Origin of the sequence: Microbacterium esteraromaticum (assembly GCF_028747645.1) — a bacterium.
Taxonomy (GTDB): Bacteria; Actinomycetota; Actinomycetes; order Actinomycetales; family Microbacteriaceae; genus Microbacterium; species Microbacterium esteraromaticum_C.
The window spans coordinates 512499-570169 of record NZ_CP118100.1 but is presented as its reverse complement, the minus strand read 5'-3'; the positions used below and the strand labels follow the sequence as shown (position 1 = coordinate 570169).

50 protein-coding genes, 1 tRNA gene and 1 pseudogene (2 of these 52 cut by a window edge) are annotated in these 57671 nt (G+C 68.2%); 17 read left to right on the top strand and 35 right to left on the bottom strand.

Going from position 1 to position 57671, the window contains the following annotated elements:
- Window positions 1-369: the 3' portion of a tyrosine-protein phosphatase gene (locus PTQ19_RS02595; RefSeq protein WP_274368344.1), read on the top strand. 366 nt of this gene lie to the left of the window's left edge; 369 of the gene's 735 nt are visible here — the last part of the coding sequence; the start codon falls outside the window, past its left edge; its stop codon occupies window positions 367-369.
- Between the two features lie 179 nt (window positions 370-548).
- Here the strand turns inward: PTQ19_RS02595 and PTQ19_RS02590 are convergent, their stop codons facing one another.
- The 9 genes from PTQ19_RS02590 to thrC all read right to left on the bottom strand — a co-directional run bounded on the left by PTQ19_RS02590 (window position 549) and on the right by thrC (window position 10911).
- Window positions 549-962: a RidA family protein gene (locus tag PTQ19_RS02590; protein ID WP_206550507.1), complete on the bottom strand. Its 414-nt coding sequence runs from the start codon at window positions 960-962 to the stop codon at window positions 549-551.
- A gap of 33 nt (window positions 963-995) precedes the next feature.
- Window positions 996-1943, bottom strand: coding sequence for a carbohydrate ABC transporter permease (locus tag PTQ19_RS02585; protein ID WP_274368343.1), 948 nt, complete (start codon window positions 1941-1943; stop codon window positions 996-998).
- Between the two features lie 8 nt (window positions 1944-1951).
- Window positions 1952-2860 (bottom strand): carbohydrate ABC transporter permease, encoded by a 909-nt coding sequence (locus PTQ19_RS02580; RefSeq protein WP_179409107.1) that lies wholly within the window; start codon window positions 2858-2860, stop codon window positions 1952-1954.
- A 7-nt stretch (window positions 2861-2867) separates the two neighbouring features.
- Entirely contained in the window at window positions 2868-4262 is a 1395-nt protein-coding gene (ngcE, locus tag PTQ19_RS02575; protein ID WP_274368342.1) for an N-acetylglucosamine/diacetylchitobiose ABC transporter substrate-binding protein, read from the bottom strand.
- A gap of 115 nt (window positions 4263-4377) precedes the next feature.
- Entirely contained in the window at window positions 4378-5442 is a 1065-nt protein-coding gene (locus tag PTQ19_RS02570; RefSeq protein WP_274368341.1) for a substrate-binding domain-containing protein, read from the bottom strand.
- Between the two features lie 33 nt (window positions 5443-5475).
- Window positions 5476-6462: a hydroxyacid dehydrogenase gene (locus tag PTQ19_RS02565; RefSeq protein ID WP_274368340.1), complete on the bottom strand. Its 987-nt coding sequence runs from the start codon at window positions 6460-6462 to the stop codon at window positions 5476-5478.
- 168 nt (window positions 6463-6630) lie between these two features.
- Complete coding sequence (locus PTQ19_RS02560; protein ID WP_206821020.1) at window positions 6631-8085, bottom strand: MFS transporter; 1455 nt, start codon at window positions 8083-8085, stop codon at window positions 6631-6633.
- A gap of 37 nt (window positions 8086-8122) precedes the next feature.
- A complete protein-coding gene (locus tag PTQ19_RS02555; protein WP_274368339.1) occupies window positions 8123-9454 on the bottom strand; it encodes a M20/M25/M40 family metallo-hydrolase in 1332 nt (443 codons plus the stop codon).
- Between the two features lie 38 nt (window positions 9455-9492).
- On the bottom strand, window positions 9493-10911 hold the full coding sequence (thrC, locus tag PTQ19_RS02550) for a threonine synthase (RefSeq protein WP_274368338.1): 1419 nt from the start codon (window positions 10909-10911) through the stop codon (window positions 9493-9495).
- Window positions 10912-11196: 285 nt separating this feature from the next.
- Between thrC and PTQ19_RS02545 the strand changes: the two genes are divergently transcribed.
- Together PTQ19_RS02545 and PTQ19_RS02540 are read left to right on the top strand one after the other, a co-directional pair.
- Window positions 11197-11640 (top strand): carboxymuconolactone decarboxylase family protein, encoded by a 444-nt coding sequence (locus tag PTQ19_RS02545; protein WP_274368337.1) that lies wholly within the window; start codon window positions 11197-11199, stop codon window positions 11638-11640.
- A gap of 20 nt (window positions 11641-11660) precedes the next feature.
- Entirely contained in the window at window positions 11661-12566 is a 906-nt protein-coding gene (locus PTQ19_RS02540) for a sigma factor (protein ID WP_274368336.1), read from the top strand.
- On the opposite strand, the gene PTQ19_RS02535 is transcribed toward PTQ19_RS02540, so the two are convergent.
- The 5 genes from PTQ19_RS02535 to PTQ19_RS02515 all read right to left on the bottom strand — a co-directional run bounded on the left by PTQ19_RS02535 (window position 12554) and on the right by PTQ19_RS02515 (window position 19355).
- Window positions 12554-14890, bottom strand: a complete 2337-nt coding sequence (locus tag PTQ19_RS02535; protein ID WP_274368335.1) for an arylsulfatase — start codon at window positions 14888-14890, stop codon at window positions 12554-12556. The two genes, PTQ19_RS02540 and PTQ19_RS02535, sit on opposite strands and share 13 nt — an antisense overlap.
- A 532-nt stretch (window positions 14891-15422) precedes the next feature.
- A complete protein-coding gene (locus tag PTQ19_RS02530; protein WP_206550520.1) occupies window positions 15423-15818 on the bottom strand; it encodes an arsenate reductase ArsC in 396 nt (131 codons plus the stop codon).
- A complete protein-coding gene (locus PTQ19_RS02525) occupies window positions 15818-16822 on the bottom strand; it encodes a metalloregulator ArsR/SmtB family transcription factor (protein WP_274368334.1) in 1005 nt (334 codons plus the stop codon). Before PTQ19_RS02525 ends, PTQ19_RS02530 begins: the two co-directional genes overlap by 1 nt.
- Window positions 16819-17958: an ACR3 family arsenite efflux transporter gene (gene arsB, locus PTQ19_RS02520; protein WP_274368333.1), complete on the bottom strand. Its 1140-nt coding sequence runs from the start codon at window positions 17956-17958 to the stop codon at window positions 16819-16821. The genes PTQ19_RS02525 and arsB overlap by 4 nt, the downstream gene beginning before the upstream one ends.
- A gap of 62 nt (window positions 17959-18020) precedes the next feature.
- Window positions 18021-19355, bottom strand: coding sequence for an FAD-dependent oxidoreductase (locus tag PTQ19_RS02515; protein ID WP_274368332.1), 1335 nt, complete (start codon window positions 19353-19355; stop codon window positions 18021-18023).
- A gap of 82 nt (window positions 19356-19437) precedes the next feature.
- On the opposite strand from PTQ19_RS02515, the gene PTQ19_RS02510 reads away from it, so the two are divergent.
- Window positions 19438-19779, top strand: coding sequence for an ArsR/SmtB family transcription factor (locus tag PTQ19_RS02510; protein WP_274368331.1), 342 nt, complete (start codon window positions 19438-19440; stop codon window positions 19777-19779).
- 84 nt (window positions 19780-19863) lie between these two features.
- On the opposite strand, the gene nhaA is transcribed toward PTQ19_RS02510, so the two are convergent.
- Together nhaA and PTQ19_RS02500 are read right to left on the bottom strand one after the other, a co-directional pair.
- Window positions 19864-21132, bottom strand: coding sequence for a Na+/H+ antiporter NhaA (gene nhaA / locus PTQ19_RS02505; protein ID WP_274369016.1), 1269 nt, complete (start codon window positions 21130-21132; stop codon window positions 19864-19866).
- Window positions 21133-21298: 166 nt separating this feature from the next.
- A complete protein-coding gene (locus PTQ19_RS02500; protein ID WP_274368330.1) occupies window positions 21299-22798 on the bottom strand; it encodes an arylsulfatase in 1500 nt (499 codons plus the stop codon).
- Between the two features lie 130 nt (window positions 22799-22928).
- Between PTQ19_RS02500 and PTQ19_RS02495 the strand changes: the two genes are divergently transcribed.
- Window positions 22929-23699 carry an NUDIX domain-containing protein gene (locus tag PTQ19_RS02495; RefSeq protein WP_274368329.1) on the top strand — a complete coding sequence of 257 codons (771 nt, stop codon included), beginning with the start codon at window positions 22929-22931 and terminating at the stop codon, window positions 23697-23699.
- A 32-nt stretch (window positions 23700-23731) separates the two neighbouring features.
- On the opposite strand, the gene PTQ19_RS02490 is transcribed toward PTQ19_RS02495, so the two are convergent.
- From PTQ19_RS02490 to PTQ19_RS02470, 5 genes are all read right to left on the bottom strand, one after another.
- A complete protein-coding gene (locus tag PTQ19_RS02490; protein WP_274368328.1) occupies window positions 23732-23875 on the bottom strand; it encodes a hypothetical protein in 144 nt (47 codons plus the stop codon).
- A gap of 93 nt (window positions 23876-23968) precedes the next feature.
- Complete coding sequence (locus PTQ19_RS02485; RefSeq protein ID WP_318247840.1) at window positions 23969-25081, bottom strand: Zn-dependent alcohol dehydrogenase; 1113 nt, start codon at window positions 25079-25081, stop codon at window positions 23969-23971.
- A gap of 32 nt (window positions 25082-25113) precedes the next feature.
- Window positions 25114-25809: a hypothetical protein gene (locus PTQ19_RS02480; protein WP_274368326.1), complete on the bottom strand. Its 696-nt coding sequence runs from the start codon at window positions 25807-25809 to the stop codon at window positions 25114-25116.
- Window positions 25806-26750, bottom strand: a complete 945-nt coding sequence (locus PTQ19_RS02475) for an alpha/beta fold hydrolase (RefSeq protein WP_274368325.1) — start codon at window positions 26748-26750, stop codon at window positions 25806-25808. Before PTQ19_RS02475 ends, PTQ19_RS02480 begins: the two co-directional genes overlap by 4 nt.
- Entirely contained in the window at window positions 26743-28275 is a 1533-nt protein-coding gene (locus PTQ19_RS02470; protein ID WP_274368324.1) for a flavin-containing monooxygenase, read from the bottom strand. The genes PTQ19_RS02475 and PTQ19_RS02470 overlap by 8 nt, the downstream gene beginning before the upstream one ends.
- Before the next feature lie 174 nt (window positions 28276-28449).
- On the opposite strand from PTQ19_RS02470, the gene PTQ19_RS02465 reads away from it, so the two are divergent.
- Both PTQ19_RS02465 and PTQ19_RS02460 read left to right on the top strand, forming a co-directional pair.
- Window positions 28450-29691 carry a PucR family transcriptional regulator gene (locus tag PTQ19_RS02465; protein WP_274368323.1) on the top strand — a complete coding sequence of 414 codons (1242 nt, stop codon included), beginning with the start codon at window positions 28450-28452 and terminating at the stop codon, window positions 29689-29691.
- Between the two features lie 666 nt (window positions 29692-30357).
- Window positions 30358-32250 (top strand): DUF4209 domain-containing protein, encoded by a 1893-nt coding sequence (locus tag PTQ19_RS02460; RefSeq protein WP_274368322.1) that lies wholly within the window; start codon window positions 30358-30360, stop codon window positions 32248-32250.
- A gap of 502 nt (window positions 32251-32752) precedes the next feature.
- Here PTQ19_RS02460 and PTQ19_RS02455 read toward each other — a convergent pair.
- Window positions 32753-32917: pseudogene (locus PTQ19_RS02455) on the bottom strand (IS256 family transposase); the annotation flags it as partial.
- Window positions 32918-33283: 366 nt separating this feature from the next.
- Here PTQ19_RS02455 and PTQ19_RS02450 point away from each other — a divergent pair.
- The 3 genes from PTQ19_RS02450 (at window position 33284) to PTQ19_RS02440 (ending at window position 36955) form a co-directional block, all read left to right on the top strand.
- Window positions 33284-33718: a MarR family winged helix-turn-helix transcriptional regulator gene (locus PTQ19_RS02450; protein ID WP_274368321.1), complete on the top strand. Its 435-nt coding sequence runs from the start codon at window positions 33284-33286 to the stop codon at window positions 33716-33718.
- Between the two features lie 113 nt (window positions 33719-33831).
- Window positions 33832-35178 (top strand): HNH endonuclease signature motif containing protein, encoded by a 1347-nt coding sequence (locus PTQ19_RS02445; protein WP_274368320.1) that lies wholly within the window; start codon window positions 33832-33834, stop codon window positions 35176-35178.
- Between the two features lie 142 nt (window positions 35179-35320).
- Window positions 35321-36955: an SPFH domain-containing protein gene (locus PTQ19_RS02440; RefSeq protein WP_274368319.1), complete on the top strand. Its 1635-nt coding sequence runs from the start codon at window positions 35321-35323 to the stop codon at window positions 36953-36955.
- A 96-nt stretch (window positions 36956-37051) separates the two neighbouring features.
- On the opposite strand, the gene aztD is transcribed toward PTQ19_RS02440, so the two are convergent.
- Genes aztD through aztB form a run of 4 tightly spaced genes read right to left on the bottom strand, consistent with a single transcriptional unit; the run spans window position 37052 to window position 41337 of the window.
- Window positions 37052-38257, bottom strand: a complete 1206-nt coding sequence (gene aztD, locus PTQ19_RS02435) for a zinc metallochaperone AztD (RefSeq protein WP_274368318.1) — start codon at window positions 38255-38257, stop codon at window positions 37052-37054.
- A gap of 49 nt (window positions 38258-38306) precedes the next feature.
- Window positions 38307-39227, bottom strand: a complete 921-nt coding sequence (gene aztC / locus PTQ19_RS02430; RefSeq protein WP_274369015.1) for a zinc ABC transporter substrate-binding protein AztC — start codon at window positions 39225-39227, stop codon at window positions 38307-38309.
- A 5-nt stretch (window positions 39228-39232) separates the two neighbouring features.
- Window positions 39233-40450: an ABC transporter gene (locus PTQ19_RS02425; protein ID WP_274368317.1), complete on the bottom strand. Its 1218-nt coding sequence runs from the start codon at window positions 40448-40450 to the stop codon at window positions 39233-39235.
- Entirely contained in the window at window positions 40447-41337 is an 891-nt protein-coding gene (gene aztB, locus PTQ19_RS02420) for a zinc ABC transporter permease AztB (protein ID WP_274368316.1), read from the bottom strand. The genes PTQ19_RS02425 and aztB overlap by 4 nt, the downstream gene beginning before the upstream one ends.
- Before the next feature lie 54 nt (window positions 41338-41391).
- On the opposite strand from aztB, the gene PTQ19_RS02415 reads away from it, so the two are divergent.
- From PTQ19_RS02415 to PTQ19_RS02405, 3 genes are read left to right on the top strand one after another with little or no spacing between them, the layout of a single operon-like run.
- On the top strand, window positions 41392-42045 hold the full coding sequence (locus PTQ19_RS02415) for a metal ABC transporter ATP-binding protein (protein WP_274368315.1): 654 nt from the start codon (window positions 41392-41394) through the stop codon (window positions 42043-42045).
- Window positions 42039-44588 (top strand): ATP-dependent helicase HrpB, encoded by a 2550-nt coding sequence (hrpB, locus tag PTQ19_RS02410; protein WP_274368314.1) that lies wholly within the window; start codon window positions 42039-42041, stop codon window positions 44586-44588. The genes PTQ19_RS02415 and hrpB overlap by 7 nt, the downstream gene beginning before the upstream one ends.
- A gap of 31 nt (window positions 44589-44619) precedes the next feature.
- A complete protein-coding gene (locus tag PTQ19_RS02405) occupies window positions 44620-46275 on the top strand; it encodes an alpha/beta hydrolase (RefSeq protein ID WP_274368313.1) in 1656 nt (551 codons plus the stop codon).
- A gap of 6 nt (window positions 46276-46281) precedes the next feature.
- Here the strand turns inward: PTQ19_RS02405 and PTQ19_RS02400 are convergent, their stop codons facing one another.
- The 9 genes from PTQ19_RS02400 to trxA all read right to left on the bottom strand — a co-directional run bounded on the left by PTQ19_RS02400 (window position 46282) and on the right by trxA (window position 53234).
- Window positions 46282-47016: an ABC transporter permease gene (locus tag PTQ19_RS02400; protein ID WP_206821041.1), complete on the bottom strand. Its 735-nt coding sequence runs from the start codon at window positions 47014-47016 to the stop codon at window positions 46282-46284.
- Window positions 47013-47816, bottom strand: coding sequence for an ABC transporter ATP-binding protein (locus PTQ19_RS02395; RefSeq protein WP_425313171.1), 804 nt, complete (start codon window positions 47814-47816; stop codon window positions 47013-47015). Before PTQ19_RS02395 ends, PTQ19_RS02400 begins: the two co-directional genes overlap by 4 nt.
- 76 nt (window positions 47817-47892) lie before the next feature.
- The gene (locus tag PTQ19_RS02390; RefSeq protein ID WP_206550543.1) at window positions 47893-49389 is read right to left on the bottom strand and encodes an L-serine ammonia-lyase, iron-sulfur-dependent, subunit alpha; all 1497 of its coding nucleotides are present in this window, start codon (window positions 49387-49389) and stop codon (window positions 47893-47895) included.
- A 102-nt stretch (window positions 49390-49491) separates the two neighbouring features.
- Window positions 49492-49564 (bottom strand) — tRNA-Arg (locus PTQ19_RS02385).
- A 71-nt stretch (window positions 49565-49635) separates the two neighbouring features.
- Complete coding sequence (locus PTQ19_RS02380) at window positions 49636-50280, bottom strand: asparagine synthase (RefSeq protein WP_274368312.1); 645 nt, start codon at window positions 50278-50280, stop codon at window positions 49636-49638.
- Between the two features lie 30 nt (window positions 50281-50310).
- On the bottom strand, window positions 50311-50958 hold the full coding sequence (locus PTQ19_RS02375) for a GntR family transcriptional regulator (protein ID WP_274368311.1): 648 nt from the start codon (window positions 50956-50958) through the stop codon (window positions 50311-50313).
- A gap of 61 nt (window positions 50959-51019) precedes the next feature.
- Window positions 51020-51154 carry a methionine/alanine import family NSS transporter small subunit gene (locus PTQ19_RS02370; RefSeq protein WP_179409139.1) on the bottom strand — a complete coding sequence of 45 codons (135 nt, stop codon included), beginning with the start codon at window positions 51152-51154 and terminating at the stop codon, window positions 51020-51022.
- Window positions 51151-52773 carry a sodium-dependent transporter gene (locus tag PTQ19_RS02365; protein WP_206550545.1) on the bottom strand — a complete coding sequence of 541 codons (1623 nt, stop codon included), beginning with the start codon at window positions 52771-52773 and terminating at the stop codon, window positions 51151-51153. Before PTQ19_RS02365 ends, PTQ19_RS02370 begins: the two co-directional genes overlap by 4 nt.
- A gap of 77 nt (window positions 52774-52850) precedes the next feature.
- Window positions 52851-53234: a thioredoxin gene (gene trxA, locus PTQ19_RS02360; protein WP_274368310.1), complete on the bottom strand. Its 384-nt coding sequence runs from the start codon at window positions 53232-53234 to the stop codon at window positions 52851-52853.
- Window positions 53235-53564: 330 nt separating this feature from the next.
- On the opposite strand from trxA, the gene PTQ19_RS02355 reads away from it, so the two are divergent.
- The 4 genes in view from PTQ19_RS02355 to PTQ19_RS02340 are tightly spaced (each overlapping or abutting the next) and all read left to right on the top strand, a layout consistent with a single transcriptional unit that may run on beyond the window.
- Window positions 53565-54350 carry an ABC transporter ATP-binding protein gene (locus PTQ19_RS02355; protein ID WP_179409142.1) on the top strand — a complete coding sequence of 262 codons (786 nt, stop codon included), beginning with the start codon at window positions 53565-53567 and terminating at the stop codon, window positions 54348-54350.
- Complete coding sequence (locus tag PTQ19_RS02350; protein ID WP_274368309.1) at window positions 54347-55183, top strand: ABC transporter ATP-binding protein; 837 nt, start codon at window positions 54347-54349, stop codon at window positions 55181-55183. Before PTQ19_RS02355 ends, PTQ19_RS02350 begins: the two co-directional genes overlap by 4 nt.
- Window positions 55180-57093 (top strand): AMP-dependent synthetase/ligase, encoded by a 1914-nt coding sequence (locus PTQ19_RS02345; protein WP_274368308.1) that lies wholly within the window; start codon window positions 55180-55182, stop codon window positions 57091-57093. The genes PTQ19_RS02350 and PTQ19_RS02345 overlap by 4 nt, the downstream gene beginning before the upstream one ends.
- Window positions 57090-57671, top strand: partial view of a branched-chain amino acid ABC transporter permease gene (locus tag PTQ19_RS02340; RefSeq protein ID WP_274368307.1) — the 5' portion only. The gene runs 357 nt beyond the window's last position; only the first 582 of its 939 coding nucleotides appear in the window; it begins with the start codon at window positions 57090-57092; its stop codon lies off the right edge, out of view. Before PTQ19_RS02345 ends, PTQ19_RS02340 begins: the two co-directional genes overlap by 4 nt.

The window sequence follows — 57671 nt, the reverse complement described above, 5'->3', positions numbered from 1 at the left end:
GCGGCGGGTGCCGAGCGGGGCGTGCTGATCCACTGCACGGCCGGCAAGGATCGCACCGGCGTGCTCAGCGCGCTCGTGCTGGACGTGCTCGGGGTCGAGCGCACCCTGGTGCTCGACGACTTCGCGCAGTCCCAGCAGCGCCTCGGCGCCGAGTACCTCGCCGATCTCTTCGCCGATGTCGACGCCGAGAACCTGCCGGGCATGGCCGCACATCGGGCCACCGCCTCACCTCCCGAGCTGCTGCAGGGAGCTTTCGATCGCATCGAACGCACCTGGGGCGGCAGCGCCGAGTACATGGGAGCGCACGGAGTCGATGACGACGCGCTCACGCATCTGCGCAAGGCGATGCTCGTCCCCGCCAGTCGCTGACGGCGCCCCGCGTTCCGGTCGCAGTTTTTCCCGCATCCGCGGCGGCGCTCCGCGTTCCCGTCGCAGTTTCTCCCGCATCCGCGGGCGGCGCCCCGCGTTCCGGTCGCAGTTTCTCCCGCATCCGCGGGCGGGAAGCGGGAGAAACTGCGACGGGAGTACGAACGCGCTGGCGCGTTCGCTCAGCGGGCCTCGTCGACGACGGCGGCGATGGCCTCGATCTCGACGAGCTGGTCGTCGTACCCGAGCACGGTAACGCCCATCAGCGTGCTCGGGACGTCGTGGTCGCCGAACCCGTCGCGCACGACCTCCCACGCCGTGACGAGGTCGGCCTGCTGCGTGGAGGCCACGAGCACCCGGGTACTGATGATGTCGGTCAGCTCGGCACCGGCCGCGGCGAGCGCACCGTGCAGGGTCTCCAGGCATTTCGCTGCCTGGCCCGCATAATCGCCGACGGCGGCGGTCGTTCCGTCGGTGTTCAGCGGGCAGGCGCCCGCGAGGAAGATGAGCCGGGCATCGCTGGGGGCGGTGGCGGCATAGGCGTACTGGGCGGCATCAGAGAGGGCATCGGCACGGATCAGGGAAACAGCGGTCATCCTTCTAGTCTGCCGCGTCAGAGCACGGCATCCTCACTTGAGCGCGCCGAGCGAGATGCCGCCTTGCAACTGCCGGTGGAAGGCCAGGTAAGCGGCCAGCACCGGCAGCATCGCGATGACCAGACCGGCGAACAGTGCGCCGTAGTCGGCGGCGTAGCCCTGAGTGATGGCAAGGGATGCGAGTCCCTGCGAGAGCACGTACTTCTCGGGGTCCGGGTTGAGCACGAGCGGGATCAGGTAGTTGTTCCACAGGTTGAGGAAGTTGAAGATCCCGACGCTCACCAGCCCCGGCTTGGCCATCGGCAGCATGATCCGGAAGAAGGTCTCGGCATGCCCGCATCCGTCAAGCAGGGCCGCCTCGGCCACCGACTCGGGCAGCGTCGCGAAGAACCCGACCAGGAAGAACACGGTGAACGGCAGACCGTAGGCCGACAGCACCAGGATCAGTCCGAGATGCGTGCCCAGCAGGCCGAGGTCGTTGACGACGAAGAACAACGGCACGATCGCGAGGAAGATCGGGAACATCATGCCGACCATGAACAGGTAGAAGATCGGGCGGTTCAGGCGGAACTGGAAGCGTGCCAGCACGTACGCGACCATCGCGCCGAGCACCATGGTGACGATCAGCGACCCGCCGACCACGACGATCGTGTTCCAGAAGTATCGGCCGATGTCGGCCTCGTTCCAGGCGCGCACGTAGTTGTCCCACTGCAGCACCTCGGGCATCGCCCAGGGCGAGGCGAAGATCTCGTCATTCGCCTTGAGCGAGCTGAACACACCCCACAGGATCGGGAACAGCGCGATGACCGCCCATGCGATCAGGAACACGTGCGCGACGCCCTTGCCGAGCGACTCGGTAAGCCACGAATAGGGGTTGGTGCGGCGCTTGCGCGGAAGCGCCGCGACGGGAGCCGGAGCGGATGCCGGCGACGAGGCGCCCTGCGACGGAGCCTCGGGACGGGTCATGATCGGAGCGGTCACGTCGACTCCTAGTACTCGACGCGCTCGCGGCGCGTCACTCGGAAGGTGATGAAGGCGAACAGCAGCGTGAGCACCGTGAGCACGACGCCGATGGTCGCGCTGTAGCCGAAGCGACCGCCGCTGAACGCGAGCCGCTGCATGTATGTCGCGATGACGTCCGTCGAGCCGGAAGGCCCACCGTCGGGTGTGAGGATCGCGACGGTGACGAACATGTCGAGCGCGAACATCCCGATGTAGATCCACGCGACCTGAACGGTCTGCAGCATCATCGGCAGCGTGATCGTGAAGAACATGCGGAACCGGCCTACGCCGTCGAGCTGGGCGGCTTCGAAGTACTCGCGAGGGATGCCCTGGATCGATGCTGAGAACAGCACGTAGTAGAAGCCGATCTGCCCCCACACCAGCACACTCAGCACCGCCCACGGCGCGGTGTTCGGGTCGCCGAGCCAGGCGTGCGCCCAGGCCCCGAGTCCGACCGCTTCGAGAAAGCCGTTGAGCAGGCCGATGCGAGGGTTGAACACGAACTGCCAGAGCACCAGGCTCATCACGATGGGCAGGATGTTCGGGAAGAAATAGATCGCCCGGTACCAGCCGGAGCCGGCGATCGGGCCGACCCGTCCGCCCTTCCCGCCCGCCACGCTGGTGAGCGCGGCGAAGACCAGCGCGATACCGAGCGTGACGGGTGGGAGGACGAGCAGGAACATCGCGTTGTGCGACAGGGCCGCCCAGAATCGATCATCGCCGGCCAGCTCGATGTAGTTCGCGAAGCCGATGAACTCCCGGTCGCGCGAGTAGCCGCTCCAGTCCGTGAACGAGATGATCACGCCCTGGACGTACGGGTAGAGGACGAACACCCCGTACAGGACCAGCGGAGCTGCGAGAAAGAGGGTGATGAATCTGGTGCGGCCGTGCTTCATGGCGCGCTCAGTCCCTCGTGTACTTCGTGATGCTGTCGTCAGCGGCGATCTCGTCGGCCGCCTGCTGCATCGTCTGCGAGGCCTCTTCGGGGCTCACCCGGCCCGCGAGCACGTCACCGAGAGTCGTGAACCACTGGGTGCGCAGCGGCTCGTACCAGCCACGGAACGACACACGCAGCTCGGCGTTGCCGCCGACCTCGATCGCGTCGGTCACCGTCTGCAGTGCCGGCGTGACATCGACGCCCTCCAGCGAACCCTTGACGACAGTGGGTGCGCCCGTCAGGCGCGAGAACTCCGACGCGGCCTCCTTCGAGAGCATGGCCCGCAGGTACTCCATCGCGCCCTTGGGGTTCTTCGCCTCGGTGGGGATGATGAATGCCTCACCGGGCGCGACCTGCAGCTGCTCGAACCCGAGCGCGGCGGTGGCCTCATCGAGCAGCGGGATCGGCGTAATCGCCATATCGAAGCCCTCGGGCGTGACGCCCTTCATCTCGTTCTCGAGCCACGAGCCCGCCGGGTAGAACAGTGCTTCGCCACGGACGAACTCGGTCTGCGCCTCGGTGTGCGTCAGTGCCTCGGACCCCTTCAGGATCAGGTCCTTGTCGTGCAGCTCGGCGAGGGCACCGAACGCGTCGACGACGACATCCGACTCCCAGGCACCGCTCTCGAGGTTGTCGAGCGAGCGCAGCGCGTCGATGCCGGCCTGCTTGCCGATCAGCGTGATGAACACGTCGGCGGGGTAGCTGATGACCTGTCCGGGGTAGGCGAACAGGGCGATGCCCTCGTTCTTCGCCTGCTCACCGAGCTCGACGAAGGCGTCCCAGGTGGTGGGGATCTCCCAGCCGTGCTCTTCGAACAGCGACTGCGAGTACCACAGGCCCTTGGCGGTGTTCACGTAGCGCAGCTCGAGCAGCTTGCCGTCGTACGTGCCGGTCTCGACGACACCGGGGGTCAGGGTCTCGCCGACGGTCACGTCAGGGTCATCCCACGAGGGTGCTTCGAGCAGCTCACTCAGATCGAGAAGCTGGCCGCTGTCGGCGAGCGTCGTGGTCTCGATCGGCTTGCCCGAGTTGTCGATCAGATCCGGCGGGTTGCCGCCGACGAAGCGCGGCTGCAACTGCGTCGAGATCTCCTGCACTGACTTGAGGTCGACCTCGCTGTCAGGCAGCTGCTCGTTGTAGACCTTGATCACGGCGTCGGTGTACTCGGTGCCGTATCCGCCATCGAACGCGTAGACCTCGATCGGCTGCGCCGAGGGAGCGCCGAACGGGCCGACCGGCTCGCCGGCATCCGCGGGTGCCGCGTCGGTGGAGGCGCAGCTGGTGAGCAGCAGGGTTGCGCTCAGCACGAGCGCCCCTGCGGTGGCGGTGGCCCGCCGACGGGTGGTGGGGGTGATCTGCACAGGAACTCCTTCGGTCCGGGGCGAGCCGTGGGAAAGGGCTCTCCGTCGACGCGATGCTATGACCGATCGATTGGACGACTCAAACCATAACGATCAAACGATCAGAAGCTGGTCGTTACGCGTCCTGCGCACGCCGCAGCGCGAACGCGGGCGGCACCGTCACATGCCGCGGCACCACGTCTTCCGCGCTCTGCGCCGCCCGCTCCAGCGCGGTCATCAGCGCTAGCCGCCCGACCTCGTGCTTGCGCGGCGCGACAGCATCCATGGGCGGGTCGGCAAGCGCCGCGATCTCGTCGTCGTACGCGATGACCGAGACGTCCATGCCGCGCTCGCGGGCGCGCTGCGCGAGCGCGACGGCGGCGAGGTCGGAGTGCACCAGCGCACCGGTCGTGCCGAGCTGCGCGAAGCGGTCCAGCACAGTGTCGAGGCTCTCCTGCAGTTCCGGGGCGTACTCCGGAGCCGAGGGGATCGCCATCCGCTCGGTCGCACCATCGAACAGTCCGCGCTTCGCCTCGAATCCGGCGCGCAGCCAGCCGGCCGTGGGCGTGCGCTCGGCCGACACCAGCGCCACCGACCGGTGCCCGTCGTCTGCGAGCTGCTGAAACGCCAGCCTGGCTCCGAACTCGTGGTCGGAGCGCACCGAGTCGAGCATCGCGAAGTCATCGCCGCCGTCCCGCTCGAGCAGCACGACCGGACTACCGACCTCCCGCAGGGCCTCGTAGGTGCGCGGGTCGCGTTCGGGGATGACGGCGGGTGTGGCGATGAGAGACGTGACCCCGCGATCGACGAGCCGCTTGATCTGGGCCAGCTCCTGCTCCTGCGAGTACCCCGAGACGAGCAGCGCCACGCGCACGCGCGCCTCGACCGCCGCGGCTTTCACGCCTTCCAGAACCCCGGCGTAGTAATAGTGCGATGAGGGCACCACCAGGCCGATGATCCCGCCCTCGCTGCGGGCGGGCGGCGGGCGTCGCACGATCTGCGGGCCGCTTGCAGAGGGCATCCGCGCGGCGATCGCCCCGCCATGCACCCGGCGCGCGATCCCCTTCTCAACGAGGTCGTTGAGGTCGCGTCGGATGCTGATCGGCGAGACGCTGAGCTGTCTGGCCAGCACCGCGACGTCGACGCGTCCGGTCAGGTTCAGCTCACGTTCGATCGCCGAGCGTCGCTCTGCCGCTCGCATGACTTCTCCTTCTCAACCTGCGGTTCCGTCGCGTCAGGCCAGCAGCGCGAACTGCGACTCCGACACGTCATGGCGGAACGCCTCGCCCCGCGTGAACCTCTGCAGCTCGTCAAAGGCCGCGTCTCCGAGTCGCCGCAGCTCAGACCCCTGCGAGCCTGCGATGTGCGGCGTGAGGGTGAGGTTGGGCGCCGAGAACAGCGGATGCCCGGCGGGCAGCACATCGGGTTCGGTGACGTCGATCACGGCGTGGATCCGTCTGGCGTTCAGCTCGCGCACGAGAGCGTCCTGGTCGATCAGCGCGCCGCGTGCAGTGTTGATCAGCGTTGCGCCGTCCGGCAGCAGGGCCAGCTCGCGCTCTCCCAGCATTCCCCGGGTCTCGGGCAGCGAAGGTGCGTGCAGGCTCACCACGTCCGAGGTGGACAGCAGTTCGTCGAGCCCGACCCGGGTCGCGCCGTCGATGTCGTGCTGCAGGGTCGGGTCCCACACGAGCACCTCGACGTCGAACGGCGCGAGCAACTCGATCACCCGCCGACCGATGCGCGAGGCGCTGATGATGCCGACCCGCGTGCCGAAGTTGCCCCATCGCTCGTGCGCGGTGCTCGCCGGCCGGTACTGCTGCGTGCGCCGATACTCCTCATCGATGGCGAAAGCGCGCTTGCCGGCGAGCAGGATCGCGGCCAACGTGAACTCCGCCACCGGCACCGCGTTCGCGTCGGCTCCCGAGCTGATCCGCACTCCGCGTTCGTAGGCCTCGGACGTCATGATGCCGCGCACCGAACCCGCCGCGTAGACCATGCCGCGCAGCCGGGGCATGCGCGCCAGCAGGTCGGCATCCAGTTCGGGCGCACCCCAGCATCCGATCAGCACTTCGATCTGTTCCCACTGCTCCGGGGCGACGTCTTCGAGAGGCCCGAGCAGCTCCACCGCCGGCGCGAAGCGCTCGGCGTAGTCCGCACCGAACAGCGGTTCGGGCAGATCGGGGGTCATGGCCAGTGCCGCGCGCGGTCGGCGCAGGCTCATCGGTTCGCCCCACGCGACGTTGCGGCGGACGAGGTCAAAATCATCACAGTGCTCCTGCGGTCGGAAGAAGATCACTCCACTATCACGGAGAGTGACTGTTCGGTCAACCAGAATTCGATCAAACGATCACTTTGTGGTAGCTCCGCGGTCGCGACGTCCGTCGCGCCCTCAGTGCGTCGACGCCACCTCGGCAGCGCGGTCGGTGAACGCCTGCTTGGGCACGAAGGCGAGAAGCACCGCGGATGCCAGTGCCGTGGCGCCGCACACGATCCACACCGTCATGTAGCCCGCGAGAGATCCCGCGGTGCCCTCGGTCGCACCGGCGGCCCCGGCGACACCGCCGAGCAGTGCGATACCGAAGATGCACGACGCGATCGCGCCGCCGACGGTCTTCACCGAGTTCGTCAGGCCCGTGGCGACGCCGGTCTGGGTGGCCGGTGCCGCAGACGCCGCGGCGGCCGGCAGCGCCGCCACCAGCGCGCCCGAGCCGAGACCCGCGAACACCATGTTCGTGACGACCTGCAGGTACGTGTCGTGGAACGGCAGGAAGAGCAGAAAGCCGATCCCGACCAGTAGCGAGGCGCCGATCAGGGTGATCCGTGGAGTAGTGACCCGGGCGATCAACGGGAACAGCAGCGCACCGGTGATCATCGCGATCAGGTAGATGCCGATGATCAGTGACGTCGCGAAACCCGTCGTTCCCAGGCCGTAGCCGTACACCGACGGATCGGTGCGGGCGAAGGTCGACAACGGCGCCTGCGCCCCGAGCACACTCACGCCGAAGAGCCCGGCGGTGAGGAAGACCGGGCCGAGCGCGGGCGAGCGGAACATGCGCACGTCGATCAGCGGGTCGTCGTGCCGCAGTTCCCACAGCACGAACGGCACGATCAGCAACAGCCCCAGCAGCACCACCCCCCACGACCAGAAGCTCGTCAGCCCGCCGGGCAGGCGCAGCAGGCTGAGCCCGCCGGTGAAGGCGATCAGGGCGAACGAGATCAGCACCAGGCCGGTGGTGTCGAGGCGGCCGCCGGTCATCTCGGGCGACTCCTTCACCCCGAACAGGATCACGAAGAAGCACACCACGACCAGCAGCGCGGGGATCAGCAGCACGACGGTCAGCGGCAGCGCATCGATCAGCGCCCCGCCGGCCAGCGCACCGATGATCGCGCCGGCTTCGAGCGCGGCCACGAGCAGGCCCGCAGCCCGGGCGGTGATGATCGAGCGCGAGGCCATCGAGCGCGAGCGCGACCAGATCAGCGCGATCTCCAGCGGCAGCCACACCACGTAGAAGCCCATCAGGGCCCAGCCGATCAGGAACACCGTGAACGAGTCCGTGAACGGCAGCACGAGCGCGGCGGCCGCCGTGAGCGCGGTCGACACCAGCAGCATCCGCTTGTGCCCGATCATGTCGCCGAGCTTGGCGAAGGCCGGCACGACGAGCGCCGACAGCATCAGCTGAGCGCCCTCAAGCCAGTTGACATCGGCGTCATGGATGCCGAGATGCCGGGCGATGTCGGTGAGCATCGGCGTGTAGTAGCCCTGCAGCACACCGCTGGTGAACTCGACGAAGGCGAGGAATCCGACGACGCTGGCGAGCGCGCCGAGGGTGACGGAGCGCGTCATCGCGCCCCCTTTCTGAAGACAGAACAGTCGGGTGGGATCACTGTAGCCGTTGCAGCAGCTCGCGATGGAATCGCTCGCCGCGTTCGAGGGCGGCGATCTCGACGTTCTCGTCGACGCCGTGGATCGCCGCGCGCTGCGCGTTCGACATCTCCAGCGGCGCGAACCGATACACGGCGGGCGTGAAGCGGTGAAAATGCCGCGAGTCGGTGGCCGCCATCATGACGTACGGCACGGCGGGGGCGTCGGGATGCGAGACGTCGAGCGCCTCGGCGATCAGCGCGAACTGTGCATTGTCGGTGGCCGACTCGGGCGAGGGCTCGCTGCCCTCGAGTACCTCGATCGCCACGAGGGGGTCACCGATGCGGTCGCGTACGCGCAGCACCGTGGCATCCACCGTCTCACCGAGGGCGATCCGCAAGTTGATCGTGGCGGATGCCTGCGACGGAAGCACATTGGCGGCGGTGCCCCCCGACTGCATCGTGGGCGCGACGGTGGTGCGCACCAGCGCCGCCGGCTCTCCACCGAGCGCCGCGAACAGGCGCGCGGTCAGCGGCGGCACCGCACCGAGCAGACGCAGCAGGTGGCGGGCCGGGCCCGGCGTCTGTGCGGCCAGCTGCGACAGCATCCGAGAGATCGCGCGCGGTGCGCGCGCGGGGAAGGTTCCCGGACCGAGCCGGTCGACCGCGCGGGCGATCCGCCGCACGGCGGTGAGCGTCGGCGGCGCCGAGGCGTGCCCGCCGTCGCCGCGCGCCGTGAGGCGGATGCTGAGAACACCCTTCTCTCCCACGCCGACCATCGCCGAACGGCCGGGCACGAAGGGCAACGGCGCGTCGACCACGGCACCGCCCTCGTCGATGACGATCCACGGGGTGATGCCGCGCTGCTGGAATGCCGCGCTGATGGCCTGAGCGGCGACACCGAACGTCTCCTCGTTGCCGCCGAACGACAGGTAGACATCGCGGGCGGGCGCAAAACCGTCGGCCAGCAGATTCTCGACGGCTTCAAGAATGACGATCAGCGGGCCCTTGTCGTCGAGGGTTCCGCGCCCGTACACGCGCCCGTCGGCGATGCGGCCCTCGAACGGCGGGTACGTCCAGGCATCCGACTCGTCGACGGGCACCACGTCGTAGTGCGCCATCAGCACCGCAGGCGCGGCGTCGGGCTGCGCACCCTTCCAATGGAACAGCAGCCCGTACTCGGTGTGTTTCTCGAGCGCGAGGTGCTCGTGCACGAGCGGGTACTGCTCGGCGATGAGACGCTCGAACGCGGCGAACGGCTCATGCCCGCGCTGTGCGAGCTCGGCCGACACGGTCGGCAGCTGGATCATCTGCGACAAGCGCTCGGCGATGCCGGGGCGGACGGTGCTCATCCGCTCACCCTAGCCGCCCGCGGTGACGCGGTGCGGTCTCAGCGCAGCGCGTGCTCGGCCACGAAGGCGCGCAGCGCCTGCTCGTCGTCGGCCATCTCGGTGACATGCTGCGGGGCAGCCATCATCTGCTGCAGCTCGGGCGAGAGGTCGAGGGTCATGCCGATGGCCTCGGTGATCGTCTCGGCGAACTTCTCGGGCTTTGCCGTCTCGAGCACGAGCATCGGCACGTCCTGCTCAACATGCTCGCGGGCCACCTTGACGCCGTCGGCGGTGTGCGGGTCGATGACCTCGCCGCACTCGTCGTACACGGCCCGGATGGTCGCCAGCCGGTCGGCGTGCGTGGAGGTTCCGCTGACGATGCCGAACTCGCTCTCGAAGCGGGGCTGCTCTGCCGAGAAGTCGAAGAAGCCCTCGCGGTCGAGCGCCTGCCACGCCTCGACGACACCCGAGGCGTCACGCCCGACGAGGTCGAACATGAAGCGCTCGAGGTTGGAGGCCTTCGAGATGTCCATCGACGGGCTCGACGTGGCGTGCGTGTCGGCGGCCGAGCGGGGGCGGTACACACCCGTGCGGAAGAACTCGTCGAGCACGTTGTTCTCGTTCGCGGCCAGCACCAGACGGCGCACCGGCAGCCCCATGCTCTTGGCGAAGAAGCCCGAGAGGATGTTGCCGAAGTTGCCCGACGGCACGGTGAACGACACCTCGAACCCGTTGCGGAACTCGGGCTCAACGCCGTCGGTCACTCGCAGCCACGCCCAGAAGTAGTACACGACCTGGGCTGCGATGCGGCCGAGGTTGATCGAGTTGACCGCGCCGAGGTTCTGGGCCCTCTTGAAGTCGATGTCGCCGGCGAGCTGCTTGACCAGGTTCTGGCAGTCGTCGAACACGCCGGCCACGGCGATGTTGTGCACGTTGGTGTCGTCGAGCGAGTACATCTGCGCGCGCTGGAAGGGGCTCATGCGCCCCTGCGGCGACAGCATGAACACCGACACACGCTCTTTGCCGCGCAGCGCGTGCTCCGCTGCCGATCCCGTGTCGCCCGAGGTGGCGCCGACGATGTTCAGCACGCGGTCCTGCTTCTCGAGCACGTACTCGAGCACCTGTCCGAGAAACTGCATCGCCATGTCTTTGAAGGCCAGCGTCGGCCCCTCTGACAGTCCGACCAGCGTGATGCCGCCGCCGATCGACCGCAGCGGCACGACCTCGTCGGGGAAGTCCGCGTACGCCGCGGCCGTCATGCGCGCGAGGTCCTCGCGCGGAATGTCCGTGGCGAACAGGCCGAGCACCTCGGTGGCCAGCTCGGGGTACGTCAAACCCCGCCACGAGGCGAGCGTCTCGGCATCCACCTGCGGCATCCGCTCGGGAACCGCGAGACCGCCGTCGGGCGCGAGCCCCTCGAGAAGCGTCTCGCTGAACGGCTGCGGCTGCATGCCGCCGCGGGTGGAGATGTACAACACGTGGCGCTCCTCGGGTCGACTGCTCGGGCTTACATTCTCGCAGGACGACGCCCGTGCGCAGTCCGGATGACGCCGCCCGCGCCCCACCCACCCCGTGAGAAACCATCTGCCGTGTGAGAAACCACGCCACACGTGGTTTCTCACACGGGAAGTGGTTTCTCAGCGGGCGACGGGCGCGGAGCGCGCGGGGTGTCACACTTCGGGGCGGCGATCCGACATATAGATGACGGCGGCACACAGGCCGCCCCGACGACCTGAGAAAGGGCGATCATGACCAGGATCGACATGGCACGCACGAACAAGCTCGGCTACGCGGCCGTACTGGGAATGGAGGCGTACTCGAGCAAGGCGGTCGACAAGCGCCTGTACGAGCTGATCAAGCTGCGCGCGTCGATCCTGAACGGCTGCGGCTTCTGCGTCGACATGCACGCGACGGCCGGGGCGAAGCACGGCATCCCGCAGCGCACGTTGCACGCGGTCGGGGCCTGGCAGCACGCCCACAACCTGTTCGAGCCGCGCGAGCTGGCCGCCCTCGCCCTCACCGATGCGGTCACGCAGCTCGGCCCCGACACGGTCACCGACGAGATCTGGGATGCTGCGGCCGAGCACTTCAGCGAGAGCGAGCTCGGCGGCCTCGTGATGGCGATCTGCACGATCAACGTCTGGAACCGCATCGCCATCGCCACGCAGATGCTGCCGCCGGTCGATGCGAAGCATCCGATCGCGTGAACGGCGGTAGCGTGGCGTGCATGACCGCCGCCACCGCCGCCGCCCGTGCTTGGGACGCCGAGCGCGGTCGCCTGATCGGGATCGCCTATCGGATGCTGGGAGACCTCGGCCATGCCGAGGACGTCGTCTCGGAGGTCGCGGTCGATGCGCTGACGACCGAGCGGGCGGATGCCGGCGCCGTGCGCTCGTGGCCGGCATGGCTGACCACGACGTGCGTGCGCCGCTCGATCGACCGGGTGCGGATGCTGTCTGCCGTGCGTGAGGACTACGTGGGTCATTGGCTGCCCGAGCCGGTGACCACAGACCGGCTGCCCGAAGACGCCGTCGCCGACCGCGAGATGCTGTCGTTGGCGTTGCTGCACGTGGCCGAGCAGCTGACACCCGAGGCGCGGGCTGCCGTCGTGCTGCATCGGGCGTACGCGATGACCGCCGTCGAGATCGGGAGCATTCTGCAGAAGTCCCCGGCCGCGGTGCGCCAGTTGATCTCACGCGGTGAGCGGCGGCTCGGTCTCGATGCGGATGCTCCCGCGCCGAAGCCCGCCGATCCCGTCGCTCTGTCGGCACTGGTGGATGCTCTGCGCGGCGGCGACCTGTCGACGCTGTTCGATCTGCTCACCGACGACGCGATCCTGTGGTCGGACGGCGGTGGGGTCGTCGGTGCCGCACTCAACCCGATCTTCGGCGCCGAGAAGGTGCGCCGGTTCTACCTGGGCGTGCTGCAGAAGGCCGCGGCCTACGATGCGGCGACGCCGTTCGCCCTCGATGTGATCGAGGTCAACGGCGAGCCGGCGTTCGCTCTGGCGCACTCGGGTCGCGTCGATGTGCTGACGCTGGAGTTCGACGGCGATGGCCGCATCTGCGGCATCCGACAGGTCTGCAACCCGCACAAGCTGCAGCACGCCTTCGTGAGACCTCATGCCGCGTAGGCGATGTGCACCTGCTTGATCTGCCCGTCGAAGGCGAAGGGCATCCGCTCGGCATACGTGCGCGAGACCGCGCCACCGTAGGCTCGGCCGACGTCGAGACAGTCGTTCGCCGAGAACAGCAACGGGGCGCTGACCGGCACCTGCCCTGTTGCCACCTCGGCGCCGTCCACCCGCATCGTCACATGCAAGGGGCCGCCGGGCCGTGTCTCAACGTAGCTCGTCTCGATCTCGACCACATGCTCTCCCGCGCCCAGCGGAGCGGCTGCCGTGATGACCGTGCGCTGCACGAGGAACAGGTTGTACTCGTACGTCAGCACACCCGCATCCATGAAACAGGTCAGTCCCCCACCCGCCCCGCCCAGCTTGTACAGCACCCCGCTTGCGCCATCCGGCACCGTCATCTCGATTGTGACCTTGTTCGGTCGATTCCCCAACGCGGGCGCGCAGAATTCCGGAACCCGCACCGTGTCGCCGTCCATCAGCCACTCGGTGTAAGGCGGGCTGATGCGGTCCTCGGGGTGCATCACCGGCACCCACAGCCCTCCACCGATGGGCAGCGCACCGTTGCGCGCCGCCTCGATCGCGAACAGTTCTTTCAGTTCGGCGAGCTTCTGCGGGTGCTCTGCCGCCAGGTCATGCGCCTGACTCCAGTCACTGTTGAGGTCGTAGAGTTCCCACCTGTCGTGATCGGGAGTCCACGTCCTGATCCCCTCCGGGGTACCCGGCACCCAGGGCAGACGCGGGCCGGTCGCGGAGGCCATCCACCCATCGGCGTAGATCGCCCGGCTGCCCATGATCTCGAAGTACTGCGCACGACGCCGGCCTTCGGCATCCGCATCATCAATCGCATACGCCAGGCTGACACCGTCGATCGGATCCTGAGGGATGCCGTTGACGATGTCGGGGGGCGAGATGCCGATGATCTCGTAGAGCGTCGGCACGATGTCGATCACGTGATGAAACTGTGTGCGTGGCACTGGATCAGGATTGATGCGGGCCGGCCACTGCACCAACAGCGGGTTGCGCGTGCCACCCAGGTGCGACGCGAGCAGCTTCATGCCCTTGTACGGTGACGACCCGGCCCACGCCCAGGCTGCGTGGTACTGGTTGTCGGTCGCGGGCGTGCCGAGCGCCTCCAGCCCGCCGAGTTCGTCAAGAGCGGCGAGGTGCTGATCGACGGTCGTGGGGATGCCGTTCTGCGCGAGCAACTCGCTGATCGTGCCGTTCTGTCCCTCGCCGGAGGAGCCGTTGTCCCCCCAGATGTACATCACGATCGTGTTCTCGTCGTAGCCGAGACGCTCGAGTTCGTCAAGAATCCGTCCGGCCTGCACGTCCGCGTGCTCGCCGAAGCCCGCGGCGACCTCCATCAGCCGAGTTTGGAACGCGCGCTGGTTCTCCGGAATGTCATCCCACGACGACATTCGCTCATCGCGAGGCGTGAGCTCCGCGTCCTGCGGCACCCAGCCGCTCTTCTTCGCTCCCTCGAACGCTCGCTCCCGGTAGACGTCCCAGCCGTCGTCGAACTCTCCGGTGTATCGATCAGCCCACTCCTTCATGATGTGGTGCGGCCCGTGGATGGCACCCGTGGCCCAGTACATGAAGAACGGCTGGTCAGGGGCGAGCGTCTTGTGGTCACGTAGCCAGCCGATCGCGTCGTCGGCGATGTCCTCACTGAGGTGATACCCCTCCTCGGGCGTCTTCGGTGGGAACACGACCGTGGTGTTGCGCACCAGATTCGGTTCGTACTGCGAGGCCTCACCAGCCAGGAATCCGTAGAAGTACTCGAAGCCGTACCCGGTCGGCCAGCGGTCGAACGGTCCCGCCTTGGTGGTCTCCTCAGCCGGGGTGTTGTGCCACTTGCCCCAGGCCGCGGTCGCGTAACCGTACTGCCGGAGCACTTCCGCCACGGTCGCGCTACTCTTCGGAATGTGCCCCGAATAGCCGTCCCAGTCGTTGGCCAGTTCGGCGATCTGCCCGTTGCCGACCCGATGGTGGTTGCGCCCGGTCAGCAGCGCGGCACGCGTGGGTGAACACATTGCGGTGGTATGGAAGCGGTTGAAGCCGACGCCGTTGGCCCGCACGCGGTCGAGCGTCGCCGTTCGAATCGCCCCGCCGAACGTTGTGGGAAGTGCCGGGCCTGCGTCGTCGATCAGGATGACCAGAACGTTCGGCGCACTCTCATGTAGATGCGTGGTGGGCGGCTGCGGTGTGTACGTGGATTCCTGGATGGTGCGTCCCGCAATGCTGCCGGATGCCCTCGGCGGGAAGGGCAGAGTGCGTGCTGGCGTCAACGGCACGCCGGTAACCGAAAGGTTCTCATCCATGTCCAGCTCCTCACCTCGTGGCGCCCGGCCGGCGTCCGAACGGGTCGGCTCTGCCCCGCTGGTCGGCACGGGCTTGGTCAGAGCATAAGGTCGGGGACACCGCGCATCAACGCGCGCTCATCCGCGATGGGCGAGGTCAGTACAGCTAGTCGAGCGGCATCGCGGATGCCCCGCTCTCCGACCTCGAGGATTCTCGCGCCGGGCAATGACGCCAGTACGGGTGAGTGCGTGGCGCAGAGCACTTGGCCCCGTCCTCGGAGATCCGTTGCAGCACGGAGATCAGCGCGAGCGTGGAATTGAACGACAGCGCTGCCTCTGGTTCGTCGAGGCAGTAGCAGCCCGGTTCATCGAACCGCGAGGCGAGCAGTGCGAGGAAAGACTCTCCGTGGCTCATCTCGTGATACCCGCTGTCGACGACATTACGTCGGGCTGTCCGGTCGGAGCAGCCCGTGACCGAACAGATCTCCCTTCGCCACGAGCCCGGCACCGAGCGCGCCGGGCGCATCGGACCCGCGCTGGTCGCGACGTCGCCTCAGACCAGTTCGGCGATGAGCTGCTCGATGCGGTGACGGATGTCGTCACGGATGGGGCGCACCGCATCGAGGCCCTGCCCGGCGGGGTCGTCGAGCTTCCAGTCTTCGTAGCGCTTGCCGGGGAAGAACGGGCAGGCGTCGCCGCAGCCCATGGTGATGACGACGTCCGAGGCCTGCACGGCCTCGGTGGTGAGTACCTTGGGCTGTTCGGCGGTGATGTCGATGCCGAGTTCGGCCATCGCCTGCACGGCGACCGGGTTGATCTGCTCGGCGGGCATGGATCCGGCCGAACGCACCTCGATGCGGTCGCCGGCGAGGTGGCGCAGAAAGCCGGCGGCCATCTGCGAGCGTCCGGCGTTGTGGACGCAGACGAAGAGGACGGAGGGCGTGGTCATCAGGACTCCTGTGCGTGGGTGAGGGTATCGACGAGGGTGCGGACGCGGGCGGCGATGTCGTCGCGGATCGCCGCGACGCCGTCGTCGGATGCCAGGGCGGGATCACCCACCGCCCAGTCTTCGTAGCGGATGCCGGGGATCACCGGGCATACGTCGCCGCAGCCCATGGTGATGACGACGTCGGCGGCCCGCACGGCGTCGTCGGTGAGGGGTTTCGGGAAGCGCGTATCGGCTGCGTCTGGCTCGATCTCGGCGAGCAGCGAACGCACCTGGGGGTGGATGCTGTCGGCCGGGCGCGAGCCGGCGGAGCGTGCGATCACCTTTCCGTCGGCGATCTGGTTGACCAGTGCCGCGGCGAGCTGCGAGCGCCCGGCGTTGGCGACGCACACGAACAGCACCTGCGGCGGACCGACCGCGCGGTCGCGCATCAGGTCGGCGAGGCGCTGGCGGGCGAACCGCTCGGTGAGCGGGATCAGCGCCGAGGTCACGCGGGCGGTGCGGGCGAGGGCGGTGTACGACTCGCGCACGGTGCTGAAGACGACGTCCGCGGCGAGCGCGGGCGTCTCTGCGGCCAGTTGCTCGGCGAGGTGGGTGACGCGGGCATCGAAGTCGGGGCGCGGTGCGTCGTCGGCAGCAGGCGCATCGGATGCCGGAGCAACCGCGGCCGGTGCGAACGAGTCGAGCAGCGCGGTGACGGCGGCACGCCGACCGGGAGTGATGCGGTACCAGACCCAGGTGCCGCGGCGTTCCGAGCGGAGCACGTCGACGTCTTTGAGCACCTTGAGGTGGTGCGAGATCGTCGGCTGCGAGACATCGGCGAGCTCGGCCAGGTCGCAGACGCACGACTCCCCACGCGGGTCGGCGGCGATGGCCGAGAGCATCCGCAGGCGCAGCGGGTCGGCCAGAGCTTTCAGCGTGGCGGCGACGCCCGCGGCGGCGTCCTGCCCGATGGCGTGCGTCGCGACGGGAGTGCAGGCGTCGAGGTCCTTGGGGTAGATCTTCACGAGGGTGTCCTCTCGGTCTGCGTGCGCGTGCCCGTGGTGGCGGGTGCGGCGATGTCGGCGCGGGGGTCGGTGCCGAACCAGTGGCGCGCCGCCCACAGTGAGACGTAGACGAGGCCGACGAGTACGGGAACCTCGATCAGCGGGCCCACCACTCCGGCGAGCGCCTGACCCGAGGCGGCTCCGAACGTGCCGATCGCGACGGCGATGGCGAGCTCGAAGTTGTTGCCGGCAGCGGTGAATGCCAGGGTCGTCGAGCGGGCGTAGCCCAGGCCGATCACCTTGCCGGTGAGCAGTCCCACGAACCACATGATCGCGAAGTAGGCCAGCAGCGGAACGGCGATGCGGGCGACATCCCAGGGCTGCGAGGTGATGCGCTCGCCCTGCAGGGCGAACAGCAGCACGATGGTGAACAGCAGGCCGTACAGGGCCCATGGGCCGACGCGCGGCAAGAAGCGCTGCTCGTACCAGTCACGCCCGCGGCGGCGTTCGCCGATGTACCGCGAGGCGAAGCCGGCGACGAGGGGAACCCCCAAGAAGATCAGCACGTTGAGGGCGATCTGGCCGATCGAGACGTCGAGCCCCTGGGTGTCGAGGCCCAGCCAGCCGGGGAGCACGGAGAGGTAGAACCAGCCGAGCAGCGCGAAGGCCACAACCTGGAATGCCGAGTTGATGGCAACGAGCACGGCCGCCGCTTCGCGGTCGCCGCAGGCGAGGTCGTTCCAGATGATGACCATGGCGATGCAGCGCGCCAGGCCCACGATGATCAGGCCGGTGCGGTACTCGGGCAGATCGGGCAGGAACGTCCATGCCAGCACGAACATCAGGGCGGGGCCGATCAGCCAGTTCAGCACGAGCGAGGAAATCAGCAGACGCTTGTCACCCGTGACCGCGGCGACCCGGTCGTAGCGAACCTTGGCCAGCACGGGGTACATCATCACCAGCAGGCCGAGGGCGATCGGGATCGAGATGCCGCCGATCTCGAGGCGCGCGAGCAGGTCGGAGATGCCCGGCACGAGGCGACCCAGCAGCAGCCCACCGATCATGGCGAGCGCGATCCACAGGGGCAGCCAGCGATCGAGCGTCGAGAGGCGGGGCACCGCCCGGCCCGACGAGGTGACTACGGCTTGATTCGACATGTTTCTATATTGATGCACGTCGAATCAGGCCGCAAGCTCAGGCGAGGGTGTTCACTGAATGGTCATCTCAGCACCGGATCGACCGAAGGACGAGTACCGAGCTGCAGCACGGGCGCCGGGGCGCAGCATCCGCCGACGCCAGAGCCGACCGCCTCGGTTCCATTGGCGGCGTCGTAGTCGCCCGCACCGCCGCACGCACCGGTCACGGGCAGCACCAGGTCGTTGCGCGCCGCCGCCTCGTGGTCTCCGGCGAGGTGCGCGACAACGCTGCGCACCTGCTCGAAGCCCGTCAGGGCGAGGAACGTGGGGGCCCGTCCGTACGACTTGGCACCGACGATGAAGAAGTCCTGCTCGGGCTGCGCGAGTTGACGTGCTCCGGTCGCCGAGACGGATCCGCACGAGTGCAGGTTCGGATCGATCTCGTCGGCGATGCCGGCCACGGCGTCGAGCGCCGGGTCGAGAGCGATGCGCAGTTCGCGCAGCATGCCGAGATCGGGCCGAAATCCGGTCAGGGCGAAGATCTGGGCGACGCCGGGGATCTCGCGACCGTCCTCTGCCCGGATCGTCAGCGGCGCACCAGCGGCGATCTCGGCGACGCGGAATCCGGTGACCACGTCGACGACGCCAGAATCGATCATCTTGCGCGCCCGCGATCCGAGCGCAGCGCGCCGCGGGAGCCCATCGCCGGCACCGCCGCCGTAGACGCCTTCGACGCCACCCCGACGGATCAGCCAGGTCACCCGGGTGCCGGGTGCGCGGCGGGCGAGCTCGCTCAGGCGCAGCACGGCATGGGTGGCGGAATGCCCCGCACCGACGACGACCGCATGCGTCCCGGCGAGCGCTGACACGTCATCGGGAATACGGTACGAGATCCGCTCCCCCGCCGCGATCTCGCCGATGGCAGGCAGTCCGTCCGCACCGGCAGGCCCGGGTGTCGACCAGGTGCCGCTCGCGTCGATGACGGCGCGCGCAGGCATCCGTTCCTCGCGACCCTCCCGGTCACGCGTATGCACCACGAAGGGCTGCTGCGCACGACCGCCGTCAACGACTTTGTCGCGCCCGACGCGGGCGACGCCGGTCACTTCGGTGCCGTACCGCACACGATCGCCGAGCGCCTCGGCGAGCGGGGCAAGGTAGTCCTCGACCCACTGCGCACCGGTCGGATATCCACGCTGGGGAGCCTGCCAGCCGCGGGGTTCGAGCAGTCGCCGCGAGGCGTCGTCGATCAGCTCCGGCCAGGCTGAGAACAGACGTACGTGTCCCCACTCGGCGACCGCCGCGCCGGCCCTGTCACCGCGCTCGATCACGAAGGCGTCAATCCCCCGCTCGGCCAGGTGGGCCGCAGCCGCGAGACCCTGCGGGCCCGCTCCGATGACGACGACGGGTAGCTCAGGCATGACAACTCCTCAGATCGATGTTCTTCGATATGAAAGCGTGCTCCTCCTATCGAAGAATGTCAATACGTGAGACACTGACCGCATGAGCCTCCCGATCGTCGCCGCCGATGCGCGTTGCTGCGTGCCCCGCGTCACCTCGCCGCTGGACGGCGAGGGAGCGGCACGGGCCGCGCGAACATTCAAGGCGCTCGGCGACTCGACGCGCGTCATGCTGCTCTCGCTGATCGCCGCGAGCACCGACGGCGAGGCGTGCGTGTGCGACCTCACCGAGCCGGTGGGGCTGTCTCAGGGCACGGTCTCGCACCACATGAAGATCCTCGCCGAGGCCGGTCTCGTCACACGCGAGCAGCGCGGCCGCTGGGCCTACTACGCGGTCAACCGCGAGGCGTTGGCATCGGCCGCAGACGCGCTCCGCCCCGCATGACGACGGGCCGCGCGTAGCAGCGGCATGTATGGCGACGCGCCCCGGCCGCATGGGCCGGGGCGCGTCTCGCGTCAGATCAGCGCGTCAGTTCTGTTCGCCGGCGAGTGCCATCTTGCGGTAGTGACGGTTGCGCGATCCGAGCAGGATGGATGCCACCGTCGCGGCCAGCACGGATGCCGCGAGGATCGCGACCTTCGCGTGGTCGTACGCCGGGCTGCCCGGTGCGAAGCTGAGCTCGGCCACCAGCAGCGAGACGGTGAAGCCGATACCGGCGAGCAGGCCGACGCCGGTGATGTCGATCCAGCGCAGCGACGGATCGAGATCAATGCGGCGGATGCGAGTGATCGCCCACGTGGCGAGGGTGATACCGATCGGCTTGCCCACGACGAGCGCGACGACGATGCCGATGACGATCGGATCGACGAACGCCGAGGCGATACCCTCCGCACCGCCCAGTGCGACCCCCGCCGAGAAGAACGCGAAGATCGGCACGGCGAATCCGGCTGAGAGCGGACGGAAGCGGTGCTCGAAGATCTCGGCGAGCCCCGGTCCCGCGTCTGGTCCACGGTCGGCGCGCTTGTGCAGTACCGGGATCGCGAAGCCCAACAACACACCGGCGATCGTGGCGTGAATGCCCGAGGCGTGGATGAACGCCCACGCGATGACGCCGATCGGCAACAGGATCAGCCATGCGGCCGACGGTCGCAGGTGGAAGAAGTCGCGGTAGCGCTGCGCGATCACGCCGTAGATGACGATCACGACGAGAGCGGCGACCAGCGGCAGCAGATCGATCGTCTCGGTGTAGAAGATGGCGATGATGCCGATGGCGATCAGGTCGTCGACCACCGCGAGAGTCAGCAGGAACACGCGTAGGGCGCTCGGCAGGTGCGAACCGATCAGGGCGAGCACGGCGACCGCGAAGGCGATGTCGGTGGCCGTGGGGATGGCCCAGCCGCGTGCGGCGTCGGGCGAGTTGGCGGCGATCGCGAGGTAGATGCCGGCGGGAACGATCACACCACCGATGGCGGCGACGATCGGCACCACGGCGGTGCTGAACTGGCGCAGATCACCCGAGACGAACTCGCGCTTGAGCTCGAGACCGACGAGGAAGAAGAAGATCGCCAGCAGTCCGTCAGCCGCCCAGGCACCGAGGCTCAGCTTGAGATGCCACGGCTCGTAGCCGATCTCGAAGTCGCGCAGGCTGAAGTAGGCATCTGACCACGGTGAGTTGGCGAGCACCAGGGCGATCGCGGCGAGGGCCACGAGCAGGATGCCGCCGACGGCTTCCTTACGCAGGATCTCGCCGACGCGCAGGGACTCATCTCGGGACGTGCTGGGGAAGATGTTGCGCATCTGCGCGAACCGGGAGGGCTTCTTGGCCATGATGAAGGAGTCCTTCGGGTGGGGGTAACGGACTTCGTCGACCAGACTTCCCGACACGCCGTGTTCTATCGTACGGGGTCGAGCGGCAGCATCCGACCTCGGCCGGCCATCCCGTGGAGGCCGGCCGAGGTGATCGTCAGGAGCTGCCGACGGTGGAGTCGAGCTTGGCCATCACCTGATTGATCGTGAACGACGCCGACTTCTGCCGCGGCGGGAACTCGACGAGCGTCCGCAGCATGTGCGCCACATAGGCCTGTGCGGGCACGAACAGGAAGACGTGATCGAGCACCCAGTCCCAGTAGGTGTTCGAGGTGATGTCGGCCCGTTCGTACGGGTCGGTGCGCAGGTTGAACAGCTTCGGAAAGCGCAGTTCGATGTACGGTTCCTGCCAGATGCTCAACGTGCCGACGGCGCGCTGCTCGAGGAACACCAGCTTCCAGTTCTCAAAGCGCAGCGCCGTGAGATCGCCGTCATCCGAGACGTAGAAGAAGTGCCGACGCGGGCTGTGGTCGGCGGCGCCGGTGATGTAGTCGAGCTGATTGAGCCCGTCGAGGTGCACTCTGAAGTCGGTTCCGTGCAGTTCGGTTCCGGCCTTGAGCCGGTCGGCGATGTCGTCGTCGCCGATGGCCGCGAGCAGGGTGACGAACCAGTCGTTGTGGCTCACGATCCCGTTCAACGTCGTGCCGGCCGGGATGTGTCCGGGCCAGCGCACCATGGCGGGCACCCGGTATGCACCCTCCCAGTTGGAGTTCTTCTCATTGCGGAACGGCGTCATACCGGCGTCCGGCCAACTGTTCATGTGCGGGCCGTTGTCGGTGGAGTACATCACAATGGTGTTCTCGGCGAGCCCGAGTTCATCGAGAAGGTCGAGCAGGCTGCCCACGAGGTCGTCATGATCGAGCATCGTGTCGTGGTAGTTCGACTGCCATCGCCCGGCGCGTCCCTTGCTCTCGGGTTTGGTGTGCGTGCGGAAGTGCATGTGCGTCGAGTTGAACCACACGAAGAACGGGGTGTCGTCGTCGGCCTGCCGACGGATGAAGTCGGCGGCGGCGTCGCGGAACTCCTCATCGACCGTCTCCATGCGTTTCTTGGTCAGGGGTCCGGTGTCTTCGATGCGCTGGGTGCCGTCGGCGTTCGCCCAGGAGCGCAGCACGCCGCGCGGGCGGAACCGCTCGGTGAACCCCGGGAACTCCTCGTCGGTCGGATAGTCCGGGTGCTCGGGCTCCTCTTCGGCGTTGAGGTGGTACAGGTTGCCGAAGAACTCGTCGAAGCCGTGTGCGGTGGGCAGGTGCTCGTCGCGGTCGCCGAGGTGGTTCTTGCCGAACTGTCCGGTGGCGTAGCCGTGATGCTTGAAGGCGTCGGCGAGCGTCGGGTCCTCGGGCTGAAGACCGAGCTTCGCCCCGGGCATCCCGACCTTGGTGAGCCCCGTGCGGTACGGATTCTGGCCGGTGAGGAACGCGGCGCGGCCCGCCGTGCAACTCTGCTCGCCGTAGTAGTCGGTGAACTTCACACCCTCGTCGGCGATGCGGTCGATGTTGGGCGTGCGATAGCCCATCAAGCCATCCGAATAGGTGCTGAGGTTCGAGATCCCGATGTCATCACCCCAGATGATGAGAACGTTGGGTTTGTCGGCCATGGTCACTCCTCGCGTCGGTGCGTGCGGTGTCATAGGGTCCTTCGAGCGCAAGTAAAGCAGGGCGACGGCCTGTTGACCAGACTGGTATCGGCGCGAAAGGTGATCGGAGGCGGCGATGAGGGTTCGACAGATGACGTCGGTGTGGATACACCGCGACGATGAGGTGCTGCTGCTGTTGCGTCGGGGCTCGCGCGTCATCCCCGACTCGTACGTCGGGATCGGCGGGCACCTCGACGACGGCGAGACCGCCGACCCTGTGCAGGGCGCTCTTCGAGAGCTTCGCGAAGAGGTCGGTCTCGCCGAAGACGACCTCGTGGATCTCGGTCTGCGGTGCGTCGCGATGCGCGAGATGGGCGACGAGGTGCGCATCAACTACTACTTCGCCGGGCGGCTACGCGACGACCGCGAGGCACCGATCACCTGCACCGAGGGCGAGCTGCGCTGGCTCCCGCTCGATGCGGCGTTTGACGACCTGCCCATGCCGCCCACCGGCCGCGCCGCGCTGGTCGATTGGATCGACCACGGCCGCCCGACGGACGGCATCCGATTCGTCGCGGTCGACAGAGCGGATGCCGTCGTCGTGCAGCACGGCGGCGGTGCGGGTGACCTTCGGAGCGCCGTACAGGCGGCGGCGGACCGGGCTCGTGCGCTGAACGATGCTGTCGATTTCGCCGAGGCGGAGTTCGCCCGGCGGCGGGCGGAGGGCGCGACCGCCGACGAGGTCGCGGTCGAGCTCGGTGTCACGCACGACGTCGCCACTCGGCTGCTCGCGGGGCATCTACCGCTGGGCGCACTGATCCGTTCCGCCGAGTACAGCGCGGACGACGCGCACGCCGTTACGCTACGCCGGGCGGCGTTCCGCGACGCCGCGGTTGACGAGAACGCTGCCGCGGGCGGGTGATCGGTCAGCGCATGGACTGACCGTGTGTGCTGTCAGTCGCCGCGGGTGGCTTCGGCCGCGCCGTGCCCGTTGCGACGACGCCGCGACCGTGCCATCAGCGCCCCTGTCGACCAGACTGCCGCTCCGAACACCAGCAGGCCCGCACCGGCCGCCCACATCCACTCCATGCGGGCCACGGTATGCCTCGTCGCCAACGACGGCAAACCAAGCGGCGTCCGACGGGCGGGTGATCGCTCAGTTCATGAGGCGAGAGCGACCGCAACCCCGGCTCAGGGAATGAGGAGCGTGCGCAAGACGCCGCCCGCTGCGAGATCGTCCAGCGCCTCGGCTGCTTCCGAGAGAGGGCGGCGGCCCGAGATCAGCGGGTCGAGCTGGAGCTGGCCATCCATGTACCGGTCGACGAGCGCGGGAATGTCGACCGACGGGCGCACCGAGCCGTAGTTCGACCCGATGATGCGCTGGTCTGCCTCGGCGAGCACGAGCGGTTCGAACGATGCGCGGGCGCCTGCGGGCGGCAGCCCGACGATCACCGCGGCGCCGCCCAGACCGAGCATGTGGATCGCCTGCTCGGTCGTGACCGTGCGACCGATCGCGTCGAAGGCGTAGTCCACGCCGTCGGGGATGAGTGCGAGGAGCTGCTGCACCGCGTCACCCTGCGAGGCATCGATGCGGTCCGTCGCGCCGAACTGCATCGCCATCTCGGTCTTCTCGGGTACGACGTCGATCGCGACGATGCGCTCAGCGCCCGCGAGCTTGGCGCCCTGCACCACGTTGAGGCCCACTCCCCCGCATCCGATGACCGCGACGGTCGATCCGGGTTCGACCGCCGCCGTGTTGGTGACCGCGCCCACACCGGTCGCGACCGCGCAGCCGACCACGGCGATGACGTCGAGCGGTGCGTCGTCGCGCACTTTGATGGCCCCGGATGCCGGAACGATCACCTCTTCTGCGAACGAAGAGACGCCGAGGTAGTGGTGCAGGGGCTCATCGTCACCATCGCTGTGGCGGATGCTGAGCCGCGACGTGCCGTCGAACAGCACGCCCTGGGGAGCGACGACCGTTGCGACCTTCTGGCAGCGCGCTTCGCGCCCTTGCAGGCAGTAGCGGCACTCGCCGCAGGGCGGCACCCAGCACAGCACGACGTGATCGCCGACCGCGAGCGACGTGACTCCGTCACCGACCTCGACGACGACGCCGGATCCCTCATGACCCATCACCATCGGCGCGGGCGCCGGCCATTCTCCCCGGCGCACGTGCAGATCGGAATGGCAGACCCCGGCGGCCGCGATCTTGACCCGCACCTCACCGGCCTTCGGCGTTGCGAGCTCGACGTCGGTGAGGGATACACGGTTGTCCGGGTCACGGAACACGACGGCCTTCATGGGCTTCTTCTCCTTCGAATGCGGTTCGGGATTCATGACGCGACCTTCGCGTTCTGCAGGGCCGAAGCGGCATCGACCCGCGCATTGTGCGCGTGCACCGCCTTGTAGCCGAAGTAGTAGACGAACCCCTGCGTACCCCAGGTCGCCAGCGCAGCGGTGTAGAAGTACGTGCGGTAGGCGTCATCGAACGGCCACGGGAAGAAGTCGTAACTGGCCGCGATCACCATCGCCACCAGCGTGATCACCGTGGTCGCCACGGCCCACCCCTTCGCGCCCGCACGCCAGACCCGCGTCGCGAAGAAGAACACGAAGACCGACGCGATCAGGTTCGTGACGACCAAGAACGTCGCCGGAGCACCCTCGTACATGCCGTCCTGATGGAGCGTCACCAGGTAGGCACCGCCCGCGATCGAGAGGGCGAAGGCGCCGATCTCGTGCCAGAGTGCCGGCTTGTAGCGCTGCGTCACCATCATCAGCCCGAGGATCAGGACGAGTGTGAATCCGAACGACCGAGAGAACGCGTCGAGAAAGTACGCGAGGGTGTACATGGGGTTCTTCGGATCGCCGCCGAGCACCGACCAGAGCAGAAAGTTCATCGCCGAGGTTCCGACGATGATCCACTCGATGCCCAGAAGGTAGTTGCGATATCTGCGGATGAACTTCACCCCGAAGACGAGGCCGACGAAGGCCAACCACAGGGCTGCGATGATGAACAGCGTCTCGATCATTGGCCTGTTCCTTTCCGATGTGCCGAGGGAACCGCCTGGCGGACACGGTCAACGTGTTTCCCGATGTACCCGGTGATCGTCTCGACCAGGGACTCGGGCATGTGGTGCCCCATCCCGGGGATCACGATGTGCCGCGCCCCGCGGATCGCCCTGACGGTAGCCGCGCCGCCGGTCTCGGCGACCAGCAGATCAAGGTCTCCGTTGATGACGAGCGTGGGTGCGGTGATGCCTCGAAGCTGCGCAGTGCGGTCGCCCGAGAGCTGGATGGCTTGGATCTGCCGCGCCCCTCCGGCCCCCAGGTCGCCCGCAGCCCGATCCCAGATGCGGGCGGCGATGGCGGCCTCAACCGCGTCGTCGATCGGAAAGTCCTTCCCGGCGATATGTCTCGTGAGCCGCAGGTGAGCGCGCACCGCATCCGTCCTGTTTCGCGGATCGGGCCCCATCAGCATCCGAAGGCTCGATCGCGCGGGCTGACCGACCCTGGGCGCCCCCGTCGTCGAGTAGATCGACGTCAACGACTCCACACGATCTGGCAGCGTCGCCGCGATCGTCTGCGCGATCATGCCGCCCATCGACCTGCCGACCAGGTGCGCGCGCTCGATGCCGAGATGATCGAGTACGCCCACTGCGTCCTGAGCCATGTCGGCCAGCGTGTAGCCGTCGGATCGCGAACGCGCGAGCAGTTGACGCCACACTCCGGGCGGCGGCGTTGTCGCGAAGGTGGACTGCCCGACGTCACGGTTGTCGATGGAGATCACGCGCAACCCCTGCTCGACCAGCGCGGTCACGACCGATTCGGTCCACGACGTGAGGTCTTCGCCGAGCCCGGCGATGAGCATGATCGCCGGATCGTCTTTGTCACCCGCATCGCGGAAGCAGATCCGCGTTCCGGAGGGCGCCGTGGCGAACCGGTCGACGCTCGCCGCAGAGAGCTCACACATGAGCGACTCGCTCTTCGGTGATCGGGCTGGGCCCGGTCCTGGTCCCGAACCTGAGGTGTTCGTCGACGACCGGACCGCGCAGCGCCTTGGCATCCTGCGGGTACGACATCATCGTGCGCCACGGCTTCGCCCTGCCCTGCCGTGGCAGCATCCTCTCGCCGCGCTTGGCGTACCCCGACTGGAGATCCATGAGCGGTTTGGTCTCCATGCCCGGGGCCGCCACGGGCACGACCGTGTCGAACCCGCGCGCGTCCATGTGCTTCACGAGATCGATGACGTAGCGGCAGAGCAGGCCCACTTTGAGAGTCCAGGAGGAGGTGGTGTAGCCGATCGCCATCGAGAAGTTCGGGATGCCACTGAGCAGCGTTCCGCGATACGCGACCGTGTCGACGACGTCGATCTGACGGCCATCGACGACGATCGGCATGCCGTCGAAGAGCTGAAGGTTGAGGCCGGTCGCGGTCACGATGATGTCGGCCTCGAGCTCTTCGCCCGAGTTCAACACCACCCCGCGCTCGCTGAACCGGGCGATGCCGCCCGTGACGATCGAGGCGTCACCCGCTTTGAGCGTCTGGAAGAAATCGCCGTCGGGCGCTGCGCACAACCGCTGGTCCCAGGGGTCGTAGGGCGGGTTGAAGTGCGTGTCGACGTCGAAGTCGTTGCCGAGGCTCTTGATGTTCTTGCGGCGTATCAGGGCGCGTCCGGCGCGCGGGAACCGACGGAGAGCCTCGATCATGAAGTGCTCTTGCCAGATGTTCTTGAACCTCGTCGCCGCATACCCGCGCTTCTCGCCGAGCACCTTCGTGAGGGCGAGCGCGAGGCGGTCGACACGCGGCAGCGGCATGACGTAGGTGGGGGTGCGCTGCAGCATCGTGACGTGCGCGGCGGCGCCTGGCCCCTTCGTCATTGCCGGCACCACCGTCACGGCGGTGGCGCCGCTGCCGATCACGATGACCTTCTTGCCGCTGTAGTCGAGGTCTTCCGGCCAGTGCTGCGGATGCACGATGGTTCCCTCGAAGTCGTCGCTCCCGTCGAAGGTCGGGGCGTACCCCTCGTCGTAGCGGTAGTAGCCGGTCGCGGCGAACACCCACCCCGCCCGGATCGTCTTCGTCACAGTCGCGCCGGTGGTGGCATCCGTCGTCGCGACAGTGAGTGTCCACCTCGCGTCCGCCGAGGACCACTCCGCGCTCCGCACGCGGTGCCCCGTTCGGATCAAAGGTGAGAGCGCGTTCTCGTCGACCGTCTCGTGAAGGTAGTCCAGGATCAACGGTGCGTCGGCGATCGCGTTCTCGTGACGCCACGGCTTGAACTCGTAGCCGAAGGTGTGCAGATCCGAGTCCGAGCGGATGCCCGGGTAGCGGAACAGATCCCACGTTCCGCCGATGTTCTCCCGGCCCTCGAGCACGACCAGCGACTTTCCGGGGAGCTCTCGGCTGAAGTATGTCGCCGCGCCGATTCCCGATATCCCCGCCCCGATGACGACGATGTCGAACTCCTCGACCACGTCAGAACTCCTGTCGGTCATCCTTGACTCCTTGTACCTCGACGACTGCTTTCCAAAGTCTGATCGGCGACCTGTTCCGGTCGCCACGTCAGGACGCACCTGCTTCTGGCGATGCAGGTGCAACATGCACACGCCTTGGCCGAATGGGTACGAGGACCGGCGACAAACGCCGGGGTGCGAGGGCAGACTGCTGGGATGGAAGAGTTGTGGACCCTGCCCAGCCCCGCGGCAGCTGCGATGCTTCGTTCGATCTGCGAGCATCTCCTGGCCGACGCGGACGGCTTCGCGGATGCCTTCGCCGAGTCGACCGCGATGGCCCAAGCGCACGGCAATGCGGCCCTGCTCGCGGATGCGTCGCTCCTGGCCGAAGACCGTGAACTCCTTCGCGCCGACACCGTGCACTGGCTCACGTCGAACATCCAGCATCCGGGGCGTCGCGTCGCCCCCTATGTCGGGCCAAGGTCGGAGGCGTACATCGCGGATCTCGTCTCACGGGGCATCACCCCCGACTACGTCGCGGGGTGGCGGGCAGCGATGTCGATCGCATGGCGACGGTGGCTGGAGGTCTGCGTGGCGCGCTGTTCCGATCCTGCTCTGCTCGTCGAGGTGCTGGACGTGTCGGCGCACTCGCTGATGCAGTACGCGCTCGACTCGGTGGCGGTGCTGCGCGAGGTCAACCTTACGGCGTCGATGGGCAATGCAGACGCCCAGACGCTCGCCATGCTGCAGCTGATCGTCGGCGGCGCGCCGATGACGCAGAGTGTCGCTGAGGAGCGACTGGGCTACCGACTAGGGCGCAGACACGTCGCCGTCATCCTGTGGACGGATGCCCCGGATCACGACGGCGCCCTCGACAGGGCGGTGGCCGCGCTACGCGCCGTCGCGCGGGCGGGTGCCATGCTCGTGGCACGTGCCAGCGTGGCCTCGCGCTGGGTCTGGCTGTCTGGCCCCGACGCACCCGACCGGCACCAGATCGAGAAGGCGGTGTCGGGGGCGGGAGTCGTCCGCGCTGCTCTCGGTAAGCCGGGCGTGGGCCTCGACGCGTTCCGTTCCAGCCATCAGGACGCTCTCGCCACCCACGTGATGCTCACCCGACTCGAGTCGAATCACCGATTCACGGTGTACAGCGATGTCGAGCTCATCGACAGCCTCACGAAGGATCGCGCCGGCGCCCAGCGGTTCGTGACCAAGGCCCTCGGCCCGCTGGCGACGGCGGACGCGACCCTGCGAGAAGCGATGCTCACCTACGTGCAGTGCGGCTTCAACACCACGCGCGCCGCAGCGCAGCTGTACCTGCACAGGAACACCGTGGAGCGTCGGGTATCACGGGCCAACAAACTGTCGATCATCAAGGTCGAAGACAATCCGACCCACGTCGCCGCCGCGCTGCTGGTCTTGGATCTCGCCCCGGAACTCGTCGATGCGGCGTCGGGTTGAGGTATCGGGCGGTGCCCCTATGTAGCGCGGTCCGTTGCTGTTGATTGCTACCCCGGCCCCCGTGCTGCGACCATGTTCGATAGCGCCCGCGCGGTCGTGCTGTGCAGATAGCGCGCATAGCCACCAAGGCGAATCATCATGCACTCTTCGGCATCATCGTCGGTCATCATCACGGCTACATCGCTAAGGCGGAGTCGATCGCCGGGGTCTGATCCGGCTGACTCCGGTACGACCGCTACGTGCCCTTGCGGCCATCTGTTCGGAACGTCTGGCTCGTACCCCGCAAATGGCACGGCTGCACAGTCAAGGACATCGTGCCCGATGACGGTGAATCCATGGTTATCGCCATCTGATCTTGTGACCCAAGTCCGCGGATCCCGAGGTACCCAGTCCGCCGAACCCGCTGATCCAGCGGAGCCCGCTGCAGTTGGTGCTGTAGTTCGTCTGAGCACCTCATCGCCTTGCTCCGCGGTGAGTTCCTCGAACGATGTCGTGGCGGCGACCGGCATTGAAGCAACCTGAGCGCCAGCTTGGTCGTTGAGGTTACCCCACGGCAAACTTCGTCTTTGCGAGCGCATGCCCGGCCACATCACGAGCGCGCCCTGAGTCAGCGCTCAACGCCTTCGCCACCTCCACAATGTCCACCCCACCCGATAGATTCGCGCTGTGACCGAACATCAGCCCAGTTCTCCCGAGGAAGCGCGCTGGATTGCGGCGCTCGACCTCCTAGTAGGTACTGGCGTTTTCCGCATCGAAGCGCGCGAAGACGAGGAGCGTCTGCCCTCGCTCTGGAGTCGGCTCCGTCAACTCGCCGATGATGCAGAGTCACCGGATGCTACCGAGGTCGCCTCACTCTTGAGTCGAGTCGCCTCCTTCATCGCGCGACCCGATGACTGGGCGCAGCCCTACGAACCGATGGTGGCTCTTCAGGAGGGGCGGTCAACGATTCCGAACGACCTCACCGAGGAAGAGCTATCGATTCTCGGGAACATCACGCCAGTGTTGCCCGACACGATGCTTCGTGTGCGAGTCGCCGATGTCCTCGCTGTCTGCTCGTCAGGACGGGAGCGGATGAAGTGGTACGAGATCGAGCTAGATGCGCTTTGCGATCAGCCAGGGAAGGCGACTACACGGCCGCGTGAGACTGATGCTTGGGATCGCGCTTTGCTGGTCGCGCGCCGACATGGCGCCGTCTTCGACGAGCACCTCGATCGTCTCGTCTCAGCGCTGACGGGATTCGTCTTCTCCGCCAACGTGTCTGAGCATCCGGGTGCCGTCGCTGACCTCTTGGTGAAGCACAACCTTGCCCGATCGGATGCAACCGATATCGCCGAGCGCCTTCGCGAGCTTGCAGCCGAGTTCAGCAAGTCGAACCTTGACGCCTGTCGCGCCTACCGACGTCGAGCCGCTCAATGGTTCGACATCGCCAAGGATCTTGATCAGGCCAACATTGAACGGCTCGCGATCGTTCGGAGCTACATCGCAGAAGCAGAGACTCTCGATGCCCACGCGGAGGCAGGATCCCATGCACGCTCCGGACACCTCTACGAGCAGGCGCTGAAGACGCTCCGCCTGATCCCGCGCCGTCGACGAGAAGCGCTCGGGGTGGGCAATCTGACAGCGGATCTCGCACGGCGCATCCGATCCTCTGGCGCCGCCACCCTCGGAATGATGGGAGTCTTCGAGTCCGACCCCGTGGATCTGGCGGATCTTCGCGCAGCGAGCAGGTCGAAGGTCAGCGGCAAGGAACCTCTCGCAGCGCTGCGGGAGTTTATTGACCTTGCGTCATTCGCGTCCTATGAGGCCGACCACAAGCAAGCCGAGGAACTCATCCAAGAACATCCCTTGCAGAGCCTGTTCTCCAACACACACTTCTCCCATGACGGGCGAGTGATCCACCGTTCCAGCGGACGCGGCGGAGAGCCCATCTATGGGGAGGATCCGTCCGTGTGGCGGCAGATGATCCAGATTTACGAGTTTCGCATTTCCTTGACGGTCCAAGGAGCTCTGGCGCCCGCGTGGGTGGCCCTCAGCAACGACCATCGACTTTCGGTCGGTGACTTCCTGCAGCTGACTCAACAGAGCTCGATCGTTCCTTCCGACCGAGAGCGACTCTTTGCCCAGGCCCTGTACTACGGGTACGACGGAGACTTCATCACTGCGGCACAACTGCTCGCGCCGCAACTGGAGCACCTCGTGCGCCTCCACCTTCGAAACGCCGGTCAGTCAACCACCACGATCGATGAGCGCGGGATCGAGAACGAGATCGGCCTATCCGCGCTCATGACGCGCGACTCTACAACTGAGATCTTCGGCCCGAACCTTGCATACGAAATTCGCGCGCTCTTTTGCGGCCCGATAGGACCGAACCTGCGCAATCAGTACGCCCACGGACTCAGCAATGATTCAGCTGTCGGCTCGGTCGAGGCACTGTACTGCTGGTGGTTCATGCTGAGACTCGTGTTCGTCACGTTCTGGAATCACATGCACGACGCGCAAACGGCCGACAACCATGAGCCTGCCGAGCGCTCACCGGCCGAGCCCAACGCCGCGTCTTGATCCCGCGGCGCGCTCCTCTAAGCCCGACAGCGGCCGGTACCGGTTAGCGCGTAGGCGGAAGCCGAGAGTGCCGACAACGCCATTCAGCGCCTCAAACGCGCTCGTCATCGCTACCGCTCGCCTTCGAGGATCATCTCTATGCGACGAGGGCTGGCTCCACGGAGTAGCCATTGAGTGGACGTCTGCCACTCACCGCGGTAGATCAAGCTGTCCTTGGGTGCTGTCATAAATCCGTCAGCACTAGCAGGGTGCCAGCCTTCGAGCAGTAGCGTCACGCGGCGCGCAAGGTGCGGCAAGAGCCGGTCATCTGTTTGATCTGTGAACTGCCATTTCGGGTACACAGTGACACCGGATGCGTCGAACGCATACAGTGCGCTTGCCTGTTGGCGCGCATGTAGAGGAGACCGGAGTAGTGCTGCTTGCCCGGCCAGGTTGGGAAGTCGCGCAGTCAAGCCCCGGGAAGTGGTGTAGCGGTCGGTGATCCTCCTGCTGTTGGTTTCGGTTAGGCACCGAGTTCGAAGATGGTGTCGGTCACCTCCTCGGTTCCGTTGTCGGGGACGAGGGTGAGGCGGGACTTGGCGAGAATGTCGAGGCCGAGGTAGCGGCGGCCTTCGGCCCATTCGTCGGTCTGTTCGGCGAGCACGGTGCCGACGAGGCGGATGATCGCGCCTGACGCCGCCAGAGTGAGACCGGGGCCGTCCGCAACCGCGAAGGCCGCGCCCGCGTGTCACAGAATTACTGGCAGGGAACATCGAATCAACGACGCGGGGACAAGATCATTGGCGCGGAGTACCGAATCACTGTCAACGGACAGTTGATGCGGCACAGACACACCTCAGATTTCCGTGACCAAACCGTTGCACTCGTTACCTCGCCGTTATAGAGTGATCGCACGGTGAATGTTTGCTGTGGCATCCACCGCATGTGATTGCAGGACACTCTTGGTGCAAGGGACAAGGGCCGGCCGGACGCCTCTCCGGCCGGCCCTCATGCATCCGCCGGCCGCGCTTCGCGCCGCACTACGCTTGTCGACATGACAGACCGCGAACTGGCGCTCCACGCGTGGGAAAGCCTGTTCCGCGCGCAACACGAGCTCTTCACCGCCATGAGCTCCGACTTCAACGACGCACCGATCACCCAGGCCGAGTACGACGTGCTGCTCACCGTCGTACGCGCGCCGCAGATGACCGTGCGCCTGCGCGACGTCACCACGAACATGCTGATCAGCCAGCCCAGCGTGTCACGCCTCGTCGACCGGATGGTCGACCGCGGCCTGGTCACGAAGAGCGCCGACCCCGACGACGGCCGCGGCTCAGTGCTCACCGCGACGGATGCCGGCGCGCGCGCGTTCCGGCAGGTCGCCACCGCACACGGGCGTTCGATCGCCGAGATGATGGCAGCACTCGACGACGACGAACTGCGCAGCCTGCTGGAGCTCACGTCGAAACTCCGCGATAGTCGAAGATAGCAACGAATCCGCGCACGCGCGGCTCGAACATCGGATGCCGGAATCTCGGCATACTTCCAAGAAAACTCGAACAAATGTTTGACTACACATCTGAATCTCCGTAGCCTGGTCTCATGACCAACCACCTGACCCCGCTGAGTGAGGCGATCGAACGCCTGCACGCAGCCTGGTCAGGTGCGCACGACGCGACCGACCTCACCCGCGCGCAGCTGATCGATGCGAACGACGCGCTCGGCGCTGTGCGCCGTCTCACCGATGCGCTGCAGACCGAGATCGCGGCGGGCATCGCGTCCGAATCTCGGACGAGCCTGGGGCCCGACTCGCTGGCGAAGCAGCAGGGATTCCGCAACGCGACGCAGATGATCGCCACCACGACGGGCATCTCGACGGCCGAGGCCTCTCGACAGGTCCGCGTCGGAGAAGCGACCGCGCCGCGCACAGACCTGGTGGGCGACCGACTCCCCGCCAAGTACCCTGCAGTGCAGTCCGCACTGTGGGCAGGCGCCCTGGGCGCCAGCACATCGGGCTTGATCATCGCGCTGCTCGACAAGGTCCGCTTCAAGGTCACGCCCGAGCACCTCGCCGCAGCCGAGGAACAGTTGGTCGAAAAGGCCTCCGGCCTTTCGGTGGACGACGTGCGCAAGCTGCTGTCCCGCGCCGAGGCCTGGCTCGATCCCGACGGTGTAGCCCCGCGCGAGGACGAGATCCGCGCGCAGCGTTCGGTGACCATGTTCGAACGCGACGGCGCATTCCATCTCAACGGTGTCTTCGATATCGAGGCGGCGGCTCCCCTGCGCGCCGCGATCAACGGATACGTCTCCGCGCAGTTCGCCGCCCGCAAAGATGCCATCGATCCAGACGCCCCCGACGCCGATCACCGCACCGTCCAGCAGTTGCAGGCCGATGCACTCACCACGCTCTGCGCGCACGTCATCGGGTGTGACAACGACGCCCCGGCCCTGGCCGGCGCAACGGTGATCGTGCGCGTCGACCTCAGCGACCTGACCGACGGCACCGGCTACGGCACCATCGACGGCTCAGACACCGCCGTCAGCATCGGCGCCGTGCGCCGCATGGCGGCATCCGGCGGTGTCATCCCCTGCGTGCTCGGATCCGACAGCGAACCGCTCGACTGGGGACGCAAACGTCGCTTCTTCACCTCCGCACAGCGTCTGGCACTGGCAGAACGCGACGGCGGATGCGCGATGTGCGGCCTGCCGCCCGAAATGACACGCGCCCACCACATCAGATGGTGGCAACGAGATGCCGGACCGACCGATCTCGACAACGGCGTCCTGCTCTGCGAGACCTGTCATCACCGCATCCACGACAACGGGTGGGACATCCGCATCGACGGTACCGGCGCATCGGCCGCAGTGTGGCTCATCCCACCGCCCAGCGTGGACCCGTCGCGAACACCCCGGCGGGGCGGTCTGGCGCGCTACAGCCTCGCGGCGTAGCTCGCGCCAGGGAACGCGCGGCAGTGCGACGGAGTGCGCACCAGTTACGCGTGACAACTATTGGGGGTCGAGTACTGCGCCCGGCTCTGGCAAGGTGTGTGGGGGTTGCCTTCGAGGGGAACGCAACCATTAGGGAGAAACCATGGAGATCGCCGGAATCGTCGGCATCCTATTGATCATCGGCATCGCCGTCGTCGCCGCCATCGTCGTCCTACTGATCATGCTGCTGTTCGCACGCAGCTGGATCAAGGTGGCGCGGGCCGACGAGGCGCTCGTCATCTCGGGGCGCAAACAGAAGGTGCAGCGCGCCCTCATCAACCCGGACGGCTCGACCAGTTCCGAACTCGCCGAATCGCCGGTCACCGTGATCGTCAACGGCAAGTCGCTGGTCAACCCGATCACGCAGCGCCACGAGATCATCTCGCTGCGCTCACGCCAGGTGTCGCTCAACGCCGAGGCGCAGTCGCTCGACAGCGTCACGCTCAACGTCGACGGCGTCGCCATCGTCAAGATCGGCTCCGACCCGCTGTACGTGCGCCGCGCCGCCGAGCGCTTCGCATCGCAGGACAAGGCGATCGAGCAGTTCACCACCGAACAGCTCGAAGGTGCCCTGCGCGGCATCGTCGCCACCCTGTCGGTCGTTGAGCTCATGCGCGAGCGCAAGAAGTTCTCCGACCAGATCGCCTCCGACGTCTCGCACGAGCTCGCCGAGCAGGGACTCATCCTCGACTCGTTCCAGATCAAGGGCATCACCGACGCCGTCGGCTACATCCAGTCACTCGGCGCCCCCGAGATCCAGGCCAAGCGTCAGGCCGCCGAGATCTCGCAGACCAACGCCGACCGCGCGATCAACCAGAAGCACATCGCCAACGAAGAGGCGAACCTGATCGAGCAGACCGCGCTCGACACCAACACGGCAAACGCCAACGCCGGCATCGGCCGCGCCCGCGCCGAAGCCGAGCAGGCCGAACACCTCGCCCGTGCCCAGGCCGAGCAGGCCGTCCTGCAGCAGCAGGCCGAGAACCGACAGGCTCAGCTCGACGCCGACGTCAAGCGCGTCGCCGACGCGCAGCGCTACGAGGCCGAGACCCGCGCGCAGGCCGACCTGTTCACCCGTGAGAAGTCTGCCGAGGCCGCCGCGATCGAACAGATCAAGCAGGCCGAGGCCCGCACCCGCATCGCCGAGCAGCAGGCAGAAGCCGACCGCGCCCGCGCGGCCGGTGAAGCCGCCGCCGCCGAAGCGAAGGCCGCCGGTGACGCCAACGCGCTGCGCGCACAGGCGGAAGCCGAAGCCGAGGCCCGCCGCCTGCGCTCCAGCGCCGAAGCCGACGCCATCCGTGCCGAGGGTGAGGCCCGCGCGGCCGCCGTCGAGGCCGAGGCGAACGCGATCGCCTCCAACCAGGAGGCCTTCCTGTCGCAGCGCGTCCTCGACGTCCTGCCCGCCATCATGTCGGAGTTCGCCAAGGGCTACTCCGCGATCGGCAACGTGTCGATCATCGGCGGCAGCGGCGACGACGGGGCATCCGACGTCATCGGCGGCGACAACGCCAAGGCGATGCGCGCCGTCTTCGACAGCGTCAACGCCGCCACCGGTCTCGACCTGGCCGCCATCATCCAGGGCCAGGCCGTCGGCCGCGGCATCGGCTCGGGCATGGCGCAGCCCGCCACGGCCGACCCGACCGGGCAGCCCGCGAAGCAGCCGGCAAAGCAGCGCACCGCAGCATCCGCCACGGCCAACGCCACGGCGGAGAACGCAGAGCACACCGACGCCGACTGACGCGTCCACACACACAGAACCGGCGGAGGGGCACAGCCCCCTCCGCCGGTTCCTGCTTCGTCAGCCGAGTGAAGCCGCTCAGCCGCGCGAAGCCCCTCAGCCGATGGCGAGCGCGATCTCGTTGGGGGTGTGCCCCAACGTGACCGTAGCGATCACGTCACCAGAGGTGAGGTCGACTGCGTGCACCGCATCAGCGGCCGGCTCGGTGACGTACGCGATGTCACCGTGCACCTTGATCGCCGGGTGGGCCTCCTGCCACTGCGCGGGGCTCTCCCACGGCGCGACCACGGGGTACGCGGCGGTCAGCTCACCCGACTCCGGGTCGAGCACGTGGATCTGCCCATCGGCAGAAAGGATGTAGGCAAGGTCACCCGGACCGCGCGCGATATCGCGGAACGTGTACCGCACCTCGTCGGGCAGCTCGACAACGTCAAGCGTGCGCGCGGCGGTGTCGATCAGCGTCACCGCATCGAGCAGGTAGCCCTCGGCATCCGGATCATTCTTGTAGTCTCCGACGGCGATCGGGCTGGTCTCCGAGACGAACATGTTTCCCACGCGTCCGAACTCATCAGGAGAGTCGAGCTTCACGAACTCCTCGTCGACGAACAACAGCGCGCCGTTCTCGCACCCGAACACGACGGCTTCGTCCTGTGCCGTACCCTCACCGTGGATGCCCGGGCACTGGTCGCTCGTCGCCTCGTCGTGCCAGTGGTCATCGTGCGGGTGCAGCGCAACCGCTCCGCTGCGTGACGTCTCATCGCCGACCGTGGTCAGCAGCAGGCCGTCTTCGAGCACGATCGAGACGCCGTGGTGCGCGTCATCGGCGACGTACGTCGAGGTTTCGGGCTGCACGTCGTAGCCGTCCGCGAACGCATCGGTGTCGAGGATCGTCGTCGTGCCGGTGCCGTCGTCGTACAGCGCCGTGCGCCCCTCGTGCGGCACCACGTGCCCAGGCGCGGTCGCCGGGAAGACGAAGTCGGTCAGCTGGGGGGTCGCCGTGTCGAGCAGCTGGAACCCCTCCGATGTGGTGACGGCGACGGTGCGGCCGTCGCCGAACGGGTTCAGCCGGATGAACTCCTCGGTCTCGAACTCCTCGATCACCTCGAGCGTCTCGGCGTCGAGCACGGCGACGCCGCCCTCGAACGCCACCGCCACCCGACCGTCGGAGTGCTCGTGTCCGGCGGAGTCGGATGCCGGTGCCGCCGCGTCACCGGCATCCGCGGGGCTCGCGCAGGCGGCGACGAGCAGCGAGACGCCGGCGAGCGCCGCGACGGCCGCTCCCGTTCTGGTGTACTTCTTCATGTGTTCCTCTCGGTGCGTGCCCCGGGACGGGGCGGGACAAGGGTGGGCGTCAGCCCAGCCCGTGGGCGATGCGCGTGGTGTTGGCGCGCATCATGGTCAGGTAGGTGCCGGCCTCGCCGTCGGGCTCGGTCAGCGATTCGGTGAACAGTTCGACGACCGACACCTCGACGCCCGCCTCAGCCGCGAGCACCTGAACGAGGCGGTCGGGTTGCGAGGACTCGGCGAAGATCGTGGGCACGCCCGCTTCGTCGATGGCGGATGCCAGTTCGCGCAGGTCTGCGGCGCTGGGCGCGGCGAGCGTGCTGCCGCCGGGGATCACCGCACCGACGACGCGGAAGTCGAAGCGCTCGGCGAGGTATCCGAAGACGTGATGGTTGGTGACCAGCGCGCGTCGCTCGACGGGGATCGCCGTGAACGCTTCGGTCATCTCGGCGTCGAGAGCCTCCAACTCGTCGCGGTAGGCTTCGCCGTTGGCGGTGATCTGCGACGCATCGACACCATCGATGCCGATCAGCGCCGTCTCGATGGCGTCGACGACGTCGAGCATGCGCGCGGGGTCTGTCCAGAAGTGCGGGTCGGGCGCGCCTCCGGCATCCGTGTCGGTGTAGTCGAGCACCGAGATGTGCTCCCCCGCGACGACCTGGGTCACGCCGCTCTCGGCGACGCGGTCGAGGTGTTGCTGCAGGCCTTCTTCGAGGCCGAGCCCGTTGGAGATCACCAGGTCGGCGGCGTCGAGCTGCGCGCCCTGCTGCACCGAGATCTCGAAGGAGTGCGGGTCGGCGTTCGGCCTCATCAGCGTCGTCACCTGGGCTTCGTCGCCGACGAGGTTCTCGACGACATCGCCGAGGATGTTCGTGGTGACGATGACCTGCGGGCGGTCAGACCCGGCCGTGGCGGGAGCGCATCCGACCAGACCACCGCCGACAAGAGCAACCAGAGCAACCGTGGCGACCAGCGCGGGCCGTCGCATCCGCTTCATCGCCCCACCTCCGCCATCAGCCAGGGGTGAGTCGGCGTCGACAGCACGCGCGCAACGCGCACCGCGTCGGCGAAGTCGATCTCGATCACGCCACCCTCTTCGGGATCGTTGAGGTATGCCCGCCGCGCGTCGACCGTCAACGAGCCGACCGCGCCGGTCACCACCGGATCGGTCACGACGACGCCATCCGCGCTGTGCACGTGCACCCGCCCGTCCCGATCGACGCCGACGACGTGTTCGGCCTCGTCGTCGACGGCACTGACGTGCACGAGCGCGGCGTCGGTGGCAACGAACTCCCAGGAGCGTTCGCGCGCATCGAGCAGCCAGAAGCCGTCGCCTCCGGCCGCGCCCGCGACGGCGGTGCGCCCCTTGCGTCCGTCGAGAGTCGTCGCCCGCTCGGCGGTCACGTCGCCCGGGTACGGAATGCGCTCGAACGATGCCTGCGCGTCGTCGACGGTGGCCAGCACAGCACCGTCGGCGCAGCCGATGACCAGGCCGACGGTCGTGGTGACCGCGCCCGACGCGGCGACGCACGGCCCCGACGAGCCGACCGCCGCGCCGGATGCGTCGATGACGTCGATACGGTCGTCGACCGCGACCGCGGCGCCCGACCCGAGGGGCGCGACCACCCCGTCGTTCGCACCGGTGTCGATGCGGAAGAGTTCGACGATCTCGCCGTCGGCCAGCGCCTCGTTGTCGAGCAGCACGGCCTCTCCGGATCCGGCGAAGAACACCCCCGTCGTGCCCGCGGTCGACAGCGGCCCCGTACTGACGGTCGCCGGCCCCTCTCCCGGCACGTCACCGATGATGCGCGGTTCAGCCAGGTAGAAGTGGAAGTGATCTCCGTGATGCCAGCTCCAGCGCCCGCTGTCGATGATCTGCAGTCCATCGCCGGTGCTGACGAAGCCGTAGCGCCCGTCGCTGGCCAGTGCGGTCGGCGCCGCGCCGCCCGCCAGCGGGATGCGCCCCAGATCGGCGCTCTCGTCAGAGGCGAGATCTAGCATCCCCACACCGCCGTCCCGGTCGACCGACAACAGCGCCAGCGGCGCCTCGGCGACCTCGGCGGCGCCGGCGATCTCGCCGTGTCCGGCCGAGTTCCCGGCATCCGGAGCGGTCGTGTCGGAGGCGGCGCCGGTCGTCAGCGACGCGCACGCGGTCACGATCGTGACGGCGAGCAGCGCCGGCAGAGCGGCGACGGGTCTGCGGATCTTCATGCGGTCCTTTGCGGAGTCGGGAGGGCGTGAGAAGTCGGAACGGTGTGACGGTTCGGGAGGGCGTGACGGGTAGGACGGCTCACGAGCGATCGGATGCCCGATGACAGTGTCGCGAGCACGATCGCCGCTCCCGCGATCGAGGCACCGGCGGATGTGCCGAAGTACCAGGACGCGAGTAGCCCGAGCACCACGGCGCCGGTGCCCGCAACGGCGGCGAGCGCCATGGTGGCAGGGATGCGGGTCGTCCACGCGCGCGCGGCGACCGCAGGTGCGAGCAGCAGCGCGACGACGAGCAGCGTGCCGACGGCCTGGTACGAGGCGACGACGGCGAGCGTGATCAGTCCGACCAGGGCGACGTGGGCGAACTGCGGCCGCAGCCCCAGGCTGGCGGCGATGCGCGGATCGAAGGCCGTCGCGACGAAGGAACGGTGCAGCACGACAGCGACCGTGACGGTGATGACCAGGGCGATCGCGAGTCCGGTGATGTCGGCGGTGCCGATTGCCAGGATGTCGCCGAACAGCAACGCGGTGGCGTCGGTGGCGAAGCTGCGCGAGTGCGACACGATGATGACGCCGAGCGACAGCATGGCCACGAACAGCAGTCCGATGCTGGTGTCGTACGACAGGCGCCCGCGGCGCTGCAGCAGACCGATGGCGGCGCTCATCGCGACGGCGCTGACCGCTGCACCCAGCAGGACGGGCAGACCGAGCACGGTCGCCAGTGCCACTCCGGGCAGCATGCCGTGGCCGATCGCCTCGCCGAGAAACGCCATGCCCCGAATGACCACCCAGGTGCCGACCACGCCGCAGATCACGGCCACAAGGGCGCCGCCGATGAGGGCGCGCACCAGAAAGGCAGAGCTGAGCGGGTCGGTGAGGATGAGCACGCGTCACACCGTACATGAGAATGAGAATGATTATCAATTGCTACAGTGAGCGTCATGGCCCCGACCGACACCGCCCTCACCGCGCACTCGATCTGCTTCGCCTACGACCGCCAAGACGTGCTGCACGACGTCTCGGTGCAGCTCTTCCGCGGTGAGGTGGTGGCGATCGCCGGAGCCAACGGGGCCGGCAAATCGACGCTGCTCGAGATCCTCGCCGGCACGCGCACGCCGAGCAGCGGACGGGTGATCCGCCACGGCGATCTCGCCCTCGCCGTGCAGCGCCCCACAGCACCCCCGTCGCTCCCGCTCACCGCCGCCGATACCGTGGCCATCGGCACCTGGAAGCGCGGCACACGCATGAGCGCGTCCTCCCGGCGCGCGGCGGTTACCGACGCCCTCGGTCGCGTCGGCATGGCCGACCATGCCTCGCGCCCGCTCACCGCCCTCTCGGGCGGACAGCGCCAACGCGTGTTCCTCGCCCAGGGCATCGTGCGCCGCCCCGACATCCTGCTGCTCGATGAGCCCGCCGCGGGCCTCGACCGCGAGAGCATCGACCGCACGCAGCAGATCCTCGCCGAAGAGGCCGCCCGCGGCGCAGCCGTCGCCTGCGTGACCCACCACGACGCGGCCATCGCCTCCGCCGATCGGGTGATCCTGCTCGACCGCGGCACACTCGTGCCCGAACAGGCCACACTTGATGGGTGGTGAACGCGACATTCGACCTGGCCCGCATCGGCGACGGCCTCTCCTTCGCCGCCGCACTCGCTGACGTCGAGGCCGCGCTGGCGCGCACCACGGCGGTCGTCATCACCGCCCCGCCCGGCACGGGCAAGACGACGCTGGTGCCCCCGCTGCTGGCATCCCGCTCCCCCGGCCGCATCATCGTCACGCAGCCGCGCCGCGTGGCCGCCCGCGCTGCCGCGCGGCGCCTCGCCCGCCTCGACGGGTCACCCCTCGGCGAGCGCGTGGGGTTCACCGTCCGCGGCGAGCGCGCGGTCGGCCCGTCCACGCGCATCGAGTTCGTCACCGCCGGAGTGCTGCTGCGGCGGATGCTGGATGACCCAGGCCTCGAAGGCGTCGATGCGGTCGTGCTCGACGAGGTGCACGAGCGGGCCCTGGAGACTGATCTGCTCGTCGGCCTGTTGGGTGAGGTGCGCGAGCTGCGCGACGACCTCGTCGTGATCGCCATGTCGGCGACGCTCGATGCCGATCGGCTCGCCACCGTGCTGGGTACCGATCAGGCACCGGCGCCCGTGGTGGAGCACACGGTGCCGGCCCACCCGTTGACCGAGCGCTGGGCGCCGAGTCCGTCACCGCGGATCGATGAGCGCGGTGCCACCCGGGCGTTCCTCGATCATGTCGCCGGCACGGCGGCATCCGCGGTGCGAGAGCTGGACGATCCTGCCGCGGATGCCCTCGTCTTTCTGCCCGGCGCGTGGGAGGTCGGCGAGGTTGCGCGCCGCCTGCGGCACGATGCTCCCCACATCGACGTGCGCGAGTTGCACGGGCAGATCCGTGCCGCCGAGCAGGACGCCGTGATCCGCGGACGCGCGGCGCACGAACCCCGGCGACTCATCGTGACGACATCGCTGGCCGAATCCTCGCTCACGGTTCCCGGTGTGCGGCTCGTGATCGACAGCGGACTGGCCCGGCGCCCGCAGCGCGATGCGGCACGCGGCATGACCGGCCTCGTGACGACGGCCGCGTCGCGCGCGGCGTCCGTGCAGCGCGCCGGCCGTGCGACCCGTCAGGGCGCGGGCACCGTCATCCGCTGCGTCGACGAGCGCACCTATGCCGCGGCGCCGCTGCGCGACGCCCCCGAGATCTCCGCGACCGACCTCACCGATGCTGCCCTGCTGCTCGCCTGCTGGGGCTCGCCCGGCGGGGCCGGTCTGCGCCTGATCGATCCGCTGCCGGCCGATAGTCTGCGCGACGCGACGACCGTATTGCACGGCCTCGGCGCGATCGATGAGGACGGCCGGGTCACCGAGACCGGACGCGTTCTCGCGCGCGTGCCCGCCGACCCGCGCCTGGCCAGGGCTCTGCATGAGGGCAGCGCCCTGACGGGCGCGCGGCTGGCGGCCGAAGTGGTCGCGCTGCTCGGGGGAGACACTCGAATGCCCGATGCCGACATCGCCGCCGCGATCGTCGGCCTGCGCCGCGACGGCCCCGATGCCCGGCGCTGGTCGCAGGAAGTGGAGCGGATGCTGCGCCACGCCCCGCACACCGAGCACACCGGCCGCACCGACGACATCGGGCTGGTCGTCGCGCTCGCCTTTCCCGATCGCATCGCCCGACGGGTGGACCGATCGGCCGACGGCGCGACGTTCCTGCTGGCGTCGGGCACGCGGGCCGGGGTGCGGGGATCGCTGGCGCACGCCGAGTGGCTCGCGGTCGCCGACGTGACCCGCGCCACGGGCCGCACCGCCGCGGGGTCGGGCGCCGTCATCCGTGCCGCCGCGATGCTCACCGAGCAGCAGGTCGAGCGGGCCGCCGATCACCTGCTGACCGACCGCGTCGAGGCGCAGTTCGTCGAGGGGCGTCTGACGGCGCGGCGGGAACGGCGCGTCGGCGCCATCGTGCGCTCGTCGGTGCCGGTGCGTCCGTCTCTGGTCGAGGCGCGCGAGGCCATCGCGCGGGCGCTGAAAGCACAGGGACTGGGGCTGTTCCGTTGGTCGGAGGCGGCCGACGGCCTGCGCCGTCGCCTCGCGCTGCTGCACCGCACGCTGGGCGCGCCCTGGCCCGCCATGACCGACGACGCCCTCGTCGCGGGCCTCGACGACTGGCTCGGCCCCGAGCTCGATGCTCTCGCCACCGGCACTCCCGCCGATCGGATCGACCTTGCACCGGCCGTGCGCCGTCTGCTGCCGTGGCCGGCCGCCAGCGCCTTCGACGACCTCGTGCCCGAACGCCTGACGGTGCCCAGCGGGTCGCGCATCCGCATCGACTACCCGACCGTCGACGACATCGACGCCCCTCCCGTGGTGGCGGTGAAGCTGCAGGAGTGCTTCGGCTGGGCCGAGACCCCGCGCCTGATCGACGGCCGCGTGCCGGTACTGTTTCATCTGCTGTCACCCGCCGGACGTCCGCTCGCCGTCACCGCTGACCTGGCGTCGTTCTGGTCGGGCCCCTACACGCAGGTGCGCGCCGAGATGCGCGGGCGGTATCCGAAGCATCCGTGGCCCGAGGATCCCTGGGCCGCGACCGCCACCCGGCACACGAAAGCGCGCGCCGCGCGCGAACAGAACTAAGAGCCAACAGAACCAAGGAAGCAGGACAACGATGACGTCGCGCTCCACGCAGACGAGAACCCGCCGCTGGTGGGCGCTCGACCCCGCCGGATCCCTCGTGGGGCTCGCGTTCGCCGTGCTGTCGATCACCCCGTCGCTGCTGCCGCGGCCCGCCGTGCTGCAGGGCGCGCTGGCCGGCATCTCGTTCGCCGTGGGCTACCTGCTCGGGGCCGTGGTCTGGGCGCTCGTGCGCCGGTTGCTGTGGCGCGGCGGCACGGTGCCGCCGTTCCGGCCGGTGTGGTGGTTCGTGTACGCCTCGATCTGGGTGGCCGCGATCCTCGGTCTCTCGGCCCTGGCCCTCGACTGGCAGAACGACGTACGCGGTCTGGTCGCGATGCCACCACTCGACGGGGTCAACGTCACCGGATTCCTGCTCTCGTTCCTGCTGCTGGCGGTGTTGCTGCTCGCAGCGGGCAAGGCGACCGCGAGCATGTTCGGTCACCTACGGCGGCGCATCGGAGCCGTGCTCGCCACCGCCGCGTCTGCGATCGTCGTCGTCGCTGTGGTCGGCGGTCTCGTCTTCGCCGCCGTGGTGGGCGTCGATCGCATCTACCTCGCACGAAACGCCCTGCCCGACGCCGAGGTCGCCGAGCCCACCTCCGACTTCCACTCGGCCGGCGAGGCCTCGCCGATCGCGTGGGAGTCGCTCGGCCGGCACGGCGCGAACTTCGTCGGCGGCGGTCCGACCGCGGCCGAGATCACCCAGCTCACCGGAGCGCCCGCTCTCGAGCCCATCCGCGTCTACGCGGGGCTCGAGTCCGCGCCGTCCATCGAAGAGCGCGCCGACCTGGTCGTCGCCGAGCTCGAACGCACGGGCGCCTTCGAGCGGTCGGTGCTCGTGGTCGCGACGGCCACCGGTTCGGGTTGGCTGGAACCGCAGACCGTCGACGCGCTGGAGTACCTGCACGGCGGCGACACCGCGATCGCGGCCATGCAGTACGCTTACACGCCCAGCTGGGTCTCGTTCGTCTTCGACCCGGATGCCCCCGTCGGAGCCGCCCGGGCGCTGTTCGAGGCCGTCGAGCAGCGGTGGCTGCAGCTGCCGGTCGATGAGCGCCCGCTGCTGGTCTCGTACGGCCTGAGCCTCGGCGCGCACGGCAGCCAGGCGGTCTTCGCCGACCTCGAAGACGTGCGCGCGCGCACCGACGCCGCGATGTTCGTCGGCAGCCCGAATGGCTCATCGCTGTGGCGTTCACTGCAGGCCGCGCGCGATGCCGACAGCCCCGCTTGGCAGCCGGTGCTCGATGCCGGCCGTGAGGTGCGCTGGATGTCGCGTGCCGGCGACGAGGACCTGCTGACGGGCCCGTGGGAGCAGCCTCGGGTGCTCTACCTGCAGCATGCGAACGATCCGGTGACCTGGCTCTCGCCCGAGCTCCTGTTCCGTTCACCGGAATGGCTCGAGTCCGCTCAGCGCAGCTCGGATGTGAGCGCATCGATGCGGTGGATCCCGGTCGTGACCGGCCTGCAGGTGACCGTGGACATGCTGGGCGGCGAGGCCGTACCGGCCCAGCACGGCCACAACTACGGCGATGTCGTCGTCACGGGATGGCGCCAGGTGACCGGCGATGCCGCGCTGTCGCCCGAGGCGATCGAGCGCATCCAGGCAGAGATCGAGACATACGCGCCGATCTCGTCGTACACCGAGTAGCGGTCGTCAGTCGGTGCGCCGCCGCAGCGTGAACGGCGCGAGAACGAGGAACGCGACGGTGAACGCGACGACGATCAGCAACGGCCCGCCCACGTCCCATCCCTCGTCACCGCGGGTGACCGCGCCCATCGCGTCGATCGCGTGGCTCAGGGGCAGCCAGTCCGAGATCGCATACAGCACGTCGGGCATCTGATCGCGCGGCATGAACAGCCCGCCGAGGATGATCTGTGGAAACACCAGAAGCGGCATGAACTGCACCGCCTGGAACTCGGTCTGCGCGAACGCACTGGCCAGCAGTCCCAACGAGGTGCCGAGCACCGCGTCGACCACCGCGACGGCGCCGAGCTGCCACAGCGGACCATTCACCTCGAGACCGCACACGTAGACGGCGAACAGCACCGTGATCGTCGCCTGCAGCACCGCCATCAACCCGAACGCCAGCGCGTATCCGATGATGAAGTCGCCCTTGCCCAGCGGCGTCGTCATAAGCCGTTCAAGCGTGCCCGACCGCCGCTCGCGCAGCGTCGTCACCGAGGTGACGAGGAACATCACGGTGAACGGGAACAGCGCCAGGATCGCCCCGCCGAACACATCGAAGACGCCGGTCTGATCGACGAAGAGCCAGGCGAACAGGCCCACCAGCAGGCTCGGAGCGACGAGCATGAGAGCGATGGATCGTGGGTCGTGCCGCAGTTGGTTCAGGACCCGACCGGTGGTGGCGAGGGTGCGACGCGGGTTCATGCGTCCTCCTCACCCTGTTGACGCAGGCGCCGTTCGCGACGCGTCTCAGGACGCCCGTCGTCAGACTGCCGCGCCGCGGCGAGGTCGCGTTCGATGATCGCCAGGAACGCCGCCTCGGGATCGGACTCGCCGGTCTCGTCGCGCAGCTGCTGGGGCGTCGTATCGGCGATGATGCGCCCCTCTCGCATCAACAGCAGACGATCGCAGCGCAACGCCTCATCCATCACGTGGCTCGAGACGAGCATGGTCGTGCCACCCGACGCAATCCGGCGGAACAGCTCCCAGAGCTCGACTCGAAGCACCGGGTCGAGTCCGACGGTCGGCTCGTCGAGTACGACGAGTTCGGGAGACCCCAGCAGCGCGATCCCCAACGAGACCCGGTTCACCTGTCCGCCGCTGAGGGCATCCACCGCGCGCCCCGCCTGATCGGTCAGCCCCACCTCGTCGATCACCCGGTCGACATCGGCCGAGGGCACGCCGAGCACTGCGGCGAAGTAGCGCAGGTTCTCGCGCACGGTGAGGTCGCCGTACACCGCGGCATCCTGGGTGCCGTACGCGACGCGATGACGCAGGCCGACGGCACCGGCCGACTCACCGAGCACCCGCACTGTGCCGCCGCGCACACGCTGCACGCCGACGATCGATCGCATCAGGGTGGTCTTGCCACACCCCGAGGGCCCGAGCAGACCGATCACCTGGCCGGCGGGGATGTGCAGCGACAGGCCGTCGAGCACCATGCGACCGCCTCGGCGGACCTGCAGCCCGTCGATGATCACCGCATCCTGCGAGTCACCCGCCACGAGCAGAACTCTCCTCCCCCGCGGCGGGCACGTCAAGCGGTCATGCGCACCGCGCCCCGAGGCGAGAGCCGGGCCCTCAGCACTCGATGACGTTCACCGCGAGTCCGCCCTCGCTGGTCTCCTTGTACTTGGTCGACATGTCGACCCCGGTCTGCCGCATGGTCTCGACCACGGCATCCAGCGAGACGTAGTGGTGACCGTCGCCGCGCAGCGCAAGCCGCGCCGCGGTCACCGCGGTGGAGGCCGCGATCGCGTTGCGCTCGATGCACGGGATCTGCACAAGGCCGCCGATCGGGTCGCAGGTGAGCCCCAGATGGTGCTCCATGGCGATCTCGGCGGCGTTCTCGATCTGCCGCACCGTGCCGCCCATGACGGCCGTGAGGCCACCGGCGGCCATGGCGCAGGCCGAGCCGACTTCGGCCTGGCATCCGCCCTCGGCTCCCGAGATCGATGCGTTGGCCTTGAACAGCGACCCCAGCGCGGTCGCAGTCAGCAGGAAGCGGCGGATGCCCCGGCGACGGTTCGCCTCGGCGACCGCTTCTTCTTCATCGTCCGAGACAGCGACCGGGTCGTCACCGGCCGCGTGGAAGCCGAGCAGCGCGCTGCCGACGAGCTCACCGTGCGGCGTGACGGCGTTGCCGACGCCCAGACCGGAATCGGCCATGAAGCGCCACCAGTACATCGCGACGGCGGGCAGAATGCCGGCGGCGCCGTTGGTGGGTGCGGTCACCACCCGTCCGCCCGCAGCGTTCTCTTCGTTCACGGCCAGCGCGAACGCACCCAGCCACTCCCCCGGCAGTTCGCGGTGCCCATCCGCCTCTGAGGCCTCCAGCTGCTCGCGGATGTCGGCGGCGCGGCGCTTGACTTTGAGGATGCCCGGAAGCGTGCCACCGGAGTGCAGCCCGGCGTCGACGCACGAGAACATCGCGTCCCAGATCGCATCCAGACCGGCTGCGACCTCTTCCTCACTGCGCAGCGCCGTCTCGTTGGCGCGGGCGATCTCGGCGATCGACATGCCGGTCTCATCGCACAGCGCCATCAGTTCTTCGGCGTCGCGGAACGGGTACGGCTGTTCGGCGGTGGTGACGCGCGGCTGCTCGCCATCGCGGCGGATGAACCCGCCGCCGACGGAGTAGTACGTCTGCTCGAGCACCGTCGCACCCTCGGCGTCGAACGCGTGCAGCGTCAGGGCATTCGGATGCCCGGGAAGCCGCGTGCGCGGCAAGAAAACGATGTCGCCCTTGGCGAAGGCGATCGCGTGCTCGCCGGCCAGCAGCAGCTCACGCCCCTCGGTCCAGTTGGTCCACAGCGCGCGTACGTCGTCGGGATCGCAGGTCTCGGGCAACAGCCCCTGCAGCCCGGCGAGCACGGCGTCCGGCGTACCGTGGCCGATGCCGGTCGCGCCCAGCGAACCGAACAGCTCGCACGAGACGCGTGCGACACGGTCGAGCATGTCGTCCGCGCGCAGGCGGGCGGCGAAATCCACACCGGCCCGCATCGGTCCGACCGTATGGGAGCTCGAAGGCCCCACACCGATGGAGAACAGGTCGAAAGCCGAGACGTACGCAGTCACCCTTCAAGCCTACGTCCCGCAGGCTCCTCGCGGGGTCGTCCGGAAAGGACGAAACCCCCGCCGCTTTCGCGACGGGGGTTTCAATACTGTCTCAACACAGTGCGCGCCCCGAGGGACTCGAACCCCCAACCTTCTGATCCGTAGTCAGATGCTCTATCCATTGAGCTAGGGGCGCACGGCCCGCTCAGCGGGCCGTTGAATAGACTACAACACGATCCGCGCATATGCGAAATCGGGCCCCTGAGGTCACCCGCCGACCGCGCGCGCGCCGCGTCGGCCGGCCCGCTCAGCGCGCGTCGTGGCCTTCACGGTGTCCTTCTCGGCGGCCTTTCGCGCGGCACTCTCACGCTTGTGGCGAGCCCGCTGCTCGGACGACAGTGCCTGCAGATCAACCAGCTTCAGCGCCTGCATGCGTGCCTCGCGCATGGTCTCGTACTCGGGGTCCTGCTCGGGTCGCATGCCCTCGACCTGCAACCGCCGATCGAGGTTGCTGCGCACATCGGCCCAGGCCGCTGCCCTGGCATCCTCAACCAGGGCGCGCAACGCCTCGGAATCGTCGGCCATCTTGCGCAGGTTGTCGGCGACACCCAGCGACTGCCGGGCGCGCCGGCGCAGGTTGCGCACGTCACGGTCACGGTAGTCGTGCGTGCCGTGCGGGTCGGAGTGCCGCCCCCGCGCGCGCTTGCGCAGTCGCGTCAGCAACTCGGCCGCTTCTTCGGACTCGTGCGCCATGGCCAGCAGCGCCTTACGCGCCTCGGCCTTGTAATGATCGATGTCGAACGTTCCGTCGCGCGCGATCGTGCCGACCAGAATCTGGTTCTTCACAGCCAGGCGGGCGGCCGCCGTGGCGATGGCGACACCCTCGGCGATGGCATCCGCTGTTCGTCCCACGAGCACCTCCCAACTTGAGCGTACCGGCAGTCACCGACCTCGGCGCAGCCTGTCTTCGGCCACCGCGCGTCCGTGTTCGAGGTGCTCCGGGATCAAGACGCGCATGGCCTCGGCATCACCGGCACGCATCGCCTCGAGGATCACCCGGTGGGCGCTGGCCATCTGCCCCAGGTCTTCGTGCTGCCCGAACAGCCAGCGCAACCGGGTGACCAGAGACTCGGCCAACTCGATCAGCATCGCGTTGCCCGACAGGTGCACGGCGGTCATGTGAAAGGCGGCCGCCGCGTCGTAGGCGGCGTCCACATCGTTGGACATCGCCGAAGCCTCTTCGTGCGCGACCAGGGCTTCGAGCTGCGCGATACCGTCACCATCGATGCGCTCTGCCGCCAGCACGAAGGCCAGTGTCTCCATGGCCTCGCGCACCTCGGCGAAGTCTTTCAGGTCCTTCTCGGAGAACTCCCGCACGACCGCCCACGTGCGCGGCCTGGTCACCACGACGCCCTCGGCCACGAGCTGCCGGATCGCCTCGCGCACCGGCAGGCGCGACACCTGCAGCTCAGCAGCGATGTCACGTTCGATCAAACGGTCACCGGGAAGACGGCGGCCCAGCATGATGTCGTCACGCAGCGCCGTTGCCACGCGCACCGACTCGAGCTCGGTGGTCCGTTCGATCTCCATCTTCGGATTCAACCACCCGGACGCCGCGGCCCACCAGTGTCACGCAACAGTGCGCCGCGGCTCAGAGCTCGATCGGGGGCGCGGGCTCGTTCTCGGCCACCTCGGGGTGGCGCGCCAGATTCACGATCGCGGCGATGAGGCCTCCCCAGACGGTGGCCATCGCGACGACCATCATGACGACGGCTGTGGGGGTCATGCGCCTGCTCCCTTCTGTGTGGCATCCGGCAATCGGACGGTGCCGGTCTCGGAGTCGGGCGCGTAGCTCTCGACCTGCAGGAACTCGTCGTAATCGGGGTCGTCCTTGGCGTGCGACCGACTGCTCCACGGCAGCAGAGACAGCAGCACGGCCAGCACGATCAGCCCGATCACCATGCCCCAGCCGAACACCCACAGGAACCACACCGGGTAGCCACCGTACGGCTCGGCGGACTTGGCGATGATCTCGCTGACGAGCAGGTAGCCGAGCACCACCGGGGCGAGCACGCCGACCAGCAGCATCCACACCCGGCCGACGCGGAAGCTGGAGCGGCGGTTGAGGTGCTCGCGCAGCACCGGCAGCTTGTACAGCACCCATGACACGACGATCACCGAGACGAAGGCGCCGGCCATGATGCCGAACGCATTGATGAACGCGTCGGCCGTGTCGAGCACCAGCAGCGCAGTTGTCGTCGAGAACAGTGCGATCGAGACGAGTCCGATCGGGATCGTCACAACCAGGGTCGTGCGCACGCGCCCCCAGCCGAGCTTGTCCTGCAGGGCAGAGACGACGACTTCGAGCACCGAGATCAACGACGTGATGCCGGCGAAGACCAGCGCACCGAAGAACAGCACTCCGATGATCGAACCACCGGTGGCCTGCGACACAATCGTGGGGAAGGCCACGAACGCCAGACCGATACCCGCACTGGCCTGATTCGAGACGTCAGTGCCGGCTGCCTGCGCCATGAAGCCGAGCGCCGCGAACACTCCGATGCCGGCGAGGATCTCGAAGCCCGAGTTGGCGAAGCCGACGACCAGGCCCGAGCCGGTGAGGTCGGTCTTGCGCTTGAGGTACGACGAATAGGTGACCATGATGCCGAAGGCCACCGACAGCGAGAAGAAGATGTGCCCATAGGCGGCCGCCCACACGGCGGGGTCGGCGAGGGCCGCCCAGTTCGGGGTGAAGAACGCATTGAGTCCGTCGGCAGCACCCGGCAGGAACAACGCCTGCACGACGAGGATCACGAACATCGCCGTCAACAGGGGCATCAGCACCATGTTGGCCCGACCGATACCGCGCTTGACGCCGAGCGCCATGATCGCGATCACCACCAGCCAGACGGCGATCAGAGGGAGGCCCACCTGCGGAACGAAGCTGCCCGACAGGCCGTCGGCACCGACGTCGCCGAGCTGCAGGAACTCGGTGAAGAAGAAGTTCTCTTCGTTACCCGCGCCCCAGCTGAGCCGCGCCGAGAACCAGGTGTACATCGCCGCCCAGGCGATGATCACGGCGTAGTAGGCGGCGATCACGACGCAGATGAGCACCTGCCACCAGCCCAGCGGCTCGGCGGCGCGGTGCATACGGCGGAAGGCGAGCGGAGCCGAACCGCGGAAGCGGTGCCCGATCGCGTAGTCGAAGAACAGCAGCGGAATACCCGCGGTCAGCAGGGCGCACAGGTACGGGATGAGGAAGGCACCACCGCCGCCCTCGTAGGCGACGTACGGGAACCGCCAGATGTTCCCCAGCCCCACGGCCGAGCCGATGGCCGAGAGAATGAAGACGTTGCGAGAGCTGAACGCCTCGCGTCGTGGTGCCTGCGTCGTCGCGTGAGCCATGGCACGACACTACCCGAGCACCCCGGCGGGAGTGAGGGGGATCGCCGGGGCGCTCAGGTGTGTCGGATGCCCGTGACTCAGCCGTTCGCGGTCTGCTGCTCAGCCTGTTGGCGCGCGACCTCGGCGCGCACCTCGTCTATGTCGAGCCCGCGCACGGCGGTGACGACCTGGTCGAGCTGCGCCTCGTTGAGGGCGCCGGGCTGCGAGAAGACCAGGATGCCGCCGCGGAACACCATCAGCGTCGGGATGGAGCGGATCTGGAATCCCGCGGCGAGCTCTTGCTCGGCCTCGGTGTCGATCTTTCCGAAAACGATGTCGGGATTGGCATCCGATGCCTTCTCGAACACCGGGGCGAAGGCGCGGCAGGGTCCGCACCACGCCGCCCAGAAGTCGAGCAGGACGATGTCGTTGTCGTCGATGGTGCTGCGCAGGTCGGCAGCGGTGATGGTCCGGGTGGTCATCGTCGGCTCAGCTCAGTGGCCGGCGCAGCGCTGCTCCGCGGGGACGCCCGCCAGGGCCTCCTCCACGTGCTGGCCGCAGCCGTCCCAGGTCGCCTTGCCGCAGATTCCACAGGTCACTCGTGCACACATAGTTCAATCCTTTCAGGGGTGGCTTGAGAATGAGTATACCCCCAGGGGTATCCAGGGTGTCAAATCTTTGCCTCACAACCCCTCGCCCCACCTGAGACCGAGTCTCAACTTCTGTGAGTCTCGCATTCATAACGAATGGGTCACACGCCCCGGCCCGCTGCTAGGTTGACGCCATCACAGCGCCGCAGCGAAGGGGACGCTATGACACTTGGGGTACACAACATCGAGGTTGTCTACGAAGACGTGATGCTCGTGGTCAAGGGCGCGAGCCTGCACGTGCCCGCGGACGGCATCGTCGCCCTGCTCGGCGCGAACGGCGCCGGCAAGACGACGCTGTTGCGGGCCATGACGGGACTGCTCGATGTGCACCGCGGCCGGATCTCGCGCGGACACGTGTCGATCGACGGCGCCGAGATCGACACCCGCCGCGCCCCCGACGTCGTGCGCGCCGGGGTGAGCCAGGTGATGGAGGGGCGCCGGGTCTTCGGTGAGTTCACCGTCGAAGAGAACCTGCGCATCGGGGCCTACACGCGCAGCCGCTCCGGCGTCGCCGGCAAGCTCGACCGCATCTACACGATGTTCCCGATCCTGCGCGACCGCCGCGGACAGCGCGCGGGCTATCTGTCGGGCGGTGAACAGCAGATGCTCGCGATCGGTCGGGCGCTGATGGCCGAGCCGCGCTACATTCTGCTCGACGAGCCGAGCCTGGGCCTCGCCCCGCAGATCGTTGAGCAGATCCGCGACCTGATCGTCACGATCCGCGACGACGGCACCGGCGTGCTGCTGGTCGAGCAGAACGCCGCGATGGCCCTGTCGATCGCCGACCACGGGTACGTGATGGAGAACGGCAAGATCGTGATGGATGCTCCCGCCCAGGCGTTGCGCGACGACGACGACATCCGCGAGTTCTACCTCGGCACCGGCGCGACTTCGGGCAGCCTGCGAGACGTCAAACACTACAAGCGACGGAAGCGGTGGCTGTCATGACCGCTCTGCTCGACGTTCGCGACCTGACCCTGCGCTTCGGCGGCGCGACCACGCTCGACGGCGTCTCATTCGATGTCGCCGAGGGCGAGCTGTTCGCCGTGATCGGCCCCAACGGCGCCGGCAAGACCTCGACGTTCAACTGCATCTCGGGGGTGTACCGCCCGCAGGCCGGGTCGATCCTGCTCGACGGCGAGCCCCTGCTGGGCAGCGCCCCCGACGAGGTCGCGCGCCGCGGCGTCGCCCGGAGTTTTCAGAACGTCGAGCTGTTCGACAACCTGACCGTGCTCGACAACCTGCTGCTCGGGCGCCACATCAGCGCCGGCTACTCGTGGCCCGAGGCGATGGTCTGGTTCGGACGCGCCCGCAGACAAGAGCTCATCTCACGCCGACGCATCGAAGACCTGATCGAGTTCCTCGACCTGGCCGGCGTGCGCAACATGCCGGTGGGCTTCCTGCCCTACGGCATCCGCAAACGGGTCGAGCTCGGACGCGCCCTGGCGATGGAGCCGCGCCTGCTGCTGCTCGACGAACCCGTCGCCGGGATGAACACCGAAGAGACCGAGGACATGGCCCGGTTCATCCTCGACATCCGCAGCGAACTGGGCACCTCGATGATCATGGTCGAACACGACATGCGCCTGGTGATGGATCTCGCCGACCGGGTGATGGTCATCGACTTCGGCAAGCGCATCGCCCTGGGCACGCCGGACGAGGTGCAACGCGACCCCGCGGTCATCGCCGCCTACCTGGGCGGCGCCACCGCCGAGATGGCCGAGCAGGTTCACGACGAGCTCGACGGACCCGCAGCATCCGATCGGGAGGACGCACGATGACCGACCCTGCGCCCCTCGCCGTCGACGGAGGCCCCGACGTCTCGTCCGAGACGTCGTACCTGCCGCGCCTGCTCCGCGCCGCGGCAGCAGCGATGCCCGACCGCACGGCGCTGCGCGTCAAGCAGACCGGCGTCTGGCGCGACATCACCTGGGCCGACTACCAGCGGCATGTCGAACGCTTGGCGTACGGCTTCGCCGCGCTCGGTGTCGGCGCCGGCGACCGGGTGGCCATTCAGTCCGAGAACCGACCGGAATGGCTCTTCTCCGACGTCGCGGCCGCGTCGCTGCGGGCCGCGATCGTCGGCCTCTACCCGACCAACCCCCTCTCCGAGGTCACCTACCTGCTGCAGGACAGCGGTGCGCGCGTGCTCGTCGCCGAGGACCAGGAACAGGTCGACAAGGCGCTCAGCGCCGTCGACGACTGCCCGACCCTGGAGTGGATCGTCTCGCTCGACGGCCGAGGGCTGGCCGGCTACGAGCATCCGAAGCTCCTCTCGGTCGACGAGGTGATCGCCCGCGGCGAGCGCCACCGCGCCGAGCATCCGCTGCTCCTGGACGAGATCGACGCGACGCGCTCCCCCGACGACCTGGCCACGCTCATCTACACATCCGGCACCACGGGCCCTCCCAAGGGCGCGATGCTGACGGCACGCAACGTGTCATTCGCCTCGACGATCCTCGCTCTGCCGGGCGGCCTACTCGGAGCGAGCATCGGCCCCGATGACGCTCTGCTGTCGTACCTTCCGCTCTCGCACGTCGTCGAACGCGGAATCTCGACCTGGGCGAACCTGCGCACGCACACGGTCGTGCACTTCGCCGAGTCGATCGACACCGTCTCGGCGGACTTGGCCGAGGTGCAGCCGACGGTGCTGTTCGGTGTGCCCCGCATCTGGGAGAAGATCCAGGCGGGGGTGGCGATCAAGATGACCGGCGCAACGCGCCTCAAGCGCGGTGTGTACGCGATCGGCAGGCGGTGGAGCGAGGTGATCGCGGCCGACCGGATCGCGCACGGGGGCACCTTCACGCCCCGGGCGCGGATGCTGTACGCGCTCGGCTACTGGCCGCTCTACCGCCCGCTGCGCAAACGGCTCGGACTGCTGCACGTGCGCCACGCCATCTCGGGCGCCGCGCCGATCGCCCCCGATGTGCTGTCGTTCTTCCTGGGCCTGGGCATCCCGCTGTACGAGGCCTACGGCATGACCGAGAACTCCGCGATCGCGACATCGAACTTCGCCGGACGCATGATCGTCGGAACCGTCGGCGAGCCGCATCCGCACACCGAACTACGACTCGATGAGACGACCGGAGAGGTGCTCACGCGGCATCCGGGTACCTTCGCCGGGTACTGGGGGCGCCCCGAGGCGACCGCCGAGACCGTCGATGCGGACGGGTGGCTGCACACCGGCGACGTCGGCGAATGGGTCGAGGGCACACACGTGCGGATCGTCGACCGGATCAAGGACATCATCGTCACCGCCGGCGGCAAGAACATCTCGCCCAGCGAGGTCGAGAACTCGTTCAAGGCGTCGCCGTACGTCAAGGAGGCCGTGGTGATCGGTGACCGCCGCCCCTACCTGACCGCCCTGATCGGCATCGAGTACGACACCGTCGCCGACTGGGCCGCCCGGCGCAAGATCGAGTTCACCACCTACCGCGACCTCTCCAGCAAGCCCGAGGTGGTCGAGCTGATCGCCGGGATCATCCGCGAGGCGAACGAACGGTTCGCGCGCGTGGAGTCGGTGCGCAAGTTCCGGATGCTGACGAAAGAGCTCGACCATGAGGACGGCGAGCTCACCGCGACGCAGAAGCTCAAACGCGTCGCCTTCGCGGCGACCGTGCCGCACCTGATCGACGACATGTACGCCGACTCGACGGCGTACCCGGGTGCCGACCTGGGGAGGAACGGATGAACACCCTGCTGTCATCATTGGCGACCGGGCTCGGCCAGGGCGCGGTATACGCGCTGATCGCCGTGAGCTTCGTGATCATCTACCGGGCGACGGGCGTGCTCAACTTCGCACAGCCGGCGCTGCTGATCCTGGGCACCTTCGTCACCAGCGTCGCGGCCACCCAGATGGGGTTGCCGTTCGCGGTGTCGGCACTGCTGGCCATGACCATGGTCGGCCTGCTGTCGGTGGGTATCGAGCGCGTCGCGATCCGGCCGATGATCGGACGCCCGCCCTTCTCGGCCGCGCTCGTGACCGTCGGGCTCTTCATCGCGCTGCTGGTGGTCGCGTTCCGCCTGTTCGACTCGAAGCCGCGCACGGTCGGTGACCCCTGGCAACTGGCATCCGTCTGCCTCGGCGGCGAGACGACCGAGTCGTTCGGCGTCACCGGCTGCTCGGGCGGCGTGCAGATCTACGAGAACGCGATCGCCCGGTTCGTCATCTCGCTGGTCGTGATCGGCCTGCTGGGCTGGTGGCTGACCCGCTCGAAGATCGGTCTGGCGATGCGGGCGACGTCGCTGGATCAGGAGACGGCGCTGGCC

Bases quoted from the DNA above. Each gene is read 5' to 3' on its own strand.
- PTQ19_RS02590 (WP_206550507.1), bottom strand. From the start codon at position 962: ATGACCGCTGTTTCCCTGATCCGTGCCGATGCCCTCTCTGATGCCGCC.
- PTQ19_RS02580 (WP_179409107.1), bottom strand. From the start codon at position 2,860: ATGAAGCACGGCCGCACCAGATTCATCACCCTCTTTCTCGCAGCTCCG.
- PTQ19_RS02570 (WP_274368341.1), bottom strand. From the start codon at position 5,442: ATGCGAGCGGCAGAGCGACGCTCGGCGATCGAACGTGAGCTGAACCTG.
- PTQ19_RS02565 (WP_274368340.1), bottom strand. From the start codon at position 6,462: ATGAGCCTGCGCCGACCGCGCGCGGCACTGGCCATGACCCCCGATCTG.
- PTQ19_RS02560 (WP_206821020.1), bottom strand. From the start codon at position 8,085: ATGACGCGCTCCGTCACCCTCGGCGCGCTCGCCAGCGTCGTCGGATTC.
- PTQ19_RS02555 (WP_274368339.1), bottom strand. From the start codon at position 9,454: ATGAGCACCGTCCGCCCCGGCATCGCCGAGCGCTTGTCGCAGATGATC.
- PTQ19_RS02545 (WP_274368337.1), top strand. From the start codon at position 11,197: ATGGCACGCACGAACAAGCTCGGCTACGCGGCCGTACTGGGAATGGAG.
- PTQ19_RS02540 (WP_274368336.1), top strand. From the start codon at position 11,661: ATGACCGCCGCCACCGCCGCCGCCCGTGCTTGGGACGCCGAGCGCGGT.
- PTQ19_RS02535 (WP_274368335.1), bottom strand. From the start codon at position 14,890: ATGGATGAGAACCTTTCGGTTACCGGCGTGCCGTTGACGCCAGCACGC.
- PTQ19_RS02530 (WP_206550520.1), bottom strand. From the start codon at position 15,818: ATGACCACGCCCTCCGTCCTCTTCGTCTGCGTCCACAACGCCGGACGC.
- arsB (WP_274368333.1), bottom strand. From the start codon at position 17,958: ATGTCGAATCAAGCCGTAGTCACCTCGTCGGGCCGGGCGGTGCCCCGC.
- PTQ19_RS02515 (WP_274368332.1), bottom strand. From the start codon at position 19,355: ATGCCTGAGCTACCCGTCGTCGTCATCGGAGCGGGCCCGCAGGGTCTC.
- PTQ19_RS02510 (WP_274368331.1), top strand. From the start codon at position 19,438: ATGAGCCTCCCGATCGTCGCCGCCGATGCGCGTTGCTGCGTGCCCCGC.
- nhaA (WP_274369016.1), bottom strand. From the start codon at position 21,132: ATGCGCAACATCTTCCCCAGCACGTCCCGAGATGAGTCCCTGCGCGTC.
- PTQ19_RS02500 (WP_274368330.1), bottom strand. From the start codon at position 22,798: ATGGCCGACAAACCCAACGTTCTCATCATCTGGGGTGATGACATCGGG.
- PTQ19_RS02495 (WP_274368329.1), top strand. From the start codon at position 22,929: ATGACGTCGGTGTGGATACACCGCGACGATGAGGTGCTGCTGCTGTTG.
- PTQ19_RS02485 (WP_318247840.1), bottom strand. From the start codon at position 25,081: ATGAAGGCCGTCGTGTTCCGTGACCCGGACAACCGTGTATCCCTCACC.
- PTQ19_RS02480 (WP_274368326.1), bottom strand. From the start codon at position 25,809: ATGATCGAGACGCTGTTCATCATCGCAGCCCTGTGGTTGGCCTTCGTC.
- PTQ19_RS02475 (WP_274368325.1), bottom strand. From the start codon at position 26,750: ATGTGTGAGCTCTCTGCGGCGAGCGTCGACCGGTTCGCCACGGCGCCC.
- PTQ19_RS02470 (WP_274368324.1), bottom strand. From the start codon at position 28,275: ATGACCGACAGGAGTTCTGACGTGGTCGAGGAGTTCGACATCGTCGTC.
- PTQ19_RS02465 (WP_274368323.1), top strand. From the start codon at position 28,450: ATGGAAGAGTTGTGGACCCTGCCCAGCCCCGCGGCAGCTGCGATGCTT.
- PTQ19_RS02450 (WP_274368321.1), top strand. From the start codon at position 33,284: ATGACAGACCGCGAACTGGCGCTCCACGCGTGGGAAAGCCTGTTCCGC.
- PTQ19_RS02445 (WP_274368320.1), top strand. From the start codon at position 33,832: ATGACCAACCACCTGACCCCGCTGAGTGAGGCGATCGAACGCCTGCAC.
- PTQ19_RS02440 (WP_274368319.1), top strand. From the start codon at position 35,321: ATGGAGATCGCCGGAATCGTCGGCATCCTATTGATCATCGGCATCGCC.
- aztD (WP_274368318.1), bottom strand. From the start codon at position 38,257: ATGAAGAAGTACACCAGAACGGGAGCGGCCGTCGCGGCGCTCGCCGGC.
- aztC (WP_274369015.1), bottom strand. From the start codon at position 39,227: ATGCGACGGCCCGCGCTGGTCGCCACGGTTGCTCTGGTTGCTCTTGTC.
- PTQ19_RS02425 (WP_274368317.1), bottom strand. From the start codon at position 40,450: ATGAAGATCCGCAGACCCGTCGCCGCTCTGCCGGCGCTGCTCGCCGTC.
- PTQ19_RS02415 (WP_274368315.1), top strand. From the start codon at position 41,392: ATGGCCCCGACCGACACCGCCCTCACCGCGCACTCGATCTGCTTCGCC.
- PTQ19_RS02405 (WP_274368313.1), top strand. From the start codon at position 44,620: ATGACGTCGCGCTCCACGCAGACGAGAACCCGCCGCTGGTGGGCGCTC.
- PTQ19_RS02400 (WP_206821041.1), bottom strand. From the start codon at position 47,016: ATGAACCCGCGTCGCACCCTCGCCACCACCGGTCGGGTCCTGAACCAA.
- PTQ19_RS02375 (WP_274368311.1), bottom strand. From the start codon at position 50,958: ATGGAGATCGAACGGACCACCGAGCTCGAGTCGGTGCGCGTGGCAACG.
- PTQ19_RS02370 (WP_179409139.1), bottom strand. From the start codon at position 51,154: ATGACCCCCACAGCCGTCGTCATGATGGTCGTCGCGATGGCCACCGTC.
- PTQ19_RS02365 (WP_206550545.1), bottom strand. From the start codon at position 52,773: ATGGCTCACGCGACGACGCAGGCACCACGACGCGAGGCGTTCAGCTCT.
- trxA (WP_274368310.1), bottom strand. From the start codon at position 53,234: ATGACCACCCGGACCATCACCGCTGCCGACCTGCGCAGCACCATCGAC.
- PTQ19_RS02355 (WP_179409142.1), top strand. From the start codon at position 53,565: ATGACACTTGGGGTACACAACATCGAGGTTGTCTACGAAGACGTGATG.
- PTQ19_RS02350 (WP_274368309.1), top strand. From the start codon at position 54,347: ATGACCGCTCTGCTCGACGTTCGCGACCTGACCCTGCGCTTCGGCGGC.
- PTQ19_RS02345 (WP_274368308.1), top strand. From the start codon at position 55,180: ATGACCGACCCTGCGCCCCTCGCCGTCGACGGAGGCCCCGACGTCTCG.